Genomic DNA, 57,671 nt, shown 5'->3' with positions numbered 1-57,671 from the left:
CTGATTGGCACAACCATTAAACCGAACAAACCACATACGCCATGTACTGAAATTGCGCCCACAGGATCGTCAATTTTCACTTTATCAAGGGCAATAATGCTAAACACAACCAACACACCCGCTACAGCACCAATCGCTACCGCATACAGTGGTGATGGAGAGAGAGGATCAGCGGTAATAGCCACTAACCCGGCCAACGCACCGTTGAGTACCATGGTTAAATCCGCTTTACCCCAAGTGGTTTTACACACTAATAAAGCCGCGATAGAACCCGCTGCTGCAGCGGCATTGGTGTTGAGGAAAATCTGACCAACCGCTGTTGCGTTTTCAAAATCAGACAGCATTAGTTGTGAACCACCGTTAAAACCAAACCAGCCAAACCACAGGATAAATGTACCCAAAGTCGCAAGTGGCATGTTGGAGCCCGGAATAGGGTAAATTTCACCATTTTTACCGTATTTACCTTTACGTGCTCCCAACAAGATGACCCCAGCTAGCGCCGCCGATGCACCCGCTAAGTGAACAATACCAGAGCCGGCAAAATCACTGAAACCGGCAGCTGAAAGAAAGCCACCACCCCAAGTCCAATAGCCTTCCATTGGGTAAATGAATGCGGTCAAAATGACGGAAAAAATAAGGAACGACCACAATTTCATTCGCTCAGCGACAGCGCCAGAAACCACCGACATCGCGGTTGCCACAAACACCACTTGGAAGAAAAAGTCTGATTCAAGGGAGTGATCCGCGCCTTCTGCTTGGCTACCTATCAAGGAGCCGAATGAAGGCAGCCAGCCTGCTTCTGCGTTATCAACATACATAATGTTGTAACCAACCACTAAATACGTGGTACAGGCAATCGCGTACAAACAAAAGTTTTTGGTTAAAATTTCAGTGGTGTTTTTAGAACGAACTAAACCTGCCTCTAGCATGGCAAAGCCAGCCGCCATCCACATCACCAACGCACCCGAAATCAAGAAAAAAAACGTATCGAGTGCGTAACGTAGCTCTGTTACCGTTGCTGCTAATTCCATAATGGTTATCTCCAATCCTTTGAATCTTTACAGTGCTTCACTGTCCATTTCGCCAGTACGAATACGCACAGCTTGGCTGAGGTCATACACAAAAATTTTTCCGTCACCAATTTTTCCGGTGTGCGCCGCTTTGATGATCGCCTCTATCACGCGATCGACATTTTCAGCTTGTGTCGCTATTTCTAATTTCACTTTAGGCAGAAAATCGACTTGATATTCCGCGCCTCGGTAGAGCTCGGTGTGCCCTTTTTGGCGACCAAAGCCTTTCACTTCGGAAACCGTCATCCCTTCGATGCCGACATCGGCCAAAGCTTCACGCACATCGTCTAACTTAAATGGTTTAATTATCGCGTTGATCAGTTTCATAGCATCCTCTCACAAGCAGTAGTCCGTTTACGATCAATACAATCCAAGCTGCATGCCAACTTTTTAACTTAATGATTTTAAAAGATTTACAACCATTTCTTATGCCAAAAAGAAAAGGGTTGCACAAATGAGGTGCAACCCTTTCCCACAAATAAAGCGAAGTGTTTAATCTTCACCAGTTTTGTGCAGCGCTAAGTGAAGTCCGCAGGTGAGTAACGTACAAATTCGCACCACTGCTTGATCATCGAAGCAAAATCATCAATGCCGCAGCTTGCGGTGCTTTCACAATCGTAAAAATCAAACTCACTGTCACTATCAAGCGCTTCACCATGCGTCAAAACATTGGCCTGAACCGTGACCTCATCGGCAAGAATCATCACGCTGATCTCCAGCCCCTCAAGCGTCTGCTCTTGATTAAATGCACGTTTCGATGCTGCCATTAGCGCAATAACTTGATCTATTTTGGGAAGATCGTTGCTGATCTCCTCTTGTAGCCAACGGCCAATAATTTCGTGCCCCATCGAAAAAGAGCAGTAATAGCTCCCATCTAGGGTATTTTTTTTAAATTCGTAGTCCATCGGGTTCTCGATATTGGTGCTTGGGGATACGGATAACTTTGTTATTATCGGTGATTATGGCTAACGAAACCACTTGAGATTATGCAGATCACAGAAACCACCGCACGCCAGATTGTAGAAAGAGCGATGAAGATCATCACTTATTCAGTCAACGTAATGGATGAAAAGGGACGCATTATTGGCTCAGGTGATCCCACTCGTTTGCACCAGAAACACGAAGGGGCGATTTTAGCCATCAATGAAAATCGAGTGGTTGAAATTGATCATGCCACCGCCAGTTACCTAAAAGGCGTTAAACCCGGCATCAATTTCCCCATCATTTATCAACAACGAGTGATCGGCGTAGTTGGAATTTCCGGTAACCCAACGGAGGTTCACCGTTATGGCGAGCTGGTCAAAATGACGGCGGAGCTTATCGTTGAACAAGCCGCACTGATGGCACAAGTACAGTGGAATAAGCGCCACCGTGAAGAGCTGCTATTACAACTAATTCAAGGTGCCACTCTCAACGAAACACAGCTCAATTCAATCGCCGAGCGATTAGGGCTCGATCTTTCCCAGCCGCGTATCGCTGCCGTGGTCAAATTGATCCCAGATAACGACACCGCCTTATCACTAGAACACTTACAGCAGTTAGTGCATCTGCTGGAATACCCTGAACGGGACAATTTGGTGGGGATCATTTCAGTTTCTCACAACGAAGTGGTGGTTTTAAAACCCATCTCACTCACCGAAAAAGGTTGGTCACAAGAGACCGAAACTAAACGAGTCAATCAACTGTTGAAGCGAGTGAAAAAAGAGGGAAAATTCACCATCAAAATTGCACTAGGTGATTATTTTCCAACGCTCTCTGGGCTGGCTCAATCTTATCAAACCGCCAAGTTGACGATGCAAGCCTCCCACCATAAACAGGGAGACGTCTTCTTTTATCAAGATGATAAGTTACCTGTACTGCTCAATAGCGTACAGCATGAGCCATGGAGCCGCGAGCAGTTACGCCAACCTTATACCCTGCTGGAACGGTATGATACTAAGGGAATATTAATTAAAACCCTCCGCCATTATTTTGAGCAAAACTGCGATGTTCATCAAACTTGCCAAACACTGCATATTCACCGTAATACCTTGCGCTATAGGCTTGAAAAAATTGAGCAAGTAACCGCTTTAAAATTCAATCAGTTAAATGACATTACTCACCTTTATTTGGCTTTATCTTGCTTCAAATAAAAACATAAAATTGTGCACTTGCACAATTAATCAGTCGCGTCAAAGCCAGTAATCTGTGCAATAGACTGAAGACTCTTTTATTTTTGCTCCCTATATTGCAGCCAATCACTGATAAAAAATATGGATATAGAAGATGATTGAAGTTTCAACTCTCGGAGCTCTGGCCGCATTAGTCGTGGCTATCACGCTCATTCTAAAAAAAGTACCACCCGCCTATGGCATGATCATCGGCGCGTTGGTCGGTGGCGTGATCGGCGGTGTATCGCTGACCGACACCGTTGCTCTGATGATTGGTGGCGCACAAGGCATTGTGACCGCGGTGCTACGCATTCTTGCAGCAGGTATTTTGGCAGGTGTATTGATTGAATCAGGCGCTGCCACTTCCATTGCAGAAACCATAGTGAAAAAGGTTGGAGAAACTCGCGCTTTATTTGCCTTGGCCTTAGCAACCTTAATTTTGACTGCGGTCGGCGTGTTTGTCGACGTGGCAGTAATCACCGTATCTCCTATCGCTCTGGCGATCGCTCGCCGTGCCGATCTCTCCAAGGCGGCCATTCTGCTAGCGATGATTGGCGGCGGTAAAGCGGGTAACGTAATGTCACCTAACCCTAATGCGATTGCCGCAGCCGACGCGTTTAACGTGCCACTTACTTCTGTGATGGCGGCAGGTATTATTCCTGGGATCTGCGGGCTTATTGTGGCTTACTTGATTGCCAAACGTTTAGTTAATAAAGGAAGTAAAGTCTCCGCCAATGAAGTCGTTGCGGTGGATCATTCTAGGCTCCCCCGCTTTAGCTCAGCGATCATCGCACCATTAGTGGCGATTGTGTTACTCGCACTACGCCCTATCGCTGGCATCAATGTGGATCCTTTAATTGCACTCCCATTAGGTGGATTAGTCGGTGCGGTCGTGATGGGACGATTTGCAGACACTAACCACTTCGCGGTTTCAGGTTTAACACGCATGGCTCCGGTTGCGGTTATGCTGCTTGGTACTGGTACTTTAGCCGGCATCATCGCCAATTCAGGTCTTAAAGGCGGTTTAATCGAAGTACTGACCGCTTCTGGCTTGCCTTCTTACCTGCTTGCACCGATCTCAGGTGCAATGATGTCACTGGCGACCGCTTCAACCACCGCAGGTACAGCCGTTGCCTCCAGCGTCTTTAGCTCCACTATACTCGAACTAGGCGTACCCGCACTGGCAGGGGCTGCCATGATCCATTCAGGTGCGACCGTACTTGATCATATGCCACACGGTAGTTTCTTCCATGCCACGGGCGGAGCGGTACATATGGACATTCGTGAGCGTCTCACCTTAATTCCTTATGAATCGGCAGTAGGTTTAGTGATTGCCTTCATTTCTGTGATGATTTTTGGCGTATTTGGTCTGTTTGTTTAACGCAGTTAAGGTGTTAAAAATGAAAATTGTTATTGCTCCAGATTCTTATAAAGAGAGCCTAACGGCAATGGAAGTCGCCACCGCGATAGAGAATGGATTCAAACAAGTGTTACCGGATGCGCACTACATTAAGTTACCGATGGCTGATGGCGGCGAAGGGACGGTCCAATCACTGGTTGATGCCACTAATGGATCGATTGTTACCACAACGGTGACGGCGCCGCTAGGTGAGCAAGTCGAGGCTTTTTATGGCTTAATGGGTGATGGTAAAACAGCGATCATTGAGATGGCGGCCGCATCTGGCTTACACCTTGTGCCGCCAGAGCAACGCAACCCAATGAACACCACCAGCTACGGTACTGGTGAGCTGATTAAAACCGTGCTCGATCAAGGTGTTGAACACATCATCATCGGCATTGGTGGTAGTGCAACCAACGATGGTGGCCTCGGCATGGCGCAAGCCCTCGGCATTCAACTGCTTGATTCAGATGGCAATCCATTAGGCTTTGGTGGCGGTGAATTGTCAAAACTGACCTCAATTAATCTCACACAACTGGACCCACGTTTAGCCCACATCAAACTGGAGGTCGCCTGCGATGTCGATAATCCACTGTGCGGCGTACAAGGCGCTTCGCACGTCTTTGGCCCACAAAAAGGAGCAACACCCGAGATGGTCGCGCAACTTGATGCCAACCTTGCGCATTATGCAAACATCATCAAAATGCAATTAGGTCGTGATGTTAAAGAGATGCCGGGCGCTGGCGCGGCAGGCGGTTTAGGTGCGGCGCTGGTTGGTCTACTAGGAGCGAGCCTTCGTCCGGGCATTGAAATTGTGATGGATGCCGTGAACCTTAGCGATGTGGTAAAGGATGCCGATTTAGTCATCACTGGGGAAGGACGCATTGATAGCCAAACCATTCACGGTAAAACGCCAATCGGTGTTGCGCGCACTGCCAAACTTTTTTCCGTGCCAGTGATCGGCATTGCAGGCTGCTTGTCAGCAGACTGCGCCGTTGTTCACCCACATGGCATTGATGCGGTATTCAGTGTCGTTCCACGCTCGGTCGACTTGCCTACAGCCCTTGCCGAAGCGGCGCAAAACGTAGAAATGACCGCGCGTAATGTCGCGTGTGTTTTTAGCTTGTCTTACAGGCAATAACTATTTCGCTGAATACCATATGACGTTCACACTCATTTTAACTCCATTGACAAAACAACGTTATGAATTATGGGTCAAGTCATTATTGGCGGAGCATTGCAGCCACCAATCGAACTTAATCTAATGTTATTTCAGCATTGAGTGAGAAGCTAGAATGGTAAAAAGCCACCGAATCGGTGGCTTTTTTATTAGGAGGTTAGCTTGGATAGCCCTTACACCGCTTGCTGGACAATCACACTGTCCGCTTTTTTAGTGTATTGCGCCATACGATGGAAGTTGAGGTAGCGATAGGTATCAGCTGCAGTTGCGTTGATCTGCTTCGCGTACTCTAGGTACTCTTCCAGTGTCGGAATGCGGCCTAAAATGGCACCCACGGCCGACAGCTCTGCCGAAGCAAGGTAAACATTCGCGCCAGTCCCTAAACGGTTCGGGAAGTTACGAGTCGAAGTCGACATAACGGTCGCTTTATCGGCAACACGCGCTTGGTTACCCATGCATAACGAACATCCTGGAGTTTCAATACGTACCCCAGCGCGACCAAAGATGCCGTAATAGCCCTCTTCGGTAAGCTGATCTTTGTCCATCTTAGTCGGTGGCGCAACCCACAAACGCGTATCTAACTGACCATTGAACTTCTCAAGCAATTTACCTGCCGCACGGAAGTGACCAATGTTGGTCATACAAGAACCGATGAAGACTTCATCAATAGGCGTACCTTGTACATCAGAAAGTAAGCGCGCATCGTCTGGGTCATTTGGCGCACATAAAATAGGCTCTTTAATCTCAGCAAGATCAATCTCAATCACATGTGCGTATTCTGCATCACTATCCGCTTGCATCAACTCAGGATTGGCTAGCCACGCTTCCATCGCCGTAATACGACGCTCGATAGTACGGCGGTCACCATAACCTTCGGCGATCATCCACTTCAACATAGTGATGTTAGAGTTGAGGTACTCTTCAATTGAGGCTTGTGACAATTTAACCGTACAACCCGCCGCACTGCGTTCTGCCGAGGCATCAGAAAGTTCAAACGCTTGCTCAACCGTTAAGTGCTCAACCCCTTCGATTTCTAGCACACGGCCAGAGAATTCGTTAATTTTCCCCGCTTTCGCCACTGTAAGCAGGCCTTGCTTAATCCCGTAATAAGGAATCGCGTGCACTAGATCGCGCAGCGTGATGCCCGGCTGCATTTCACCTTTGAAACGCACCAAGACAGATTCTGGCATATCCAGTGGCATCACACCCGTTGCGGCCGCAAAAGCAACCAAGCCAGAACCGGCTGGGAATGAAATGCCAAGCGGGAAGCGTGTATGCGAGTCACCACCAGTACCGACGGTATCAGGTAACAACATACGGTTTAGCCATGAGTGAATAACGCCATCACCCGGACGCAGTGAAACACCGCCACGGTTCATGATGAAATCAGGCAAGGTATGGTGGGTATTCACATCGACAGGCTTTGGATAAGCCGAGGTATGACAGAAAGATTGCATGACTAAGTCAGCAGAGAAACCGAGACACGCCAAATCTTTCAATTCATCACGTGTCATCGGGCCAGTGGTATCTTGCGATCCAACCGTGGTCATTTTAGGTTCGCAGTAAGTCCCCGGACGAACACCCGTCACGCCGCATGCTTTACCGACCATTTTCTGAGCCAGTGTATAACCTTTGCCTGTATCAGCCACTGCAACTGGGCGACGAAATACTGTTGACGCTTCTAAGCCTAGTGCTTCGCGTGCTTTATCCGTTAAACCACGACCAACGATCAGTGGAATACGGCCGCCAGCGCGCACTTCATCAATCAATACGTCGGTTTTAAGCTTGAACGTGGCAAGCACTTCGCCAGTGTCGTGGTTACACACTTTGCCTTCAAATGGATAAACATCAATCACATCACCCATGTTAAGCTTGGTAACGTCAACTTCAATCGGTAACGCGCCGGCATCTTCCATGGTGTTGAAGAAGATAGGTGCAATTTTACCGCCGAGCACGTAGCCACCCGCGCGTTTATTGGGCACAAATGGGATGTCGTCACCCATAAACCACAAAACAGAGTTAGTCGCTGATTTACGAGACGAGCCTGTACCGACCACATCACCCACATAGACTAGCTGATGGCCTTTCTCTTTTAGAGCTTCGATTTGAGTGATAGGGCCAATGCTGCCTGCTTTATCGGGTTGAATGCCTTCACGTTCATTTTTCAACATAGCCAGTGCATGCACTGGAATATCTGGGCGTGACCATGCATCTGGCGCTGGTGACAAATCATCAGTGTTGGTTTCGCCAGTAACTTTAAATACGGTTAGCGTGATCTTCTCTTGAAGCGCCGGTTTTGAAAGGAACCATTCCGCGTCTGCCCATGATTGCAGCACTTTTTGTGCATGTGCATTACCCGCTTTTGCTTTCTCTTCTACGTCATAGAACGCATCAAACATCAGTAGAGTACGCGATAGTGCATCAGCCGCAATAGGTGCCAGCTCAGCATCATCAAGCAATGAGACTAGCGGCTCGATGTTATAACCGCCTTGCATAGTTCCGAGTAGTTGCGCAGCTTTTGCGCGGCTCACTAACGGTGAAGAGACCTCACCTTTAGTTATGGCGGTTAAAAAGCCCGCTTTAACATAAGCGGCCTCATCCACACCGGGAGGAATTCGATTTTCAAGGAGATCAAGCATGAACGCTTCTTCACCTTGAGGGGGATTTTTCAACAGTTCAACAAGTCCTGCGACTTGTTCAGCATTTAGGGGTCTAGGAACAACTCCTTCGGCAGCACGCTCTGCGACGTGTTTACGGTAGGCTTCAAGCACGACTTTTTCCTCTCATTGCGGTTTACCCCATTATTATTGACATGATGGGCAAACATCCTTGGAAACTTGGCTCTCCATTGCCAGATATTTTTATGTAATCAGCGGCAGAGAGGCCAAACTGTGGGACGAAGAATAGCAAATTTAACTTTAAATTAAAATCTTATCATTTTGACCAACATAGCAACTTAAGACTAAAGTTCTATGATTTTTGAGTCACTTACCGCCCACTTTTCAGCTCAATTCTCGCTAAAAGGTAGTGCCAATACTCAAGTATATCGAATCAAAATTATCTTCGGTTCGACCATAAGCAAACATAATCGGTCCAATCGGCGAATCAACCCCGGCAAACACCGATCCCGCACCGTATAATGGGGCGGTATCAAAGCTTAGATCAGGATCAGACCATACACCGCCGTATTCTATTGATGCACCGACATAAAATGGGGAACTGAACAGGCCAAAGTCATTATCAAACCAGCGATAACGATACACCAAACTGGTGAACGCTTTATTCTGTCCAATCAAGCTGTTACGAGGAATACCCGATAAATTTAAGAAACCACCAATCGATTTAGGGTTTATCGGCTCACTAGAATTTTTACTTTGTACCACACCGTAATCAAGATTACCGACCAAAGTATGCCTGCCAAGGCTATAAGCAGCGATCAATTCACCGGAAAATTCATACACGGTATCGTTTGATTCAAGATCGGAAGAGACGCCAGAAACTTTATCGTGCGATGCAAGATACTCAAGATCAAGATAAACACCGCGGGTAGGCAAGCTGAAGTCATCTAAGGTATCAATGCGGTAGTTAGCAAACACACCAGCACGGGTGTAATCCATATTTCCTATGGATGGCCAATTTGAGACTTCAGCCTCCCCATCGGTATAGCGGATCCCTACCTTAAACTCTCGCCATAATTTATCTTGATAACCAAGCGATAATTCTCCCACCCATTCTAAATAAAGAATAGGTAAATAGTCTTTACTGGCTTTCAAGCTAGTGTCATCAAATCCACTCATTGGCTTATTACGTTTATCATTGCTAAACGTGACCAAGGCAGAGGTAAACGCTTTTTGCCCTGAGAACAGAGGAGAAAAAAGCTCCGCTTCGATGATCTTATCGGTGCCCATTTCTAGATTGAAACGTAATTCAGAACCAAACGAATTTAAGTTAGTGAAATTGGAAGAGATACCCAGCGCATATTGACTATCCGTATGAAAATCATCTTCTAAGAAAAAGCGAAAATTGAGGTAATTTGGCCCCCAAGATTTCTCTTTTACATCGATGACCAGTTGGTTCTTTCCTTCAAATTCTCGGTATTCATAAGTCACTAACTCAAAGCGATCCAATGCATAGAGATTTTCGACCGTCGCTTCAATCTGCTCGGTTGATAGCGGTTGTCCTGTCTTTAAATGTAAACGGTTTTTTAACAATTGATCGCTGTAATGACTGCGGTTGTTGAGTACGATTTCATCAACCTTTACATCATCGCCATAAATTAAAGCCCTGCGGCGAGCTTGTTTTGCTTCCACATAACGTTGATAACTAGCACTCGATAATGACAACGAAGCCAATACCGATTGGTTCGCCATTGCGATATCGTACCCTTTCCTATAAGCCGTAGGCATTTTATCAAATTCAGTGGTTTCCATACTGCCGACATCAGGGCGTAAAAATACATCTCGCTCATTCAATAAACGTGCTTGTTTTTGAGTGCTTCTTTGTACGAGATAGTTGGAAAGCTGATCGGCTACCGTCAAAAAGGTGGTGAAAGCTTCTTGGTTTTTGTAATCGGTACTGATATCGATCGCGATAACAATATCAGCCCCTAAGGCACGTGCAACATCAACAGGCATGTTATTGGTCACACCGCCATCGACTAACCAACGACCATCAACTTCGTAAGGTGGCAGTGCTCCAGGTACTGACATACTCGCCATCATCGCATCCACTAAATAGCCACGATCCAGCACCACTTCCTCAAGAGCAATGATATCAGTGGCTACCGCGCGATAAGGGATAGGCAGTTGGTCAAAGGACTGAAATTCAGAGAGATTGCCCGACGTTTCTCGCAAAATACGCAACATATTCTGCCCTTGCACCACACCGCGTGGTGCGCGGATCTCCCCCCAACGCAGTCCAAGGTCGGTGGTCAGTTGATAGCGGTCTTCGTACTCTTTATCCCGAACACGACGTTGGCTACGGTTGACCCGGTCACGATAACCTTCATTCCAATCTACGCTGTAAATTAAACTTTCAATTTCATCGGCGCTCATACCACTGGCATAGAGGCCGCCCACATAAGCGCCCATGCTGGTACCAGTAATGAAATCAACGGGGATGCGCATCTCTTCCAGCGCTTTGAGAACGCCAATGTGCGCTGCACCTTTTGCTCCGCCACCAGCAAGTACCACAGCAATCTTGGGGCGCGCAGCACTGTCCAGCATAGGTTTTTCAGCTTGTGGCTCATCAGCCACCGCGAAAGTCGCAGGAAACATGAATACCAAGAACAATAAGTTACTTAAAAACTGTTTCACGACTCTTCCTTAAATCCCTTTGAAATCAATTTAATATAAACTCCCCCAGCTACCACTGAAAGAGATTTTTTAACCATTGTCCTGGTTGTTTATCACAGCTCTGTTTCAATGCGCCGCTTTTATCCCACATGGGCAGTTTAAATTCGTTGTGACAATCTTGGACTAATTCACCCTCGGCACTGGTTTTAAAGCCAATCGTGGTAATGCCTTGCGGCCAAGGAAGAAGTAATTTTTCTGGGATCCGATGTTGTAAATATTCCGCGTACACCCGTAATGCACCACTCGAACCCGTAAGTTTGATCGGCTGATTATCATCGCGGCCAAGCCAAACCGTGGTGACTTCACGACCATCCACCCCGACAAACCAACTGTCGCGGCTATCGTTAGTGGTACCAGTTTTCCCCGCCAATGCCGCCCAAGCGAACTGATTATTGAGATAGCGCCCGGTCCCTTCAAGTACTCCTCGCTTCATCGCATAAGTTGTAAGCCACGCCGCTTGCTGCTCAACGGCTTGGGATACTTTGGGAATTGATTGATAGAGCACATTGCCCTCTAAATCCAATACCGAGCGCAGCGCCGATAAGGGCGCTTTTTTACCCGAGTTGGTTAAGGTTTGGTACATCTGCGCCACTTGATAAGGCGTCAGAGAGAACGCGCCAAGAAACATCGACGGTACAGGACGGATCTCCTCTTTGTTGACACCAAGCCGCACCAAAGTGTCAGAAACTTGTTCAATCCCAAGCTGCATGCCCAATTGTACCGTGGGCACATTCAGTGATTTAGCTAACGCGAGATACAACGGCACTTCACCACGGAACTGACGATCAAAATTGCGTGGTGACCACACTTCGCCTTTATTCCCTTTGAGTGTGATGGGTTTATCGATAAGCGTGCTGGCTAAGTTATATTTATCTGGCTGTGCGAGTGCGGTGAGATAGACCGCTGGTTTGACTAACGAGCCGATAGGACGGCTTGCATTTAAAGCGCGGTTAAAGCCGTCATAACCGGTCTGTTTACCGCCAACCATGGCACGGATCTCACCACTGGTTCGATCAACAGCGATCGCTGCGGCTTCTAAGTTTTTCCCCGCCGTTTTGGAAAGCACTGGAATTTGTCGATCAATCGCCAGCTCCAATTTGACTTGCGAAACAGGATCGAGCGAGGTAAAAACGCGCAAGCCAGTATCCGCTTTGAAGGCGTCGCCCACTTTCTCTTTCAGTTCAATTTTTAACTGCTGAAAATACGCTGGCTGCCGGCTGGCAATGTGAGGATGCTTTTGCACATCTAACGATCGACTGGCCGCTTGTTCAAACTGTTTAGCCGTCAAAATATCTTGCTGCATCATCAGCTTTAAAACCAAGTCGCGACGCTCTTTAGCACGTTCAGGGTAACGCGCCGGGTTATAATAAGAAGGCCCTTTAACCATGCCCACCAACAACGCTAGTTGATCAATACGCAATTCTTGCAATGGTTGACCGAAATAAAGCCGTGAGGCGAGGCCGAAACCGTGAATCGCCTCACCGCCACTTTGCCCTAAATAGACCTCGTTTAAGTAGGCTTCTAAAATGCGATCTTTGCTGTAGCGATAGTCGATAATGAGCGCCATATAAGCTTCACGCACTTTACGCCATAAGGTTCGATCACTGGATAAGAAAATATTTTTTGCCAGCTGTTGAGTTAACGTGCTGCCGCCTTGCACGGTGCGCCCAGCCTTAATGTTGGCTACTAAAGCACGGGCAATCGCAAATGGAGAGATGCCATCATGTTGATAAAAATAGCGATCCTCGGTCGCAAGCAACGCATCCACCATCACTTCAGGAAACTGATCACGACGTAAAAATAGCCGCTGCTCATCGTTGCCTTTTTCAAGCATGCCGAGCATTTTGGGCTCAATACGCAAGTAACCTAAATCCCCTTTTTGCTCAAGAGATTGGATACGAACTAAACCGCTGTCATTAAAATGGAGCATCACATGGCGGTCAGGCTCAGGGCCATCGGCAAACTCAAAAGGGCGGCGGATGATCTCAATTTTGCTTGATGATGAAGAGTACTCGCCAGCATAGCGTGGCTGGTTCACTTTGCGATAGTTGAGTACATCAAGCTCATTGCGCAGCTCTTGCAGCGGGATGTCATCACCGGGTGCTAAATTCAAAATGCGTGCATACACGACGGTCGGTAAATCAAAAAGCTGGCCTTCGAAGCGTTGTTTAACCACGCTATTTAAGTAAATACCAACAAACAACAGCACCGCAGCCAGTGCAAGGCTCAGTTTCCAGCCAATACCCCACACAATTTTCCACCATGCTTTGCGTGGCGCTGAAGGCTTCTTAGCCGGGCGACGTGAAGGTTTTTTTACGCTATTTTTTTGAGTGCCCGTAGGCTTTTTCTGGGTTGTCATTGTGCTAATTGCCGCTTAGTTTTCGTCGTCGCTATGTGGTTGGCAGGATCATCAGGCCAAACGTGTTTTGGGTAACGCCCTTTCATCTCTTTTTGTACTTCTTTATAAGCACCCTGCCAGAAACCGGCGAGATCTTGAGTTACTTGCAAAGGTCGCTGCGCAGGTGAGAGCAGTTCCATCACCACTTTTTTGCGCCCTTGAGCGATGGTAGGGGAATCTTGCTCGCCAAACATCTCCTGCATACGAACCGACAGCATCGGCTCCGCGCCCAGTTGATAACGAATGGCGGCTCGATTACCTGTGGGTAGCGGGTGGTGAGTTGGAAGCCAGCGATCAATCTCTTGGTTTAATGGCCAACCTAAATAAGCATTGAGCGCATCAAAAAGCGGTACTTTCGCTAACGCTTTGACCGATTTTACTCCGACTAAATAGGGGGCTAACCAAATTTCAAGATCATCAAGCAGCGCTTGTTCCTCGACAGCAGGCCACGCCGCTTCCGGTAGCCATTGCGCAGCGCAACGCATGCGCGTTAATAAAGCGCTCGCCGCTTCGCTCCACTGTAATACCGATAACCCCTTGCGACGGACATAATTGAGCAAGGCTTGCGTCATTTTTTCATGAGCAGGCTCTTGCAGTGCTTCACGCTCAATGACCAATTTACCGCACAGGGTTAGCCTTTCCGCGCACAGTTTCCCTGCTTTCTCATCCCAATCGACTCGTTCTTGTGTACTAAATAGCTCTGGAAAATAGGCTTGCAGTGCATCAATGTCCAACTCTGTCGCAACAAAGATTTGACTCGCTTGTGAGCCGCTGCGCATTAAATCCACCACCACTAAATAGTGCGCGCCCGCGAGGCGTTCATCGTCACGCATTTGCGCGCCGTGACCATTCGCCAGTAAAAACTGCCCCCGTTGCGACTCGCTGCGACGCTGGGCAATGCGATCGGGAAAAGCCAAACTCAGCACTAACGCCAACAATGATTCATCCACTTGTGTTAGCTGAAATTGGCCACCGAGTGCGCGCGCAAGCGTCGTGGCACGCTGATGTAGGTTTTGTGTTTTAGGGTGAGTCGCTTGCTGCCAACGCATTAAGCTATGTTGTAAATCCAGCACATTACGCTCAGGCTCTTCTAATAAAGCGGTCACAGCGAGCGCCGTATTGAGCATTGAATCACTCGTTTCATGGGCTTTGAGCAGCATGCTCACCAGCCTTGGTTCCACACCAAGTGACTGCGCTTTTTTACCCAATGCGCTGAGCTGCTGTTTGCTGTCCATCAAACCAAGCGTATGCAATAGACTCCAAGCTTGCTGCATCGCTGCTGGTGGTGGTGTATCCAGCCAAGGCAAATCGTTGACCGACACCACACCCCACTGCGCAAGCTCCATCGCTAAAGACGCTAAGTCACTGTGCAATATTTCCGCGCTCGGCACTTGGGGTTGCTGCTTATATTGTGCTTCGCTGTAAAGGCGCAAACAGATACCAGGTTCTAGGCGTCCGGCGCGCCCCGTGCGTTGCTGCGCCGATGATTGGGCAATTTTCACTTGCTCTAAACGAGTGATGCCCGTTTTAAGATCAAACTTCGCTATCCGCTCTAGCCCTGCATCCACGACTAAGCGTATCCCCTCAATGGTCAGCGATGTTTCGGCAATATTGGTCGCTAGCACAATTTTCCGTTTGCCTGCTACTGCAGGCGCAATCGCTTTTTGCTGCGCTTGTAGACTCAACTGCCCGTATAAAGGACAAATATCAAACTCATCGGCTAAGTGTGCGAGCTGCTGTTCAAGCTGTTTAATGGCTAAAACGCCAGGTAAAAATGCCAGCAGAGAGCCACTTTCAGCTCGCATCAAGCCTTCAATCTGTTTGCTCATCGTCGGCACAAGATAATCATTGGCTCGCAGCGGTGCATAGCGCACTTCAACTGGATAAGCGCGACCTTCAGATTGCACATAAAGCGCTTGGGGTAATAATGACTGCAATGCCAGCTGATCTAAGGTTGCCGACATTACGACGATTTTAAGATCTTCTCGCAGCGCTGATTGCACTTCCAAACTCAATGCGAGAGCCGTATCCGCGTGAATACTCCGCTCGTGATACTCATCGAAGATCAAGAGATCGATTCCGCTTAGCTCAGGATCGGTTTGGATCATACGTGTCATGATCCCTTCTGTCACAATTTCAAGCTGTGTCGCTGCGCTGACTTTACTCTCACCACGCATACGATAGCCGACGGTTTGCCCAACACTCTCACCTAATTGCTGTGCTAAATAGCAAGCAATACTGCGCGCCGCCAAACGACGCGGTTCAAGCATGATGATCTTACCCGTGAATAATTGCGCTTTTAATAGCTGTAACGGGAAATGGGTCGACTTACCCGCGCCGGGAGCGGCTTTGACAATCATCTGTGGGTGAGCTTGTACTCCCGCCAGCAGCTCGGGCATCACAGCTTGAATGGGCAATTGTGACAATGTGCAATCCTTATGGTTAAATGGCGGCAACATTGTACATAAAAACAGTAGATAAATGCAGTTCAATCCTCCACTTCGATCCGCGACCTTACTCAAACGCTACAAGCGTTTTTTGGCCGACATTGAGTTTGCCGATGGTCAGCAAGAGACTATTCACTGCGCCAATACTGGCGCGATGACGGGCTGCGCCGAGGCGGGTAATCGTGTCTGGTTCTCCACCTCAGACAACCCTAAACGTAAATACCCACACAGTTGGGAGCTGACTGAAACCCAGCAAGGCCACTGCATTTGCGTCAACACGGCTCGGGCGAATACGCTGGCAGTAGAAGCGATTCAAAACGGCATCATCAAAGAGCTGCAAGGATATGAGCAATTACAAACTGAAGTGCGCTACGGCCAAGAAAATAGCCGAATTGATATCTTGCTCAAATCACCCTCTAAACCGACGTGCTATATAGAAGTGAAAAGCGTCACCTTATTGGATGAGCGTTACTCTCCACACGACGATGTCGCCTGCAATTCAGGACAAGGTTATTTCCCCGATGCCGTTACAACGCGTGGACAAAAGCATTTGCGTGAATTAACGGAAATGGCAAAAAGTGGAAGCAGAGCAGTACTTTTGTTTGCTGTTTTGCATTCAGGGATTGAAAAAGTCTCGCCTGCACTCCATATAGACGCAAACTATTCACTATTATTGAAACAAGCGCAAAAAGAAGGGGTGGAAGTACTGTGCTACAAGGCTGTACTTTCAAGGAATGAAATCAAGCTCGTTAACACTGTAGAATTCGCCCATTAGTGACAAAAAATTGATGGCGCCTTCACATTGACAATAAGTTTACGATTGAGTGTTTGCCTCCTATAGATCTTTTTGCTATAGATACCCGCCTAAAATTAGCTGCTCGCGCAGTTGACTAGGTGTTAGTAGGAGATGCTGCATGCCGGAATTAAAGAAAAAAGCGATAGGCATCCTAGCCATTGCAGGTGTTGAGCCGTATCAGGAAAAGCCAGGTGAAGAGTATATGTCACCTGAGCAAATAGCTCACTTTACAAAAATTTTAAGTGCTTGGCGCAACCAACTTCGTGAAGAAGTTGAGCGTACCGTTCACCATATGCAAGATGAAGCCGCAAACTTTCCAGATCCCGTTGATCGCGCTTCTCAAGAAGAAGAATTCAGCTTGGAATTGCGTAACCGTGACCGTGAACGTCGCTTGATCAAGAAAATTGAAAAAACATTAAGCAAAATTGAAGAAGATGATTTTGGTTTTTGTGAATCTTGTGGCGTGGAAATCGGCGTTCGTCGCTTAGAAGCTCGACCAACAGCGGACCTTTGCATTGACTGCAAAACGCTAGCCGAACTTAAAGAAAAACAGATGCAAGGTTAATCTTACCTTTTGTTTGTGTTAAAAAAGGGAGCTAAAGCTCCCTTTTTGTTTTCACTCGATACCCAAATAACTTGTAACTTGGATGAATCGCAATGCACTATATTGGCCGATTTGCCCCATCACCTTCAGGCCCACTTCATTTTGGTTCTTTGATCGCTGCACTTGGCAGCTACTTTCAAGCAAAATCACAGCAAGGTAAGTGGTTGGTTCGCATCGAAGATTTAGATCCGCCAAGGGAAATGCCAAGAGCCTCCACCCTGATACTTCAAGCCATCGAAGCCTATGGTTTGCATTGGGATGGCGAGGTGGTTTATCAAAGCCAACGCCACACTTTATACCAAGATCAAATTGAGGCTTGGCTTGAATCAGGGCAAGCCTATTATTGTGATTGCACGCGTAAACAAATTAAACAGATGGGTGGCTTTTATCCCGGTACATGCCGCTATAAAAAACCAACATTAACCGAAGATTGCGCGGTTAGGTTGCGTGTTGATACACCGGTAGAGTCATTTTTCGACCAAAAACATGGCGAAATTCACATTCCTAAAGCATTAGCACAGGAAGACTTCATCATTAAGCGACGTGACGGTTTATTTGCTTATAATCTTGCCGTAGTGCTCGATGATATCGATCAAGGAGTGACGGAAGTGGTGCGGGGAGCCGATTTAATTGAACCAACAGGACGACAAATCAGCTTGTATCATTGCTTACATAAAACTCCGGTAAGCTACCTTCACCTGCCGCTCGCGATGGATGGTAATGGCAATAAATTATCCAAACAGAATCATGCCACAGCCATTGATATTCAAAATCCTAAACCTACCTTGCTTAAGGCAATGCGCTTTTTAGGGTTTGAGATAAAACAAGAGATTAGCGACGCTTCCATCGATGAAATTATCTTTTGGGGCAGTCAGAATTGGCACGTTGAACAACTCCCTCGGGAGACCGAGATCACACCGTGATTCTCAAAAGGCTATCCTTACGCTATGATTAGCCGCAAAATCGTCCCGAACGGGCACTTTAAATAACAAAAGCAAGGTTGGCAAAAACCAATTATTGCCAGATGCACATGAATAAAAACGACTATACACCACGCGAAAATCGCGTTTACCAAGACTTAGCTCTAAATATTATCACTCGTGATGAACACAATATTTCGCGCAAGCAAATCAGCGATAATGCGCTCAAGGTGCTATACCGACTTCATGGCGCAGGTTTTGACGCCTATTTAGTCGGTGGTGGAGTACGTGACCTACTATTAGGTGAGACACCAAAAGATTTTGATATCGCCACTAATGCAACACCAGAGCAAATACGCCAACAGTTTCGCAACTGCCGCTTGATCGGCCGTCGCTTTCGCTTAGCGCACATCATGTTTGGTCGCGACGTAGTGGAAGTGGCGACTTTCCGTGGACACCATCAAGAGCCGAGCCAAAACGTCTCAGCACAATCTGAAGCGGGTATGCTGCTACGTGATAACGTCTACGGCACCATTGATGAAGATGCAGAACGCCGGGACTTTACGATTAACGCCATGTATTACAACATCGGTGATTACAGCATTCATGATTATGCTGGCGGCATGGACGACTTAGAAGATAAGCTCATCCGCTTAATTGGCGATCCTGAAACACGCTACCGTGAAGACCCAGTGCGTATGTTGCGTGCCATTCGTTTTGCGGCCAAGCTCGATTTCGATATCGAAGAAGAGACTGCCGACCCAATCGAACATCTTGCTCCTTTACTACAAGATATTCCTGCGGCACGTTTGTACGAAGAATCGCTAAAGATGCTGCAAACCGGCCACGGTTTAGAAACCTACCACTTAATGCGTGAGTACAACCTGTTCCAGCAGTTGTTCCCTGTGATAGCTCAAGAGTTCACTCCAGACTACGACTCGCACACAGAACAGATGTTGGATCTGGTCTTAGATTCAACCGATCTGCGTATTGAAGAAGGTAAACGCATCAACCCAGCCTTCATGTTTGCTGCCATGTTCTGGTACCCGACGGTGAAACTGGCTGATGCGTTAATGCAGCAGCGTAATTTCGCCTATTACGACGCCGTCATGGAAGCGAGTAACCTCATCCTTGACCAAGTGGTGAAAACCCTTGCGATACCTCGTCGTCATACCGCGACAATTCGCGAAATTTGGCAATTGCAGTTGCGCTTACCACGTCGTAATGGGAAACGCGCCTTCCGCCTGATGGAGCTCAACAAATTCCGAGCGGGTTTTGATTTTCTACAAATGCGTGGCGAGATCGAAGGCGGAGAGACGAAGAAACTGGCTGACTGGTGGACAACGTTTGAAAGCGCAGGACGAGATATGCGCCAAGCGATGGCAAATGATTTGGAAAGTGGCGCAAGTAACAAACCCAATGTACGCCGCCGCAGAAGCCCACGTAATAAAAAGAGCCGCCCAGAATCATGATTCTCGTTTATATTGCTGTTGGCAGTAATTTAGGCGACCCAATCGCGCAAGCTAAGCAGGCCATTGAAGCCTTGAAATGTTTGCCACACTCTCGATTTTTAAGCGCCTCATCCTTGTACAGTAGTACACCGATGGGGCCACAAAACCAGCCCGATTACATCAATGCGGTGGTTGCGATAGAAACCGATTTAACGCCACTTGAACTGCTCGATTGTACCCAAAGCATCGAGTTAGAACAGGGGCGTGTTCGCAAAGAAGAACGTTGGGGGCCAAGAACACTCGATCTGGATATTCTTCTTTACGGCAATGAGGTGATCGATTCAGAGCGATTGACCATTCCTCACTACGGAATGAAAGTACGTGAATTCGTGCTCTATCCGCTCGCCGAAATTGCACCAAGTTTACAACTCCCTGATGGGACTGAGCTTAATCAACTGTTACCGCTCGTCGAACGTAACGGGCTCGGTATTTGGCACTCGCCAGCGCCTCGTAAGGACATTTAATGAAAAAAATCACCATAAACGATCTGATCCAATGGAAACAACAAGGTCGTAAATTTGCAACCGTCACCGCATATGACGCAAGCTTTGCTCAGCTTTTTGAAAGCCAAGAGATGCCTGTATTATTAGTAGGTGATTCTCTGGGTATGGTGCTACAAGGTCACACAGATACCCTACCCGTCACCGTCGAAGAGATTGCCTACCACACACGCAGCGTGCGTGCTGGTAGCCCTAACTGTTTATTGATGGCTGATATGCCTTTTATGAGCTATGCCACACCACAACAAGCCTGTGAAAGCGCCGCTAAATTGATGCAAGCGGGTGCAAATATGGTCAAAATCGAAGGTGGTGATTGGCTAGTAGAAACGGTAAAAATGCTGACTGAACGTGCGGTTCCGGTTTGCGCACACCTTGGTTTAACACCACAATCGGTCAATATTTTTGGTGGCTATAAAGTACAAGGCCGCGACCAAGAAAAAGCAGACCGAATGGTCAAAGACGCGTTGGCGCTCCAAGAAGCGGGCGCACAAATTGTGTTATTAGAGTGTGTACCGGCCAGCCTAGCAGCGCGAATTACCGAAGTGCTTGATGTGCCAGTGATTGGCATTGGCGCAGGTAACGTGACCGATGGACAAATTCTAGTAATGCACGATATGTTCGGAATTTCGGCGAATTACATGCCAAAATTCTCAAAAAACTTTCTTGCTGAAACAGGGGATATGCGTAAAGCCGTCGCAAAATACATCGCAGATGTAGAAAGTGCCGCTTTCCCTGATGACGCTCATACCATCGCCTAAAGGAGATATTCATGCAAACTTTTGCTGACATTTCAGCTCTTCGCGAGCAGATCAAACAGTATAAGCGTGAAGGCCGCCGAGTCGCTTTTGTACCGACCATGGGCAATTTACATGAAGGCCACTTAACCCTAGTGCGTAAAGCACGTGAAGAGGGCAATGTGGTCGTGGTCAGTATTTTTGTTAACCCGATGCAATTTGACCGCGCGGATGACTTAAATAACTACCCGAGAACACTGGATGAAGACTTAAGCAAACTCAACGCGGAAGCGGTTGATTTGGTCTTTACCCCAACCCCAGAAATAATGTATCCGCAAGGATTAGAAAAACAGACCTTTGTTGAAGTACCGGGGCTTTCTCATATGCTCGAAGGCGCATCAAGACCAGGGCATTTCCGTGGCGTTGCAACCATAGTCGCTAAGCTGTTCAACATAGTGCAGCCGAATGTTGCCTGTTTTGGTGAAAAAGATTTTCAACAGTTAGCGGTGATCCGCCAAATGGTCAGCGATCTTTGTATGGATATCGAGATTGTCGGCGTCCCTACCGTCCGTGAAATGGATGGCTTGGCGATGAGTTCACGTAACGGGCTGCTGACGTTAGATGAACGCCAACGTGCACCTGTCCTTGCTCGTACAATGCGTTGGATAAGCAGTGCACTGCGTGGTGGCCGCGACGATTACGCGTCGATCATTGAAGATGCCAGTGACCAATTGCGTGCTGCTGGGCTACAACCTGATGAGCTGTTTATTCGCGATGCCAAAACGCTGCAACTGATCTCGAATGAGACCACACAAGCGGTGATCTTAGTGTCTGCATTTCTGGGTAAAGTACGCTTAATCGACAACCAAGTGTTAGAATTTAGCGCAGAAACGAAAGCGGACCCTGAAGAAGAGTAATTGCTATTTCAAGTGATGAAGTGATGACTCATTCTCACTTCAAAACCATATATTTAAAAGGTCGCCCATAAGGAGCGACCTTTTTTGTATCGTTATTTAACTGAGGTTAACGCGATTATCGGAGAACAATATAGTTTGATTGGAAATGTGCCTTTTTCAAGCTACCTATAGCGATTAGAGAGTTAAAATTTGATCATTTTTGAGGTTAGTTACTACCGCTAAGATTTATGAAATGACAATAAACATTGAGTACAATTATGTTAAATCAACATATCAAATCTAGTTTTTTGCCAATTTAGTTCAAAAATAAAACAAAACACAATGTGCATAACAGCTATATCTATTATAAATGTAGATAACTACTTATTTAGTATTGAACAAAAATCACTATGAAAATACCTTTCTTAACATTGTTATTGCTTATTTCTTCTAGCGCCTACGCGGTAAACCATCAAATTGGCGTTGGGATTGGTTACGGTGGTACCGAAGGGCCAAATGATTGGGATGATTCAGGCTTCGCGGGAAAAATTGACTATTCTTACCAGTTTCACCCTAATTTCTCTACAGAGATTGGTTATGCAGGAGTCGATGGTATGACCAACAATATTATTTCCACCACTTTTGGCCAAACCAAACAGCAAGTAAATTATTCAACAGGCTACCTTGGCCTCAAAGCCAGCCTTTCTCCTATTCCGTTTTTTAATCTTTATGCGCTAGGTGGTGCAAACTACTCAAACGTTGAGAAAACCTTCACCCCTACGGGTCAGGCAGAGAGAACCGAATCGCACAAGGGTTTCAACCCATATTATGGACTTGGGGCCGAAGTAGTTGCCTTCAACACGGTCGGCTTTAATGTCGAATACCGTAAATTTTTCTTAGCCAACGATTTCGAGTCCGATGCTGTCTTCGTAGGACTAAACGTTAAGTTCTAACATACGTCAGCAAATCTCTTTACCGAGAGCTTACTTTTTTGTCCGTGAATATATTATGGTGTTTATTATTCCCATTATGTTAAACGGGCGAGTTAACTGTCAAAAACAGCCTTCAGAGCGATTTTCAGGGCAAAATTCGGCTATCTACAGACACGTACTTATGGGCGAGAAAATGGGGCCACACGGTTTTAGCAAACCACATCTATCATCATAAATAGCTTACTCCCAACGCTCACAAAACTAATTCCCTCCCCTTCAAGGGGAGGGTTAGGGTGGGGTGAACCCCCTCCTAGCCTCCCCCTAAAAGGGGGAGGCACTATTAAGTCCTTAACCCGATACCACGCGAAACCAGATAATGCGCAACTCCATACAGGGCCACTACAAAAATACCAAGCACACAGAACGAAGTAACAATTCCCACATCTGACACGCCAAGAAAACCGTAGCGGAAGGCATTAACCATGTAGACGATTGGGTTGATTTTCGATACCGCTTGCCAAAAGTCAGGCAATAGGCTGATCGAATAAAATACCCCACCCAAGTAGGTTAATGGCGTCAATACAAAGGTAGGAATAATCGAAATGTCATCAAAGGTTTTAGCAAAAATGGCGTTAATCATGCCGCCTAAAGCGAACACAACAGAGGTGAGAAAAACCGTCGCCGCAATGATCCCCCAATGATCCACCTTGAGATCAACAAAGAATAGCGACACAAAGGTCACTATTATGCCCACTAACAAGCCACGCACTACCCCGCCCATCACAAATCCGGCGATAATGACGTAATTAGGTACAGGCGCAACTAACAACTCTTCGATGTTTTTCTGAAACTTCGCACTAAAGAAAGAAGAGGCGACGTTCGAGTATGAGTTAGTGATCACCGACATCATGATTAAGCCCGGGACAATATATTCCATATAGCTAAAGCCGTTCATCTGGCCAATACGCGAACCAATTAGGTTGCCAAAAATAATGAAGTAGAGCGTCATGGTGATGGCTGGCGGTACTAAGGTTTGCACCCAAATACGCGTAAAACGGTTGATTTCTTTAGTCAGCAAACTGCAAAAAGCCGTCCAATATAAACGATACATCATGATTATCCTCGGCTTTGCTGTTGAACAATGCTGACAAACAGCTCTTCAAGGCGGTTCGCTTTGTTACGCATCGAAAGCACCGTAATTCCCTGTTCTGTTAACTGTGAAAAGACTGAATTTAGCCCTTTCGTTTTCTCCAACTCAATTTGTAACGAACCGTTGAGCATGGTTTGCGAGATCACACCACTGAGTTGTGGCGCTGGCGGAGAATTCTCTGCGATATCTAGAATAAAGGTTTCGAGCTGTAATTTGGCCAGCAAATCCTTCATCGAGGTATTTTCAATAAGCTCACCTCGGTTAATAATGCCGATATTGCGGCACAGCATCTCCGCTTCTTCTAAATAGTGCGTGGTTAAGATAATGGTGATCCCTTGCGCGTTAATCTCAGTTAAGAACTCCCACATCGAACGGCGCAGTTCAATATCCACACCAGCGGTGGGTTCATCTAAAATCAGCAACTTAGGTTCATGCATTAAAGCTCGAGCAATCATCAAACGGCGTTTCATACCACCAGAAAGATTACGTGCTCGCTCTTTACGTTTTTCCCACAAATCGAGTTTTGAGAGGTACTTCTCTGCCCTCTCTTTCGCTAACGCTTTCGTCACGCCGTAATACCCAGCTTGCTGCAACACAATTTGCTCAACCGTTTCAAACTGGTTGAAGTTAAACTCCTGCGGCACTAAACCAATATGTTGCTTGGCCAGTTCAAGATCTTTATCAATATCAAAACCAAACACTTTAACGGTGCCAGAGGTTTTATTGACCAGCGAAGAGATAATGCCAATGGTGGTTGATTTCCCGGCCCCATTGGGCCCAAGCAGTGCGTAAAAATCGCCTTTTTCAACCTGTAAACTCACCCCTTTTAGGGCCTCAAACCCACCAGCGTAAGTTTTTCGTAATTGTTCTATTTCTAATGCGTACATTCCACGGATCACTCTTTGTGATGTTAACCTATCCAATGTGCTGCTAAGGCTCGCGTTTTTCAACCCAATATTAGAAATTGATAAAATAAAAAAACGCAGATCCAGCGATCTGCGTAATTCATTCTTGTACAACCTTAACGCTTAACGATTTTGGGCTACCTGCTTAACCGCAGCATTGAGCGCTTCATAACGAAACGAAAAAGTCTGCTCGGTTGGCACCAGATCCAAAATATGAAACTTTTCCAGTTGCTGTTTGGTGTGCACATTTGGGCAAAGTAAGTAGACCGCGCAGTCGGCATCTAAGGCATCATTAATCGCGTTTTCTAAAGCAAGCCCAACCGTCACATCAATCATAGGTACATCAGTAAGATCTAAAATCATCGCTTCATAGTCACTGATGTGATTATGCTGGCGAGCGATCGCTTTAGATACACTAAAAATCATCGGCCCTGAGAGATAAAAAAACAGCACCTTACCATTGGCTTGATCCAATAAAGCTCGTTCGCTGTCAGTCAATGGCACATCGTTTTCATCAGCATCACTAATGGCTTTCACTTGGCGAGCTTGCTCGCGGCTCAAGCGTTCTATGATCAAAATATTTGAGATAAAAACGCCCAAGCCAACCGCAACAATCAAATCGACAAAGACAGTTAACAGCATCACGCCATACATGATGGCCATCCCCTGCACACTCACCTTATGCGCGCGTTGGATAAAGCTCCAATCAAGAATATTAAAACCAACATACACTGCAATCCCTGCCAATACAGCCATTGGAATCGGTTCGGTTAAGCCTCCCGCCACCAATACCACTAAGGCTAATACTAAGGCTCGAACTACACCAGACAGAGGAGAACGCGCGCCGACCTGAATATTGGTCACCGTACCCATGGTTGCACCTGCACCCGGCAACGCACCCAATAAGCCCGCGATCATATTAGCCAGCCCTTGCCCTCGCAGTTCTTTATCGGAATCATGCTCTTTACGCGTTAGAGAATCGCCAATTACCGCGGTGAGCAAAGTATCAATGCAGCCAAGCGTACCAAGCACTAAAGCGTCAATCACCATGGTGGTGAACATCTCGGCATTAAAGGTTGGAATAACAAAAGAGGGTAAGCCAGCAGGGATCACACCAATACGGCGGATCTCATCGCTATCAAATAACAGTACCGAAACAAGCGTCACGCCGACTAAAGCGACCAATTGAACGGGCACTTGTTTGCGATATTGAGCCGGGAGAAAAAATAAAATGCCTAAGGTTAACAAACCAAGAAAGAGCTCACTGAACTTCATCTGACTAATGATCTCGGGCAACGCGGTTAACGTTCCCATCACTCCCCCAGCGGGAGCCGCCTGACCAAGCAGCGGTGACAACTGCAGGATAATCAAAATCACCCCAATTCCTGACATAAAGCCAGAGATCACGCTATAGGGCATTAAGGTGATGTATTTCCCAAGTTTTAAAGTGCCAAGTACAATCTGAAAAGCGCCTGCCATCATGACAACCGTGAAGCTAACTGCAAGCCCCGTTTCAGGATAACGCGCCACCATGCTGGTTAAAATGGCCGTCATAATGACCGTCATTGGCCCTGTGGGTTCAGAAATTAATGTAGATGAACCACCAAACAAGGCAGCAAACAGCCCCACCAATATTGCTCCCCAAAGCCCTGCTTCTGCACCCGCACCAGACGCCACACCAAAAGCCAAGGCAAGTGGCAGTGAAATAATCGCGGTCGTGACGCCACCAAAGACGTCTCCTTTTAGGTCGATATCGGCAAAACGGCCTCTAAACACAATGCTTTTCCTCATACTCAAAATAGGTTGTCTCACTCTAACAAATCATCATTCTAATCATTAACCATTATTTTACATGTGATTGATTCTCTGTTGACCATCCAAATAGCGATGGAAGCAGTTTAATTTTTTTACTAGGAAAACTCGTCAGATGAGTGAGTGTTTTGTCATTTTATAAGAGAACAGAATTGTAACATTGTGTATAGTCAGGCCTATTCTTGCGCATTACCATTGATGCGATTGAACTATTTTTAAGGGAAGTGAGATGCCAGAACTGAAACAGCTTTTTGAAAATAACTCACGTTGGTCTGAATCGATTAAGGCTGAACGTCCTGAGTACTTTGCAAAACTCGCTCGCGGGCAAGACCCAGATTTTCTATGGATTGGTTGTTCTGATAGCCGAGTTCCGGCCGAGCGTTTGACTGGGCTTTATTCTGGTGAGCTGTTTGTACATCGCAACGTTGCAAACCAAGTGATTCACACTGACCTTAACTGCCTTTCTGTGGTGCAGTACGCGGTTGACGTACTGAAGGTCAAGCACATCATCATCTGTGGGCACTATGACTGCGGTGGCGTCAACGCAGCGATTGATAACCCACCGCTGGGCTTGATCAACAACTGGTTACTGCACGTGCGTGACTTATACCTTAAGCACCGTACCTACTTAGATGCAATGCCAGAACAAGATAAAGCCGACAAATTGTGCGAAATCAACGTTGCCGAGCAAGTGTATAATTTAGGTAACTCAACCGTACTGCAAAACGCATGGGAGCGCGGCCAAGATGTCGAGCTGCATGGCGTGGTCTACGGTATTGAAGACGGACGTTTGGAATACTTAGGCGTTCGCTGCGATTCACGTGAGCGAGTCAACGACACCTATCAAAAAGCGATGGAAAAAATTCTTAATGCGCAACATAACTTGCTGTGTCGATAACAGCGTATTAATTGCCGTTAAAACTGATAGTTAAAAATATAGAATGCCCACTATTGAGTGGGCATTCTATTATCGCTGGCAAAATTACGCTTGCGGCACAACTTTACCAATGTAAGGTAGGTGACGATATTTTTGCGCGTAGTCGATACCTACGCCCACGACAAATTCATCTGGGATTTCAAAACCGATCCACTTGACCTCTACAGGTACTTCACGGCGTGAAGGCTTATCCAGTAAAGTACAAATGTGAATGGATTTAGGTTCACGTAAAGACAAAATTTCTTTTACTTTATTTAGTGTATTACCCGTATCAATAATGTCTTCTACCAGCAACACATCTTTACCTTTAATGTCATCATCCAGATCTTTCAGAATGCGCACATCACGTGAGCTTTGCATCGTGTTGCCATAGCTTGACGCGGTCATAAAATCGACTTGATGAACTAAGTCGATCGCGCGAGCTAAGTCTGCCATGAAGACAAATGAGCCGCGCAACAAGCCCACCAGTACCAGATCTTCACTACCCTGGTAATGCTCTGTGATTTGTTTGCCTAATTCACGAATTCGTTCCTGAACCACTTGCTCAGAAATCATCACTTCAACTGTATGTTTCATACTGTTCTCTTTTCGGGTGATGCGACACGCTACGATCATCGCAGTTTAATGATGGCGTCGCGTAACTAGCTTGGCGCGTATAGTACCACTGCCACACAGGATAGTTAAATAATTAGCAAAACTCTGGATATGATGAAATAAAGCTCCTACGCTGCCGCAGACACGCTCACCACAAATACGCCACATCAATAAAAGATACAATAAAACACGTTGAATCTGATGGGATTTAACACGATCGCACAAAAAACAAACTCGAAACGTTGACCTCAACCATATGCAGCAGTACACTCATAAAGCTTTAAAGCAACTAACAAAATAATCATTAGAGCGAAAAGCTCAATTCAACAGTCATTGGCAAGGATTAACAACTCATGGAAACATCGATAGAAAAACGTCCCAGAACTCGCTTATCACCACAAAAACGCAAACTTCAACTGATGGAAATCGCCCTTGAAGTGTTTGCAACACGGGGAATAGGCCGAGGTGGCCACGCAGATATTGCTGAAATCGCCCAAGTTTCAGTCGCTACTGTCTTTAACTACTTTCCAACCCGAGAAGATTTAGTCGACGACGTACTCACTCATGTTGTACGTCAGTTTTCAAACTTCCTCGCAGATAATATTGATCTTGATTTGCATGCGAAAGATAACTTAACCAACATCACCACTAAGATGATTTCTCTTGTGATTGAAGATTGTCACTGGTTAAAAGTATGGTTTGAATGGAGCGCTTCAACGCGCGAAGAAGTGTGGCCACTTTTTGTCTCCACCAACCGTACTAATCAACTTTTGGTACAAAATATGTTTATCAAAGCCATTGAACGTGGCGAAGTGTGCGATCAACATGAGCCAGAACATCTTGCTACGCTCTTTCTTGGTATCTTCTACTCACTGTTTGTACAAGCAAATCGTATACAAGACGAAGCCAGCATGGGTGTACTCGTGAAAAGCTACCTCAGCATGCTCTGCATCTATAAAAAAGATCACTAGGCTTAACTTCCTAGTCTCTGAATTATGAGCATAAAAAAACCGCTGAATTCAGCGGTTTTTACTATTTAACTAACCAGCAATTTAACGAACCGGCAATTTAACGCATCAGCGTTGAAGTTACTTTTTCTTCTTCGCTTTTGCGTTTGGCAGATCAGTAATCGTGCCTTCAAATACTTCCGCAGCAAGGCCTACCGATTCATGTAACGTTGGGTGAGCATGAATCGTCAAAGCGATATCTTCTGCATCACAACCCATCTCGATAGCCAAACCGATTTCACCAAGCAGTTCGCCGCCGTTAGTACCAACAATAGCGCCACCAATCACGCGGTGAGTCTCTTTATCAAAGATAAGCTTAGTCATACCGTCAGCACAATCAGAAGCGATAGCACGGCCAGAAGCTGCCCATGGGAATGTCGCGACTTCGTAGTTAATGCCCTCTGCTTTGGCTTCTTTTTCAGTTTTACCAACCCAAGCCACTTCTGGCTCAGTGTACGCAATTGAAGGGATAACTTTAGGATCAAAGTAGTGCTTCTTACCAGAAATTACTTCTGCCGCTACGTGGCCTTCATGCACACCTTTGTGCGCCAACATTGGTTGACCAACGATATCACCGATCGCGAAGATATGAGGAACGTTAGTACGCATTTGCTTATCAACATTGATAAAGCCGCGCTCATCCACTTCAATACCTGCTTTTTCAGCATCCATCAGCTTACCGTTTGGTACGCGGCCGATAGCAACAAGAACGGCATCATAACGCTCAGCTTGCGCTGGTGCTTTTTTGCCTTCCATTGAAACGTAGATACCATCTTCTTTTGCTTCAACAGCGGTTACTTTGGTTTCAAGCATCAGGTTAAATTTATCTTTGATACGTTTGGTGTAGACTTTAACCATGTCTTTATCCGCCGCTGGGATAAGTTGGTCAAACATCTCAACCACATCAATCTTAGAACCTAGCGAGTGGTAAACCGTCGCCATTTCTAGACCGATGATACCACCACCCATGATCAACAGTTTCCCAGGAACTTCTTTCAGTTCAAGTGCATCCGTTGAATCCCAAATGCGTGGGTCTTCATGAGGAATGAATGGCAGTTTAATTGGACGAGAACCAGCTGCAACGATGGCGTTATCAAAGTTAACCACGGTTTTACCGTCTTCACCTTCAACTTCAATGGCGTTAGGGCCAGTAAATTTGCCGAAACCGTTCACGACCGTCACTTTGCGCATCTTCGCCATGCCGCCAAGACCGCCCGTTAACTGGTTGATAACTTTTTCTTTCCAAAGGCGGATTTTATCGATATCCGTTTGTGGTTCACCAAACACAATACCGTGCTGGGCCAATGCTTTCGCTTCTTCGATAACTTTTGCAACGTGCAGCAACGCTTTTGATGGGATACAACCCACGTTCAAACACACACCGCCAAGGGTGCTGTAGCGTTCAACAAGTACTGTTTCAAGACCTAAGTCTGCACAGCGGAATGCAGCGGAGTAACCAGCAGGACCGGCACCAAGTACGACGACTTGGGCTTTGATTTCTTTGCTCATTTTGACCTCTTGTAGTCATTATCCCTAACAGGCTGAGTGGATGTTCTCGTTGTTTTTAGTGTTTAATCCAATGAATTAAACCCATGACTGAGCCAATTACTTAAAACAAATGAATTAAAACGAATTATTTTCAGACCGCAACAGTTTACAGAGATGTTAATGGTGTGAAAAGTAAATCCATTTAGCCTGTGAGCTAGACGACAATTCGATTAAGAAAAAACCCTTCATAATCCAATTGTTCAATTATTCGTGTTAACAAGGGCGGCTTTAACGGCCGCCCTCTCTTTCACTAAACTTGGCTTACAGAACCAGACGACGAATGTCTGATAGCGCGCCATTTAGGAATGTGATGAAACGCGCACCTTCCGCACCATCAATCACACGGTGATCGTATGACAGTGATAGTGGCAGTTGTAGGCGTGGTTCGAACTCTTTACCGTTCCACACTGGCTTAAACTCAGACTTAGATACCCCAAGGATACCGACTTCTGGCGCGTTAACGATAGGCGTAAACGCTGTACCGCCGATACCACCTAAGCTAGAGATAGTGAAACAGCCACCTTGCATGTCTGCAGCGGTCAGTTTACCTGCACGGGCTTTCTTCGATACTTCAGCCAGCTCTCTTGATAGCTCATAAATACCTTTTTTGTTCACATCTTTGAAGACAGGAACAACAAGACCATTTGGCGTATCAACAGCAATACCCACGTTCACGTACTTCTTCAGAATCAAGCTTTCGCCATCTTCAGAAAGTGAAGAGTTAAACGATGGGAATGCTTCTAGTGCTTTCGCTACCGCTTTCATGATGAACACCAGTGGGGTGATCTTCATGCCAGTGTCGTTCTTCGCTTCAATCGCATTTTGCTCTTTACGGAAGTTCTCAAGCTCGGTGATATCCGCATTATCCCATTGGGTAACGTGTGGGATCATCACCCAGTTACGATGCAAGTTAGCACCAGAGATCTTCTTAATACGTGAAAGCGGTTTTACTTCTGTGTCACCAAACTTGCTGAAGTCCACTTTTGGCCAAGGTAGCAAGCCAAGCGCGGCGCCATCACCTTTACCAGAAGCCACTGCGGCAGAACCCGATTCAAGACGCTTAAGCGCTTCTTTCACGTAGTTTTGCACGTCTTCTTTTAGGATGCGGCTCTTACGGCCAGAACCTTTGACTTTCGCTAGGTTAACACCAAATTCACGCGCAATACGGCGCACAACCGGTGATGCGTGAGAGTACTCATTGTTCTCTTCAAACTCGGCAGGTGCTGCCACAGCTGATTTTACCGCTTCCGCTTTTGGCGCTGATGCGGCTGGAGCCGCTGCTTGCGCAGGGGCCGCTACGGCAACGGGCGCTGCACCGGCAACTTCAAACACCATGATAAGAGAGCCTGTTGACACTTTATCGCCAGCTGCAACTTTGATTTCTTTCACAACACCAGCAAACGGCGCAGGAACTTCCATTGATGCTTTATCGCCTTCAACGGTGATAAGAGACTGTTCTTCACTCACGGTATCGCCAACCGCCACCATGATTTCCGTCACTTCGACTTCATCACCACCGATATCCGGTACGTGGATCTCTTTTGCTGCCGAAGCGGCTGGTGCTGCAGCTACAGGTGCTGCCACTTGAGCAGAGGCTGCCGCCGGAGCGGAACCCGCCACTTCAAAGATCATCACCAGTGAGCCTGTCGATACTTTATCGCCAGCGGCCACTTTGATCTCTTTCAGTACACCAGCAAATGGAGCCGGTACTTCCATTGAGGCTTTGTCACCTTCAACCGTCAGTAGAGATTGCTCTTCTGCGATTGAATCGCCGACTGCGACCATGATTTCAGTGACTTCCACTTCATCACCGCCGATATCTGGCACGTGAACTTCTTTAAGCTCAGCGACAGCCGCGGCAGCAGGAGCCGCAACTGGTGCAGCTTCCACTGCTGGCGCTGCGACCGCTGCGCCTTCTGCTTCAAAAATCATGATAAGTGAACCGGTCGATACTTTATCGCCAGCGACTACTTTGATTTCTTTTACAATACCCGCTTGAGAAGCCGGTACTTCCATAGAAGCCTTATCACCTTCTACAGTAATAAGAGATTGCTCTTCTTCAACCTTGTCGCCAACGCTGACAAGAATCTCAGTAACTTCAACCTCATCCGCACCAATATCCGGTACATTAATTTCGATTGCCATTATTCTTTCCTACCTTAATTAAGCGTATAGCGGGTTTGTTTTTTCAGTATCGATGTTGAATTTCTTAATCGCTTCAACCACAACTGATTTCTCAACATCACCACGTTTCGCTAGTTCGCTTAGCGCGGCAACCACCACGTAACCTGCGTTCACTTCGAAGTGACGACGTAGGTTTTCACGGCTATCAGAACGACCAAAACCATCAGTACCTAGTACTTTGTATGATTCAGCCGGGATAAACGCACGCGCTTGCTCAGCGTAGTTCTTCATGTAGTCAGTTGCTGCGATGGCAGGCTCGCTACCCATTACCATTTGAATGTAAGGTACTTGCGGCTGCGCTTCAGGGTGAAGCATGTTGTAACGCTCACATGCTTGGCCATCACGAGTAACTTCATTGAATGATGTTACTGAGTAAACATCTGAAGCCACGCCGTACTCATCACTTAAGATTTGAGCCGCTTTGCGTACTTCGTTCATGATCGTACCTGAGCTCATTAACTGAACTTTACCTTTAGAGCCAGTCGTTCCTTGTGGAGCGTAGCTTTCTAATTTGTAGATACCTTTACGAATACCTTCTTCAGCGCCTTGTGGCATTGCTGGCATTGCGTAGTTCTCGTTCATCAGCGTTAGGTAGTAGAACACGTTTTCTTGATCGCCATACATGCGGCGAATACCGTCTTGCATGATGACTGCAACTTCGTAAGCAAATGTTGGATCGTAAGAAAGACAGTTAGGAACCGTTGCCGCCAATATGTGCGAGTGGCCATCTTCGTGCTGTAGACCTTCACCGTTCAGCGTCGTACGACCAGCAGTAGCACCCAATAGGAAACCACGTGCTTGTTGGTCACCTGCCATCCATGCCATGTCTCCAACGCGTTGGAAACCAAACATAGAGTAATAGATGTAGAACGGAATCATTGGCAGATCGTTTGTCGAGTATGAAGTTGCAGCAGCAACCCATGAAGACATAGCACCCAGCTCGTTGATCCCCTCTTGCAGCACCTGACCTGAAGTCGCTTCTTTATAGTAAGAAACGATGTCGCGGTCTTGAGGAGTGTAGTTCTGACCGTGTGGGTTATAGATACCGATTTGACGGAACAGACCTTCCATACCGAAAGTACGTGCTTCATCTGCAATGATTGGCACAATATTTTTACCAATGCTCTTATCTTTGAGCAAAATGTTCAACGCACGGACAAACGCCATTGTGGTTGAGATTTCACGTTTTTGCTCTTCAAGCAGAGGCTTGAACTCTTCAACCGCTGGAATCACAAGTTCTTGAGTGAACTTAGGCAAGCGTTGAGGTGTGTAACCTTTTAGCGCTTTACGGCGAGCGTGTAAGTATTCGTGCTCTTTCGAGCCTTCTGCCAATGTTAGGTATGGCAACTCTTTCACAGCTTCATCTGTTAGAAGATCTTGTAGACCAAGACGATCACGCAGTTGCAGCACGTGAGTCATGTCCATTTTCTTCACTTGGTGAGCGATGTTCTTACCTTCTGCCGCTTCACCCATGCCGTAACCTTTAACGGTCTTCGCCAGAATCACGGTTGGCTTGCCTTTCGTGTCTTGAGCGTTAGTAAAGGCTGCGTACAGTTTAGAAGACTCGTGACCACCACGCTTGAGCGCGAAAATTTGATCGTCAGTCATGTCAGCAACAAGCGCCGCTGTTTCTGGGTATTTACCAAAGAAGTGTTTACGCACGTAAGCACCATCTTTCGCTTTAAATGTTTGGTAGTCACCATCGATGGTTTCGTTCATCAACTGAAGCAGCTTACCTGTGGTGTCTTTCGCCAGTAGAGAATCCCAGTTGTTACCCCAAATCACTTTAACAACGTTCCAACCTGCGCCTTTAAATAGGCCTTCAAGTTCTTGGATGATCTTACCGTTACCCATGACTGGGCCGTCTAGACGTTGCAAGTTACAGTTGATAAGGAAACATAGGTTATCAAGCTTCTCACGAGCGGCGAATGAAATCGCACCGCGTGATTCTGGCTCATCCATCTCGCCATCACCTAGGAACGCGTATACACGCTGTTCAGAAGTGTCTTTCATACCACGGCCATCAAGATATTTGAGGAAACGCGCTTGATAGATTGCAGAAATTGGACCTAGACCCATAGATACGGTCGGGAATTGCCAGAATTCAGGCATCAATTTCGGGTGTGGGTAGGAAGGAATACCTTTGCCATCCACTTCTTGGCGGAAATTGTCAAGTTGCTCAGCCGTTAGGCGGCCTTCAACGAACGCACGTGCGTAGATCCCTGGAGAGATGTGACCTTGATAATAAACCAAGTCACCGCCATCTTTTTCATTAGGCGCACGGAAGAAGTGGTTAAAACATGTTTCGTAGAACGAAGCAGAAGACTGGAATGACGCCATGTGGCCGCCAAGATCGAGGTCTTTTTTCGATGCACGTAGAACGATCATAATCGCGTTCCAACGGATGATTGAGCGAATGCGACGCTCAAGCGTTGTGTCACCTGGGTATGCTGGTTCTTGCGCAGCTGGAATGGTGTTGATGTAGTTCGTGGTAATACCGGTTGGCATATCAACACCGTCTAGACGTGCTTTATCTAGAATTTGCTCAAGTAAGAACTGAGCGCGTTCTACACCTTCTTCACGTACAACTGACTCAAGGGCGGCTAGCCATTCCTGAGTTTCCAGTGCATCTACGTCATGCTTCATGTCAGACATGGCGATCTATCCTTCTATTGGTTGGATCTATAAAACAAGCAATTCGCCGTAGGTTACGACTCATTACCCTGCTGAATTCGGCGCAACGAACGCTCACGACGAGACTCTTCTTTGGTCAAATCCAGCAATGTTTCTTCGATATAAGCTAAGTGAGAATGGGACATTTCGCGCGCCTTTTCCGGCTGACCAGAAACGATCGCATCCACGATATTAGCTCGGTGTCTACTTACTTTCTCCACCACTTCATGGCGGCGGTGTAATAGTTTTAAATTCTGTAGAACATTTTGCTCAAGCAAAGGAGCGAGGCTGCGAACAATATGCAAAAGCACCACGTTGTGGGCCGCTTCAGTGAGAGCGACTAAAAACGCGACCACCGCAGACGCTTCTGCTTCGACCTCTTTTTTCGCTTGTTGTTCACCAATTCTCGCCAAACAGGCTTGAATGCGAGCAAAATCTTCCTCAGTACCACGCAATGCTGCGAAATAAGCTGAAATACCTTCCATCGCGTGGCGCGATTCCAATAGATCGAGCTGGGTTTCAGAGTGGCTAGACAATAAATTTAGCAGAGGATCAGAGAAACTCTGCCAAATGTTCTCACTGACAAACGTACCTCCACCTTGACGGCGGGTTAATAAACGCTTGGCTTCGAGGCGTTGAATGGCTTCACGAATGGATGGACGAGACACCTCGAACTGTTTTGCCAGTTCTCGTTCTGGAGGCAATTGTTGCCCCGGAGAGAGTGTTCCTTCCACGATCAGCCTTTCTAACTCCTGTTCAATTACATCAGAGAGTTTTGGCTGACGAATCCTTTGATAAGCCATAATTTATTATTCTTCTACTCTTTGCAGTCAATTGGTAATACCAATTTCAAGTTGGTGCAGAAATTAACATAATTAAAACGTAGCTGTCCAGCCAAAAGTTGACCTAAATCATAGAACGGACCACACTTAAACACTTTGATAACAATAGTCGATTAAAACAGCAATATTATTGGTCAGACCAATTACAAAATGAATACAGATGGGAAAATGATAGGCTAGAAATGGGGAAAAATTCGTTGTCATCTACCCTTTCTAGAGAAAACATTCTTTGGCTCCTCCCCCTTCTAGGGGAAAGCTGGGAGGGAGGGAATTCGAAAAATACAAAATCAATCAAAAGATATACCCCACCCTAACCCTCCCCTTAAAGGGGAGGGAAGATCACTTAACCGCAATCTTTCAAGAGGAAACATTCTTTGGCTCCTCCCCCTTCTAGGGGGAGGCTGGGAGGGGGTGTAATTCGAAAAACACAATATCAATCAAAAGATATACCCCACCCTAGCCCTCCCCTTGAAGGGGAGGGAATGTAAGAGCAAACATTCGTTGAGATCTCCCCTTTCTAAGGGAGGGAAGATCATGTCACGCATCGAAAGAAGAGAAATATCAAGCCGTTACTTCGCTTCGAGGTGATCAATCATCAATTGCAGTGACTGATTGCCGCGAAACTCATTAATATCAAGCTTATACGCAAGGCGCACCGTTTTCACCGACGCATCTGGCCAGCGTCTTAAATCGACATTAAAAGCGATACCATCGATCATAATGTTGGTTGGGTGGCCTTTGAATAACGGCTCAAGCATCAGTTTCAAATGCTTTTCCCCCACCAGTTTTTGGTGCAGTAGTTTGAACTCACCGTCAAAGAGAGGTTCAGGAAACGCCTGCCCCCATGGGCCGCCGGAACGCAAGGTTTCAGCGGTGTGCATCGAGAACTCTTCAGGTGTTAACTCCCCGTCGGATAAAATCACGCCCTTGAGCGCGCTTTCATCTAACTCGCGACGTACAGCTTGATCAAACAGCTCAGCAAAACGCTCAAACTCTTTTTCGGCAATAGTTAAACCTGCCGCCATCGCGTGACCGCCAAATTTGGCGATTAAACCGGGGTTTTGTGTATCAATGCGATCAAGCACATCGCGCATGTGTAACCCAGCAACAGAGCGGCATGACCCTTTGATACTGCCATCGCCACCATCGGCAAACGCAATCACAGGGCGATGATATTTATCTTTAATACGTGAGGCTAAAATACCAATCACACCTTGGTGCCAATCGCGTTGAAACAGCACTAAACCGTGCGGCAATTCGCTATTTTCACTCAGTTGCAGGCGCTCACAAAAAGCCAGCGCCTCTTGCTTCATCCCCTCTTCAATCTCTTTACGAGTTTGGTTAAGGCTATCCAGCTCACTGGCCATTCGACGCGCAGCGTGAATGTCATTGCACATTAGCAGCTCAACGCCAAATGACATATCATCCAAGCGCCCTGCCGCATTGATGCGTGGCCCTAACGCAAAGCCAAAATCCGAGGCAACTAAACGCCTCGCGTCACGTTTAGCAACCTCAATCAAAGCTTGAATACCCGGCCTTGCATGCCCGGCGCGAATGCGTTGCAAACCTTGATACACTAAAATGCGGTTGTTTTCATCGAGCGGCACAACATCAGCGACAGTACCCAGTGCGACTAAGTCAATCAGCTCCATCAACTTGGGTTCACTCATACCTTGTCGAGTAAACCAGCCGTTTTTTCGCATATGCACGCACAGCGCCATCATCAAATAGAAAGCCACCCCTACGCCAGCTAATGCCTTCGAGGGAAACGGGCAGTTAGCCAAATTGGGATTCACCATCGCATCAACCTCTGGCAACTCGTGTCCCGGTAAATGGTGATCGGTCACCAAGACAGTCAATCCTTGCTGCTTGGCATAACGCACCCCGTCGATAGAGGAGACGCCGTTATCGACCGTCATGATCATCTGCGCGCCAAGCTCAATCGCTTGATCGACCACTTCAGGGCTTAAGCCATAACCATCTTCAAAACGGTTAGGCACGAGATAGTCCACATTGTTCGATCCCAACATTCGCAACGCCAAAACAGATAAGGCGCAACTGGTTGCGCCATCAGCATCAAAATCCCCGACGACTATGATGCGCTGCTGCTGCTCGATGGCGTGAAAAAGTAGTTGTACCGCTTGCTCTATACCACCTAATTGTTGGTAGGAATGCAGTGCTTTCGCGGCCTTGTCGAGTTGTTCAAGGTTCGTGATACCACGGTTGATATAGATACGTTTAAGCAGTGTAGGAATCGTGTCAGGGAGTTGCGAAAGATCGGGGGCTGGTCTTTGTTTTATTTCAATCATAAATCAGCGGGCTCAAGAACACTCAAGCCCGACTCCTAAAGTTATTGAATCTGCTGAAGGCGTTGCAACAATTGCTCTGGTGGTAAATAACCGCCAACCATTTCGCCATTCGGTAGGAAAATCGCAGGCGTGCCGTTGATGCCTAACTCACGTCCGAGCTGATAGTGCTTGGTAATCAATTGCTTAGCCTGTTGAATGTTCTGTCCTGCTTCTGGCAATTGATGATTGGTTTTTGCCTCATTCATCGCTGCCATTTTATCATCTGCATTCCAGATAGCGGCCATCTGATCAGCTACCTGCCCCGTAACGCCTTGACGCGGGTAAGCCATGTAGCGCACGGTGATCCCTAGGTCGTTATACCCTTTCATTTGACTATGCAAGCGAGTGCAATAACCACAGGTAATATCAGTAAAAACAGTCACCACGTATTTTTCGTTGGCGGCTTTGTATTCGATCATACTCGATTCAAACTGCGCGATCTTCGCCGCATTAACCGGCGCTTGGCGTTTGGCTAACACATCGACATAACCACCATTCTTATCTAATTCATACAAGGTTCCGGCGATAAAATGGCTCGCGTCAGGCGCAGAAAACAGCACGCCACCGGAAGTTTGCACTTCAATCACTCCCGGAATATCAGAGGCTTGAACACTCAGCACTTCCAATCCGAGTTTAGAAAAACGTTGTTCAAAAACCGTTTTATCAAGCGCAGCCGCTTGCACAGCCGTTGACGTCACTTGCTCTGTGGTTTCGGCGTTACACGCCACAGCAAAAAGTGGCAATGTAAGAAGAGTCAGTTGGCGTAATACGCTCATTAAATTCACCTTTTCAAGCCCTTGGATGGTGCTCGCTATGTAATTGTTTAAGTCGCTCAGTCGCAACATGAGTATAAATTTGCGTGGTCGATAAGTCACTATGACCGAGCAGCATTTGCACTACACGCAAATCGGCACCGTAATTGAGTAGATGCGTGGCAAAAGCATGCCTTAATACGTGTGGAGAGAGTTTTTCCACATCGATTTGTGCGATCACTGCGTAGTGTTTAATTCGGTGCCAAAAGGTTTGACGAGTCATCTGCCTTGCTCGTCGGCTAGGGAAAACCACATCCGACGTTTGTTCGCCCAGCAGAGTAGACCGCCCTTGTTCAAGAAAAGTTTCAATCCAATCAACGGCATTTTCGCCCATCGGTACAAGACGCTCTTTGCCACCTTTACCAATCACTCTTACTACGCCTTGACGTAAACTGATATTTTCCATGGTCAGTGAAACCAATTCGGTCACCCGTAGCCCTGTTGCATACAAGAGTTCCAACATCGCTCTGTCACGTAATTCTAGAGGATTATTAGTATCGGGAGCATTCAATAGATCTTCCACTTGCTGCTCGGATAAATCTTTAGGCAGACGCTGTGGCAATTTAGGGCTAATTAAGAGCGCGCTCGGATCATCGCCGCGGAGTTTTTCACGGTGCAGATATTGAAATAAACGACGAATCGCCGACAACATACGTGCCCGCGAGGTTTGCTTATAGTCTTGATCCGCGAGCCACGCTTGGTACTGCTGCAAACCAGTGACACTAATAAAATCGAGGCGATAATTATTGTGCTGCATCCATTGCAACAATTTCGTCAGATCATTGCGATACGATGAGAGTGTGTTTTCAGCTAAACCACGCTCCATCCACATCGCATCTAAAAACTGTTCCACAACCCCTTGATCAGGAGAAATATATTCAGACACATCAAACCTCTGTGGTGAAAATCGAGTTGCTCAGGTTATGTGAGCCACTGATTTAATACCATAAAAAAACATCATCGGCAGGATAATCGCTGCAAAGCGCGTCATTTTATGGTTAGAATTCACTATTCTTGATTTAAAACGAACACAAAATTATGAAGATCGGTCTTTTTTACGGCTCAACAACTTGTTATACCGAAATGGCAGCAGAGAAGATCCGTGCGCTCATCGGTGAGGATTTGGTGGAGATTCACAATGTGAAAGAAACGCCACTCTCTTTGATGAGCAACTATGATCTTTTAATACTGGGTATCTCAACTTGGGACTTTGGCGAAATCCAAGAAGATTGGAGCGCAATATGGGATCAAATCGGTGGCGTGTCGCTAAACGGCAAGTACGTCGCATTATTCGGCTTAGGCGATCAAGAAGGTTATGGCGAATGGTACCTCGATGCGATGGGGATGCTGCATGATGAGCTAAAACAAATTGGTGCTCAATTGATTGGCTACTGGCCCAACCAAGGCTACCATTTTGAAGCGTCAAAAGCCCTAACGAAAGATGGTCGCCACTTTGTTGGTCTCGCACTCGATGAAGATTCGCAATACGAGCAAAGCGACGAACGCATTCAATGCTGGGTTGAGCAAATTTTAGTGGAATATCACGATTCGATTTAATTCGTTGTTCGCTATTTGTTGTTAGCCATTTGCTGCCAACAAGGCTCGATAGCAACGCCAATCAAACACCAAACCGGGGTCAGTTTTGCGTAGTGGTGCAATGTATTGATGCCCGGTAATGCGTTGATTGGTGATGAGCGGATAACGCCGCTGCAATGCACACGTCAAAGTCGCTAAGGCTTGATATTGCGCAGGTGTATAAGCCGTCTCATCGCTCCCTTCCAATTCAATCCCAATCGAATAATCATTGCATTTTGCACGGCCAGCAAAGCTTGACTGGCCCGCATGCCAAGCTCTGGCATTAAATGGCACAAATTGCACTACTTCTCCCTCTCGCCGAATAAGGCAGTGAGCCGAGACGCGCATCTGGTGGATGGTTTGAAAAAAAGGGTGTTGATTCGGGTCAAGCGTGCCAGTGAAAAACTGCTCAATATATGGGCCGCCGAACTGGCCCGGAGGCAAGCTGATATTATGTACCACCAGCAATGAAATATCTTGCGCATCGCTTCGCTGATCATAAAACGGCGATGGCACTCGACGTGCGCTTTGATACCAACCCTTTTTATCGATCATCAGTTGACCCCTTACACTCACACAAAAATGAACCTTAGCCAGAGGAAATGCGAGATTAGTGGCTGAATTTGAGTAAAACTCAGCGTATCATTCTCACTCTGTTCAACACCATATTAGATTTGCGATGAAAAATACACACAACAGCCAACAACGCCTTGATTATCTGAAACAGCAACTCCCATTGGAAATTACTCGTGCCGTTAGCGATGCACTCAGAGAAGATCTCGGTGGCAGCTTGGATGCGACTGCTGATATCACCGCAAACCTTATTCCAGCGGATGCGCGTAATACCGCGACTCTCATCACCCGTGAACATGGCGTATTTTGTGGCCAAGCATGGGCTGAGGAAGTCTTCAAACAACTTGGTGGTGAAGTGAAAATTGACTGGCATGTCCAAGATGGTGATCAAGTTAAGCCAAACCAAGTTTTGTGCACTCTTGAGGGCCCAGCTCGCGCGCTGCTGACTGGTGAACGCAATGCGATGAACTTCATTCAAACCTTGTCAGGCTGCGCCAGCATTACTGCTCAGTATGCCAAACAGCTAGAAGGCACCGAATGCCGACTACTTGATACACGCAAAACTATCCCTGGCCTGCGCAGCGCACTAAAATATGCTGTCGCGTGTGGCGGCGGCTTTAACCATCGTATTGGCGTGTTTGATGCTTATTTAATTAAAGAAAATCATATCATTGCTTGTGGCGGTATAACCCAAGCCATCAGCACCGCTAAACAGCTCAACCCCGGTAAACCCGTCGAAGTCGAAACCGAAAGCTTGCAAGAGTTAGAAGAGGCGATTCAAGCGGGTGCTGACATCATTATGCTGGATAATTTTAGTATTGAGATGATGCGCGAAGCGGTAGCAATTAACGCAGGCCGCGCGGCTTTAGAAAATTCTGGTAACGTCACATTAGAAACCATTGGCAATTACGCGCGAACCGGTGTCGATTACATCTCAGTCGGCGCGCTGACTAAGCACATTAAAGCACTCGATCTCTCAATGCGCTTTCAGTAATTAATTACATCAATTATTGGAATAAAAATCAAAAATTTCAAATAGTTAAGGAAGCCGGACGAGCTTCCTTTTTTATTGCTTGCGTATCAAAAGCAAGACGGCATTTTTAAGTCAGTCGTATTTCAGTGATTGATATATGCAACTAAACAGGTAAAAAATCCAAATCGCTCGCGCACTGCTCTTTATCTCATTCACACCAACCCACAAGCTTCTTATGCTCTGCCCATCCTTATGCGTTCAAACGGAGCAAATCAAATAATGAACACAAATAAGAAAACGAAACAAAGTGGTTTTACCTTAATTGAATTGATGATTGTGGTGGGAATTATTGGTGTACTTAGCGCGATTGCAATCCCTGCATATAAGAGCTATTTGATCAAAACAGAGTCTAATACAGCCGTCAGTATTCCTAGAACATTACTTACAAATATTGATTTATATATACAAGAAAAAGGCAATTTCCCTGCAACAACAGAAGCGAGCGAAGTTGGTGCAGCTGCAGATATGAGCGCAATGGGGACCCTAGCATTCACTAAGGATGCCACCACACCTACAAATGGAACCTTAGTTTTTACTGTCAGTAATGCTGATGCATCTATAAAAGATAAAAAAATAACATACACACGTACAAATTCAGGCTGGAAGTGCACGCATGATATTCCCGAAACATTATTGGAAAAAGATCTTAAAGGATGCTTAAGAGCGATTCCTTGATAAAATGCTAACCAACCTCCCTGCGATTCTGCGTCAGGCTCAGATATTGAGCCCGACGCAAGAACACGCAGTTATTGAACATATCAAAGCGTCTGGTGCGAGTGTGCCAGAAGCTTTGCTCGCTTTGGATTTTTTCCATCCTCATGATCTGACTGAGCAGTTAAGTACCCTTTTTGGCCTACCGGACACCGACTTAACCCGCTACGACTACCCGCAGCTCTGCCAACAGCTTGGTTTGCGTGATCTCATCACCCGTTACCAAGCACTGCCGATTGCCAATAATGGCCAAACCCTGACCATCGCGGTTTCCGACCCGACCCATTTACAAGTGGAAGATGATTTTCGCTTCGCGACAGGCTTACAAGTTGAACTAGTTTTAGCCGACTACAAAGCGCTGCAAGCAGCCATCCGGCGCTTGTATGGCCGAACAATTCAAGGATCCTCTTCTTCAGGGAAAGAGATCAGCCAAGATGAACTGGCGAACTTAGTTAAGCTGTCTGATGATGAGATTCAATCGATTGAAGACCTCAGCCAAGATGACGCCCCAGTCAGCCGTTTTATTAACCAAATCCTGCTTGATGCGGTGCGAAAAGGCGCATCCGATATCCATTTCGAACCGTACGAAGCGCTTTACCGAGTACGATTGCGCTGTGATGGTATTTTGGTGGAAACGCAGCGTCCCTCAAGCAACTTAAGTCGCCGGCTTGCCGCGCGGCTTAAAATTTTATCCAAACTCGATATTGCCGAGCGGCGCTTACCACAAGATGGACGAATTAAACTGCGGTTGAATCAAGACACCGCCATCGATATGCGCGTTTCCAGCCTCCCTACTTTATGGGGTGAAAAAATCGTACTGCGCCTACTTGATAGCAGTGCTGCTAACTTAGATATCGACAAATTGGGTTATAACGACCAGCAAAAACAACTCTACTTAGCTGCGCTGAAAAAACCACAAGGGATGATTTTAATGACGGGCCCGACGGGCAGCGGAAAAACCGTCTCGCTCTATACGGGGCTACGCATTTTAAATACTGCTGAAGTGAACATTTCTACCGCTGAAGATCCGGTTGAAATTAACTTATCCGGTATCAACCAAGTTCAAGTGCAGCCAAAAATTGGCTTTGGCTTTGCGCAAGCATTACGCTCCTTCTTACGGCAAGATCCCGACATTGTGATGGTTGGCGAAATCCGCGATTTAGAAACTGCCGAAATCGCCGTGAAAGCGGCACAAACCGGGCATTTAGTTCTTTCTACCTTGCATACTAACTCCGCCGCCGAAACGGTAATTCGCTTGAGTAATATGGGAATTGAAGCGTTTAACTTAGCCTCTTCACTCAGTTTGATTATTGCCCAGCGTTTGGCTCGTCGCCTTTGTCGGCACTGCAAAATTGCCGTCGAGCCCTCAATACAGTTGCAGCAACATTTTCAACTGCTAGCGACGGAAACCATTTATGAAGCGAACCCGCATGGTTGCAACGAATGCACAGGGGGCTATTCAGGTCGAGTCGGCATTTATGAAGTGATGGCGTTTAACCCACAGCTGGCCGAAGCGATTATGCAAAAAGCAAGCATTCATCAAATAGAGCAGATCGCGAAAGCCAACGGAATGCAGACACTACAAGAATCAGGCATTGAAAAGCTCAAAAACGGCGTAACCAGCTTCAAAGAGCTGCAACGCGTGCTCTATTTCTAACGCTTTGATCCCTCTTAGCTAGCCATTGAGTGACTCTATTGTATGAACACAAAAATCAAATCAGAACTCAAAAATTATCGTTGGAAAGGCATCAATAGTTCGGGCAAAAAAGTATCTGGCCAAACTCTCGCTTTAACCGAACTGGAAGTGCGTGACAAACTTAAAGAGCAGCACATTCAGATCAAAAAAATCAAAAAAGGGGGCGTCTCTTTTATCACCCGCTTGACTCATCGCGTGAAGGCCAGAGACATCACCATTCTGACACGCCAATTGGCGACCATGCTGACCACGGGCGTGCCCATCGTGCAAGCCTTAAAACTGGTCGGAGATAACCATCGCAAAGCCGAAATGAAATCCATTTTGGCGCAAGTCACTAAAGGGGTTGAAGCCGGAACGCCAATTTCCAAAGCGATGCGTACCGCCAGCATTCATTTCGATACCTTGTATGTTGATCTCATTCACACAGGCGAACAGTCAGGTAACTTGGCTGAAGTGTTTGAGCGGCTAGCGACTTATCGAGAAAAAAGTGAACAACTGCGCGCTAAAGTCATTAAAGCGCTCATCTACCCAACCATGGTGGTGTTGGTCGCGTTAGGTGTTTCTTACTTAATGCTTACTATGGTGATCCCTGAGTTTGAAAGCATGTTCAAAGGATTCGGAGCCGAATTACCTTGGTTTACACAGCAAGTATTGAAACTCTCTCATTGGGTGCAAAGTTACAGTTTGTGGGTACTCATCATCATAATCCTCACCACAATTGCCGTGAAAGCAGTACGCCAAAAATCTTTTTTAATACGCTTAAAAACCAGCCGATTAGGATTAAAGTTTCCCATTCTTGGCGGGGTGATAGGCAAAGCCTCTATTGCTAAATTCAGTCGCACACTCGCCACCAGTTTTAGTGCAGGCATTCCGATTTTAGCCAGCTTAAAAACCACCGCCAAAACCGCTGGCAATGTCCATTTTGAGACGGCGATTAATGAGGTCTATCGTGATACGGCAGCCGGTATGCCAATGTATATTGCGATGCGTAATACCGAAGCCTTTCCCGAAATGGTGCTGCAAATGGTGATGATTGGTGAAGAATCAGGCCGATTGGATGACATGCTCAATAAAGTCGCCACCATTTACGAATTTGAAGTCGATAATACCGTCGATAACTTAGGCAAAATTCTCGAACCATTGATCATTGTCTTTTTGGGTACGGTGGTCGGCGGTTTGGTGGTGGCAATGTACTTGCCCATCTTTAACTTAATGAGTGTATTAGGATAGTATTAGCACTGCTAATCTTTTACTTATCGAGTCTGTGCATGGAAGTTTTTATTTATTACCCTTGGCTCTTTCCACTTTTTGCAGCGTTGTTTGGCTTAATCGTGGGGAGTTTTCTCAATGTGGTCATTTATCGTCTACCCAAAATCATGGAGCGAGAATGGCGACAAGAGTGCGCTGACTGCTTTCCCGAACATCACATTGCGCCACCGGAAGGGCAACTCACGCTCAGTGTCCCTCGTTCTAGCTGCCCACACTGTGATACGCCAATCCGTATTATTGATAATATTCCGCTACTCAGTTGGCTCTTTTTAAAAGGGAAATGTTCCCGTTGCCAAGGCCCGATCAGTGCACGCTATCCTTTGATTGAACTGCTCACCGCCACTATGAGCTTTGTCGTGGCTAGCCACTTCGGTTTTAGTTATTTTTCACTAGCGCTATTGTTTTTCACTTTTGTGCTCATTGCGGCGACGTTTATCGATTTCGATACCATGCTGTTACCCGACAAGCTGACACTGCCACTGCTGTGGGCGGGCCTGAGCTTATCATTGATGCACATTAGCCCAGTCAGTTTGCAAGATGCGGTGATCGGCGCCATTGCTGGCTATCTGAGCTTATGGTCGGTCTATTGGCTGTTTAAACTCGTCACAGGCAAAGAAGGAATGGGTTATGGCGATTTCAAACTGCTGGCTGCTCTCGGCGCTTGGTTGGGCTGGCAATATCTGCCCATCATCATTCTCATGTCATCTGTGGTTGGCATTGTCTTTGGCCTAATTCAATTGCGCTTGCAAAAAAAAGGGATCGACAAAGCCTTTCCTTTTGGCCCCTATCTCGCCATTGCTGGCTGGCTAACCTTGTTGTGGGGTAACGATATGATGAGTTGGTATTTAGGTTCAATTATGGGGTTATCGTCATGGGGTTAGTGGTGGGTTTAACAGGCGGGATTGCCAGCGGAAAAAGCACCGTTGCTCATTTATTTCAGCAGCATTTCTCGATTGATGTCGTGGATGCTGACATCATCGCTCGAGAAGTCGTCGAACCAGGTAGTGAAGGATTAATGGCGATTTGCGCGCACTTTGGCCTCACCATATTAAAGCCCGATGGACAATTAGATCGCACCGCGTTAAGAGAAAAGATCTTTGCTGATGAGCAAGAAAAGGCTTGGCTTAATCAGCTTCTTCACCCAATGATCCGTGCAAAAATGATTGCTGATTTAGCAAAAACCACCTCGCCTTATGCTTTATTGGTTGTGCCATTATTGATAGAAAATAACCTACAAACCTTAGTCGATCGCATCTTAGTGGTTGATGTTGATCTAAAAACCCAAATCGCTCGCACTATGGCAAGAGACAAGGTATCAGAGCAACAAGTCCGTTCGATCTTAGCCGCTCAAGCGAGCCGTGAGCAAAGATTGCAATACGCTGACGATGTGATTAAAAATAGCGCAGAAAACCAAAAACTTTTGCCTCAAATCACAGAATTACACAAAAAGTATCTAGCCATATGCAGCCTAAGTCTGTAAGAATAACCCAGACCGGACCTAAGGCTAGCTAGATGACCACGCATAAGTTTGAACACCCACTGAACGAAAAAACTCGTATCTATTTAAGAGTCGAAGCGCTGCTTAACCAGTTGATGCATTCCGCTCAGTTTCGTGACGGTATTCAACACCAACTCTTCTTTCGTTCATTGTTTGATTTACTCGAAATCTTCGAACAGATCCAACTCAAAAGCGAGTTGGCTAAAGATATTGAAAAACAGCGTTTGAACTACCGTAGCTGGCTCAATGTGGATGGTGTTGATCAAGAAATGTTGCTATCGCTCCTTGAAGAGATCGACGAGGTCCATCGTAATTTAATGAGCGCTGAACGCTTTGGTCAATCACTCAAAGAAGATCGTTTCTTAAGCACGATTCGCCAACGTTTTAATTTACCGGGCGGGTCGTGCTGTTTTGACCTGCCAGCCCTGCACTACTGGCTACACATTCCGATAGAAAAGAAGACCCAAGATGCGCACCAATGGATGGAAACGCTGCGACCGTTATCAGATGCGTTGCAACTTTGGTTGAAGTTAACCCGCGAAACGGGCCATTTTAAAGCACGCCTAGCACGATTAGGTTTTTATCAAAGCGATGCAGAAGACGCCAATATCTTGCGCTTGTCGATCCCACTTGAGTATGGGGTATACCCCATGATCTCTGGACATAAAAATCGCTTCGCGATTAAGTTTATCGAATTCCAATCAGGCCAAGCAACAGGGCGCGATATCGAGTTTGATCTCGCCGTCTGCTGTTAATCAATTCCGCTTCAATTCCCGACTGACTCTTACTTTCCATTGCGTTAGGTAATACACTTACGCCTATCCATCGTTACTTGAAGTCCGTTATGTCAAAGAAAATTACCATTGTAAAATGCCCGCAGTGCAAAGCCGATGTCGAATGGGGAGAACAGAGCCCTTATCGTCCTTTTTGTTCCAAACAGTGTCAGATGATCGATTTTGGCGAGTGGGCCGATGAGGAAAAAAGTATTCCCGGTGCACCGGATATGTCAGACAGTGATGGTTGGTCAGAAGATCAATATTAGCGCACATATAAAAACAGGGGTCGATTACTCGACCCCTGTTTATTACTATGAGAACGCTAGTTTATAGCATTACTTCTTAGCAAGTTTCTCTTTGATACGAGCTGACTTACCAGAACGCTCACGTAGGTAGTACAGTTTGGCACGACGTACTGCACCGCGGCGTTTAACTTCAATGCTATCAACCACTGGAGAGTGAGTTTGGAACGTACGCTCAACACCTTCACCGTTAGAGATCTTACGAACAGTGAATGCAGAGTGTAGGCCACGGTTACGGATTGCGATTACAACGCCTTCAAAAGCCTGTAGACGCTCACGATCACCTTCTTTTACCTTAACTTGAACAACAACAGTGTCACCTGGTGCGAATTTAGGTAGGCCTTGTTTCATTTGCTCTTCTTCAAGAGCCTTGATGATGTTACTCATTTTAAAAATTCCTAGAATAAACTGATACTAAATTAAATAGGTTACTGATGTATTTGAGTTTCTTTGATGAACTCAACCAGTAATAGTTCCTGTTCGTCAGTCAGAGCTAGGTTTTCCAGGAGCTCTGGCCTTCTATGCCAAGTTCGGCCCAACGACTGTTTCAGTCGCCAGCGACGAATATCCTCGTGATTACCGGATTTCAGTACCGCAGGTACTTCTTTTCCATCTAACACTTCAGGACGCGTATAGTGCGGGCAATCTAGCAAGCCATTTGCAAAAGAATCCTCTTCTGCTGATGCGAAATCTCCTAATACTCCCGGAACAAACCGAGAGACAGAATCAATCAACGTCATGGCTGGCAGTTCGCCGCCTGTCATCACAAAATCACCAATCGACCATTCTTCGTCAACTTCTGATTGGATGATACGCTCATCTACCCCTTCATAGCGTCCGCAAATAAGAACTAGGTTCTCATTCGTCGCCAGCTCTTCGACTCCTTTTTGATCGAGTTTTCGACCTTGAGGAGAAAGATAAATGACTTTCGTCTTTCCCGGTGCGGCTTGTTTTGCTGCATGAATGGCATCGCGCAAAGGCTGAACCATCATGAGCATTCCAGGCCCACCACCGTAAGGTCTGTCATCGACGGTGCGATGTTTGTCATGAGTGAAATCTCGAGGATTCCAAGCTTCAATAGACAGCAAACCTTTTTTAACCGCTTGACCTGTTACTCCAAAATCAGTAACAGAACGGAACATTTCAGGAAATAGGCTTATAACGCCAACCCACATGTGTTCTCTCGCTCTGAAATTTTAGAGTTAGAATGCCGGATCCCAGTCAACTTCGATCCGTCGAGCTTCGCGATCAACATTCTTGATCACTTGCTCTTCAAGGTACGGTACCAACCGTTCCTTTTGGCCAAAAGCATCTTTCAAATTCGCTTTCACAACCAGAACATCGTTGGAGCCAGTTTCTAATAGGTCAGTGACCTCACCAAGGTTATACCCCTTAGTGGTAATAACTTGCATACCGAACAATTCACGCCAGTAGAATTCATCTGCTGACAATTCTGGTAATGATGCGGGATCAATAGCAATTTCAAAGTTGGTGAGTAGATGTGCGTCTTCTCGAACATCTAAACCTTCAAGTTTTACCACCATACTCTTACCATGGCGCTTCCAACTCTCTACTTTGTACTCGATCCACTGGCCTTTTTGGTTAATAAACCAAGGGCTGTAATCAAAAATACTTTCAGCTTCGTCTGTGTAGGAAAAAACTTTGAGCCAGCCACGAATGCCATAGGTAGCACCAAACTTGCCCATAACAATCTTTTCGTTTTCTTTGCTCATTGTTTCTTTACCTTTCATCGACATAAGCTAATGTTCTTCTATAAAAGTAAGAATTAAGCCGCTTTTTGAGCGTCTTTTACTAGCTTAGCTACGCGATCAGATAGAGATGCGCCTTGACCAACCCAATGGTTAACGCGATCTAGATCAACACGTAGGCCTTCTTCTTGGCCAGTAGCCGTAGGATTAAAGAAACCTACTTTCTCGATGAAACGGCCAGTTACTGCGTTACGGCTATCCGCAACTACGATTTGATAAAATGGACGCTTTTTAGCGCCGTGACGTGCCAAACGAATGGTTACCATGTCGTCCTCTTTGCTTTCTCAATAATAAAATTAACCCCAAAAACCATTTACGAAAAACAGTCTGGGGTCTCGTGCCAAAATAAAGCCTCGGAATTTTACTCTTATTCCGAGGCTTTGCAAGGGGTTTAGCTATTTTTTCACCAGCAGAAGCATTATGCTTTTGCAGTGATGAGCATCACGCTTTAGTAAATTTTAAGCATCGCAATGAGTTAGGTTAACGACCAAAGAAACCGCCGCCGCCCATGCCACCCATTCCGCCCATCATGCCTTGCATATTACGCATCATGCCTTTCATGCCCCCTTTCTGCATTTTTTTCATCATTTTCTGCATTTGGGTGAACTGTTTCAGTAAGCGGTTAACATCTTGTACTTGGGTGCCAGAACCCATCGCGATACGTTTTTTACGTGAACCTTTTATCATGTCTGGGTGCTGGCGCTCGTGCATGGTCATCGAACAGATGATCGCTTCCATCTGCTTGAACATCTTATCATCGACCTTATCTTTCACGTTGGCAGGTAGGTTTGCCATGCCAGGCAGTTTATCGAGCATGCCCATCATGCCACCCATATTCTGCATTTGCCCGAGCTGTTCGCGGAAATCTTCTAAATCAAATCCTTTCTTTTCCTTGAATTTTTTAGCTAGGCGTTCTGCTTGCTCGTGATCAACATTACGTTGTAGATCTTCAATTAATGAGAGAACATCGCCCATTCCCAATATGCGTGATGCAATACGATCAGGATGGAAAGGCTCGAGCGCGTCAGTTTTTTCACCGACCCCTAAGAATTTAATCGGTTTACCGGTGATATGACGAACGGAAAGTGCGGCACCACCTCGAGCATCACCATCAACTTTGGTTAAGATAACCCCTGTTAACGGCAGCGCATCACCAAAGGCTTTTGCGGTGTTCGCGGCATCTTGCCCCGTCATGGCATCCACAACGAACAATGTTTCAATCGGATTAATCGCCGCATGCAGATCTTGGATTTCTGCCATCATCAGTTCATCAATAGCAAGACGGCCTGCAGTGTCGACAATCAGCACATCGAAGAATTTCTTCTTCGCATGGTCAATGGCCGCATTGGCGATATCAATCGGTTTTTGGTCGGCTGAAGAAGGAAAAAATTCAACGTCCAGATCGTTAGCTAGCGTTTCAAGCTGTTTTATCGCCGCTGGGCGATAAACGTCAGCCGAAACCACCAGTACTTTCTTTTTATCACGTTCTTTAAGCAGCTTAGCAAGCTTACCAACACTGGTGGTTTTACCCGCCCCTTGTAAACCCGCCATTAAAATCACTGCTGGCGGCTGGGCGGCAAGGTTAAGCGCTTCGTTGGATTCGCCCATTACCGCTTCAAGCTGCGCTTGAACAATCTTGATGAACTCTTGTCCAGGTGTCAGCGATTTAGACACCTCAACACCTACTGCGCCCTCTTTAACGCGCGCGACAAAATCACGCACTACAGGCAGTGCAACGTCCGCTTCAAGCAGCGCCATGCGCACTTCGCGTAGGGTTTCTTTAATATTGTCTTCGGTGAGACGGCCTTTGCCGCTGATATTTTTCAGCGTCTTGGATAGTCGATCCGTTAAATTTTCAAACATCGTTGTCTCTTCGCTAGTTCGGCGATTAATTGGGGTCAGTATACCTTAGCCAATCTAATAGTCATACCCATTGACGCTTCGCGATAAGCGACTTAAACCCGTAAACGCAACATTGGGTCCCCAAAACAGGGGGGTCAAAAAGAGTTATCTCTGCGATTTATCGAATAAAAGCCTTCACCCTGTTAATTATTTGCACCATGACCTCAACTAAGGTGGGTATATGTCAAATCAATCGGTATCCAACGTAGCTCATTATCGTGATGCAAGGTATAATTCGCCAATTCAGCCACCATTTTGTAAGAAGTATGGAAAACTTAATCGCAATAGTCGCCACTATTTTGTATTTTTTATCCATAGCGACCATTATTCCAGGCTTAGTTAATCAAACTGGGATTCGTGCGCAGACAGTATTGTTCAGTTCAGCACTGGCGCTGGCTTTTCATGCGTGGTTACTGAGTGATTTAATCTTCAACGCTAATGGGCAAAACCTCAGTATGCTCAATGTGGCATCATTGATAAGCTTTATCATCTCACTGGTGATGAGCATTGCGATGTTAAAAACGCGATTGTGGTTTCTGTTGCCGGTGGTGTATAGCTTCGCCGCGATCAACGTCAGCGCCGCCTCATTTCTTCCAAGCATGTTCATGACTCACTTAGAAAACAATCCGCCACTGTTGTTGCATATTTCTCTAGCACTATTTTCGTATTCAACCCTTTCGATTGGCGCACTCTACGCCTTGCAATTGGCTTGGCTGGACCACAAGCTAAAGAAAAAGAAGATGCTAACCATCAACCCCAATTTGCCACCACTACTGATGGTAGAAAGGCAACTGTTTAAAATCATCTTGATAGGTAACGTATTACTTACTGGTACCTTGATTACTGGTTTTGATTTTGTCGGTGATATGTTTGCTCAAGGCAAAGCGCATAAAGGCATTTTGTCTTTCATTGCTTGGGTTGTCTATTCTGTATTGTTGTGGGGACATTACCGAAAAGGTTGGCGCGGTAGAAAAGTAACTTGGTTTGCTGTCGCTGGTGCAACCTTACTCACACTGGCCTACTTTGGTAGCCGTTTTGTAAAAGAAATCATTTTGAGCTAACTCAACACGTTTGATAGCGTATTGACACATTCATTTAATTAGATCATTACTTAATCACACTATTTATAAGGAAAAACCACGTTTTGGACGACATTTCAACGGGTATATTGTTTGCACTACTCGCGGGTCTCATCGTAATTTCGGCTTATTTTTCAGGTTCAGAAACCGGCATGATGTCTTTGAACCGCTACCGCTTAAAGCACTTGGCCAATACCGGCCACAAAGGTGCAAAGCGTGTTGAAAAACTGCTTGATCGTCCAGATCGCCTCATTGGTTTGATCCTCATTGGCAACAACCTAGTCAATATTTTAGCTTCTGCAATTGCCACTATTATTGGTATGCGCCTTTATGGGGATCTAGGAGTGGCCATTGCCACTGGTGCGCTGACGTTGGTCGTTCTGGTTTTTGCTGAAGTGACGCCAAAAACATTAGCAGCGCTTTACCCTGAACGCGTCTCTTACGCCAGCAGCATCTTACTGACCTTCTTAATGAAGATATTGTCACCATTGGTGATGTTCATTAACTTCATCACCAATGGTTTCATCCGCTTACTAGGCCTTAAGGCCAAGCATGGGGCGGAGGATCATCTAAGCTCTGAAGAGTTGAGAACCGTCGTCAACGAAGCGGGTGGTCTTATTCCTCGTCGCCACCAAGATATGCTGCTTTCCATTCTCGATCTCGAACATGTTACGGTGAACGACATCATGATCCCACGTAACGAAATTACTGGTATCAATATTAACGATGATTGGAAATCTATCGTGCGTCAGTTAACTCACTCGCCACACGGACGCGTGGTGCTTTACCGAGACAAAATTGATGAAGCGGTGGGCATATTGCGCCTTCGTGATGCTTCTCGTTTGATGTTGGAAAAAAAAGAGTTCAATAAAGAGATGATTTTACGTGCCGCTGATGAAGTCTACTTCATCCCGGAAGGCACACCGCTCAACGTACAATTACTTAAATTCCAACGCAACAAAGAGCGGATTGGCCTGATCGTTGATGAATACGGTGATATCAATGGCTTGATCACTGTTGAAGATATTCTCGAAGAGATTGTGGGGGAATTCACCACCTCGATGGCACCAAGCTTAGCCGATGAAATTACCCCACAAAGTGATGGCAGCTTCTTGATTGATGGCAGCGCAAATATCCGTGACATTAACAAAGGGCTGAAGTGGAAACTGCCAACAACGGGCCCAAGAACCTTAAACGGTTTACTTTTGGAGCACCTTGAAGATATTCCAAGTAGCCATTTAAGTGTCAAAGTCTCTGGCCATGCGATGGAGATTGTGGATGTAGAAGAAAACCGCATTAAGCAGGTTAAAGTCTTTCCACGCAAAACCAAAAAACATTAATCGCCAGTCACTGCATAAAAGAAAGAAAAAAAGCTTGGTCACTGCCAAGCTTTTTGTTTTTAAAGGGCCAGATCTGGCGATCTTTAATCCACTTTCAGCTCTTTGAGCATCGACTCAGGTAAAGCAAGCTCATCATTTTTATTCACCGCAATACCTGCTGTGATAATCGCTTGAGCAATCTCTTTAGCTTCTGTTAACGAGTGCATTGAGGCTGTACCACATTGGTATTCGTTTAGTTCAGGGATCTGATCTTGGCTCTCTACTTTTAGCACATCATGCATCGCCGCTAACCACGCTTGCGCCACTTGCGCTTCTGTTGGCGCGCCAATCAAACTCATGTAAAAACCTGTGCGGCAGCCCATAGGTGAGATGTCGATGATTTCTACATCATGACCATTTAAGTGCGCGCGCATAAAGCCAGCATATAAATGTTCTAAAGTGTGGATCCCTTTTTCTGAAAGAATATCTTTGTTTGGAGCAGTAAAACGGAGATCAAATACGGTGATTGTATCCCCTTTAGGCGTCTGCATATTTTTTGCCACACGTACCGCAGGCGCATGCATACGAGTGTGATCTACAGTAAAACTGTCGAGTAATGGCATTGCTTTCTCCTTATTTGGCAAAGAGCGATGCTCTGCCTATCAATGTTAGATTATGATCGAGAGATCATTTTAGGTACGAAAAATAGCTTTCAAGAAATTCTTCAAAACTTTGAGTATCGTGTTGCTCTATCTGTTGCTGAGCGGCTCGAGAACGCAGCACTTCCTCTTCCATCACAGACTCAGAATAAGTTTGATAGTGATGTGCCAGGTTGGCTTGTCGGTATTCGGTTCCTAATGCACAACCCACCTTACCGAGCCCTCCAAACTGTTTAGTCTGTTCAAGTAGTTGGGCGGAAAAGGTTAATTCTGGATTATCAATCCACGAGCTTAGTTTCTCGCATACGGCTTGGTATGCGTTGCCACCACAAGCGCTATCCATTACTTGCGCTATTTTGCGTAAGTCATCGAATACATTATGCGCCCACGCTTGCAGCGTCAGTTTCTCACCGCGACAGCCAATTTGTAACTCTAAACCTGGTTTACGACCTTCTAAAATCACTTTGTTCCAGTTATCTCGCCAACATGCCAGCTCACAATTGTCCATCGGATCTGAATCTGAAAGAGCGGTCCAAGTGAGGAACAGATCGAGAAAACGCACTTGATCTTCAGTAATACCAATCGGGCTAAACGGGTTTACGTCTAACGAACGCACTTCGATGTATTCGACTCCGCCTCTCTCTAACGCTTGTGACGGCTTTTCGTCATTTTTGGCCACACGCTTAGGACGGATCGGTGCATAGAGTTCGTTTTCTATCTGCAAAACATTGCTGTTGAGCTGACGATGTTCACCATCGACATACACGCCTAGTTCTGCAAACTCTTTTGATGGAGTGCGGATCGCCTGATTCAACCCTTCTAGATATTGATCCAAGCTATTAAAACCAATTTGCAAGCCACTTTGCGCGCTATTGGTATAACCTAAATCACTGAGGCGCAACGAGGTAGCATGAGGCAAATAAAGCGTTTTACCAATATTTTCAAATGGCAGATGGCTTTCACGTCCGCGCACAAACGATGAACATAACGCAGGTGATGCGCCAAAGAAATAGGGAATAAGCCAGCCAAAACGGTAGTAATTACGAATCACACCAAAATAGGCTTCCGATTTTGTCTCAGTACGCTGGGATTCAGTTTGCTCGCCATGCAAGGCATCCCAAAATGATTCTGGAAATGAAAAATTGAAATGCACGCCAGAAATGATCTGCATTAAGCTGCCGTAACGACGCTTTAAGCCTTCTCGATAAAGGGTTTTCATTTTACCCGTATTCGATGAACCATATTGCGCCAGTTCGATATCATATTCGCTGCCAACATAACAAGGCATAGAAAGCGGCCACATCTTTTCGTCACCCAATTTGGTTTGAGCAAAATGGTGAATATCCGCCAGTTGTGAGAGTAAAGTCGGCACGTCATGAGAGACTGGTGTAATAAATTCAAGCAATGACTCCGCAAAATCAGTGGTGATCCAACGGTTGGTTAATGCGCTGCCGAGTGCTTCTGGATGAGGAGTCAGAGCTAACGAGCCTTCTGGGGTATAGCGTAACGTTTCACGCTCAACGCCTCGGCCAAACTGCTTAAACACTTCTGATTTTTTAGTGACTTGTTCAAGTCGTGCGGCAAAATTAGTCAAAATAATGATTCGCTTATAGGTGAATGATCCGAATGAAAGCGGCTCTAACTCAGCAAGAGAGTAGAATGGAGGCAAACAATCTGCCCCCTATAAATGTGTACTCTAGCGGATGATTTCAAGCTCTTCTACGGGAATATCTAATTTTTCAAGTTGTGGCTTCAACGTTTTCGCATCACCCACCACGATAATTTGATACTCTTGTGGTGCAAACCA

The 57,671-nt window shown here is 46.2% G+C and carries 51 protein-coding genes (2 of these 51 running past the window's edge); 24 read left to right on the top strand and 27 right to left on the bottom strand.

Features of this window, described 5'->3' with window-relative positions; genetic code table 11:
* The 3 genes from AACV32_RS10850 to AACV32_RS10840 all read right to left on the bottom strand — a co-directional run.
* On the bottom strand, window positions 1-1,031 hold the 5' portion of the coding sequence (locus tag AACV32_RS10850) for an ammonium transporter (RefSeq protein WP_026028234.1). It extends 199 nt beyond the left edge of the window; the window shows 1,031 of its 1,230 coding nt (coding positions 1-1,031); its start codon is at window positions 1,029-1,031; its stop codon lies beyond the left edge, outside the window.
* 27 nt (window positions 1,032-1,058) lie between these two features.
* A complete protein-coding gene (locus tag AACV32_RS10845) occupies window positions 1,059-1,397 on the bottom strand; it encodes a P-II family nitrogen regulator (protein WP_010317537.1) in 339 nt (112 codons plus the stop codon).
* 191 nt (window positions 1,398-1,588) lie between these two features.
* The gene (locus tag AACV32_RS10840; RefSeq protein ID WP_170894994.1) at window positions 1,589-1,975 is read right to left on the bottom strand and encodes a YacL family protein; all 387 of its coding nucleotides are present in this window, start codon (window positions 1,973-1,975) and stop codon (window positions 1,589-1,591) included.
* Between the two features lie 81 nt (window positions 1,976-2,056).
* Between AACV32_RS10840 and AACV32_RS10835 the strand changes: the two genes are divergently transcribed.
* The 3 genes from AACV32_RS10835 to AACV32_RS10825 all read left to right on the top strand — a co-directional run bounded on the left by AACV32_RS10835 (window position 2,057) and on the right by AACV32_RS10825 (window position 5,760).
* Window positions 2,057-3,202, top strand: a complete 1,146-nt coding sequence (locus AACV32_RS10835) for a sugar diacid recognition domain-containing protein (RefSeq protein ID WP_170894995.1) — start codon at window positions 2,057-2,059, stop codon at window positions 3,200-3,202.
* A 133-nt stretch (window positions 3,203-3,335) separates the two neighbouring features.
* Window positions 3,336-4,601 (top strand): GntP family permease, encoded by a 1,266-nt coding sequence (locus tag AACV32_RS10830; RefSeq protein WP_094163604.1) that lies wholly within the window; start codon window positions 3,336-3,338, stop codon window positions 4,599-4,601.
* Window positions 4,602-4,620: 19 nt separating this feature from the next.
* Window positions 4,621-5,760: a glycerate kinase gene (locus AACV32_RS10825; RefSeq protein ID WP_026029025.1), complete on the top strand. Its 1,140-nt coding sequence runs from the start codon at window positions 4,621-4,623 to the stop codon at window positions 5,758-5,760.
* A 212-nt stretch (window positions 5,761-5,972) separates the two neighbouring features.
* Here the strand turns inward: AACV32_RS10825 and acnB are convergent, their stop codons facing one another.
* The 4 genes from acnB to hrpB form a co-directional block, all read right to left on the bottom strand.
* Window positions 5,973-8,570: a bifunctional aconitate hydratase 2/2-methylisocitrate dehydratase gene (acnB, locus tag AACV32_RS10820; protein WP_017045872.1), complete on the bottom strand. Its 2,598-nt coding sequence runs from the start codon at window positions 8,568-8,570 to the stop codon at window positions 5,973-5,975.
* Between the two features lie 246 nt (window positions 8,571-8,816).
* Complete coding sequence (locus tag AACV32_RS10815; RefSeq protein WP_170895067.1) at window positions 8,817-11,075, bottom strand: patatin-like phospholipase family protein; 2,259 nt, start codon at window positions 11,073-11,075, stop codon at window positions 8,817-8,819.
* 88 nt (window positions 11,076-11,163) lie between these two features.
* Window positions 11,164-13,512 carry a penicillin-binding protein 1B gene (mrcB, locus tag AACV32_RS10810; protein WP_170894996.1) on the bottom strand — a complete coding sequence of 783 codons (2,349 nt, stop codon included), beginning with the start codon at window positions 13,510-13,512 and terminating at the stop codon, window positions 11,164-11,166.
* Window positions 13,509-15,977: an ATP-dependent helicase HrpB gene (gene hrpB, locus AACV32_RS10805; protein ID WP_017049758.1), complete on the bottom strand. Its 2,469-nt coding sequence runs from the start codon at window positions 15,975-15,977 to the stop codon at window positions 13,509-13,511. Before hrpB ends, mrcB begins: the two co-directional genes overlap by 4 nt.
* 55 nt (window positions 15,978-16,032) lie before the next feature.
* Here hrpB and sfsA point away from each other — a divergent pair, with 55 nt between their 5' ends.
* The 8 genes from sfsA (at window position 16,033) to AACV32_RS10765 (ending at window position 22,912) form a co-directional block, all read left to right on the top strand.
* Window positions 16,033-16,773, top strand: coding sequence for a DNA/RNA nuclease SfsA (sfsA, locus tag AACV32_RS10800; RefSeq protein ID WP_017049757.1), 741 nt, complete (start codon window positions 16,033-16,035; stop codon window positions 16,771-16,773).
* Window positions 16,774-16,912: 139 nt separating this feature from the next.
* A complete protein-coding gene (gene dksA, locus AACV32_RS10795) occupies window positions 16,913-17,359 on the top strand; it encodes an RNA polymerase-binding protein DksA (RefSeq protein ID WP_013857662.1) in 447 nt (148 codons plus the stop codon).
* Between the two features lie 92 nt (window positions 17,360-17,451).
* Window positions 17,452-18,321, top strand: a complete 870-nt coding sequence (gluQRS, locus tag AACV32_RS10790; RefSeq protein WP_017049756.1) for a tRNA glutamyl-Q(34) synthetase GluQRS — start codon at window positions 17,452-17,454, stop codon at window positions 18,319-18,321.
* A gap of 107 nt (window positions 18,322-18,428) precedes the next feature.
* On the top strand, window positions 18,429-19,790 hold the full coding sequence (pcnB, locus tag AACV32_RS10785; RefSeq protein ID WP_026028232.1) for a polynucleotide adenylyltransferase PcnB: 1,362 nt from the start codon (window positions 18,429-18,431) through the stop codon (window positions 19,788-19,790).
* Entirely contained in the window at window positions 19,787-20,293 is a 507-nt protein-coding gene (gene folK / locus AACV32_RS10780; protein WP_017045879.1) for a 2-amino-4-hydroxy-6-hydroxymethyldihydropteridine diphosphokinase, read from the top strand. Before pcnB ends, folK begins: the two co-directional genes overlap by 4 nt.
* Window positions 20,293-21,087 carry a 3-methyl-2-oxobutanoate hydroxymethyltransferase gene (panB, locus tag AACV32_RS10775; protein ID WP_010319550.1) on the top strand — a complete coding sequence of 265 codons (795 nt, stop codon included), beginning with the start codon at window positions 20,293-20,295 and terminating at the stop codon, window positions 21,085-21,087. The genes folK and panB overlap by 1 nt, the downstream gene beginning before the upstream one ends.
* Before the next feature lie 11 nt (window positions 21,088-21,098).
* Window positions 21,099-21,980 (top strand): pantoate--beta-alanine ligase, encoded by an 882-nt coding sequence (gene panC / locus AACV32_RS10770; RefSeq protein WP_010319549.1) that lies wholly within the window; start codon window positions 21,099-21,101, stop codon window positions 21,978-21,980.
* A 389-nt stretch (window positions 21,981-22,369) separates the two neighbouring features.
* The gene (locus AACV32_RS10765) at window positions 22,370-22,912 is read left to right on the top strand and encodes an outer membrane beta-barrel protein (RefSeq protein ID WP_017045880.1); all 543 of its coding nucleotides are present in this window, start codon (window positions 22,370-22,372) and stop codon (window positions 22,910-22,912) included.
* Window positions 22,913-23,231: 319 nt separating this feature from the next.
* Here the strand turns inward: AACV32_RS10765 and AACV32_RS10760 are convergent, their stop codons facing one another.
* The 3 genes from AACV32_RS10760 to AACV32_RS10750 form a co-directional block, all read right to left on the bottom strand.
* The gene (locus AACV32_RS10760; RefSeq protein ID WP_026029027.1) at window positions 23,232-24,002 is read right to left on the bottom strand and encodes an ABC transporter permease; all 771 of its coding nucleotides are present in this window, start codon (window positions 24,000-24,002) and stop codon (window positions 23,232-23,234) included.
* A 5-nt stretch (window positions 24,003-24,007) separates the two neighbouring features.
* A complete protein-coding gene (locus AACV32_RS10755) occupies window positions 24,008-24,928 on the bottom strand; it encodes an ABC transporter ATP-binding protein (RefSeq protein ID WP_026027559.1) in 921 nt (306 codons plus the stop codon).
* Window positions 24,929-25,069: 141 nt separating this feature from the next.
* The gene (locus tag AACV32_RS10750) at window positions 25,070-26,737 is read right to left on the bottom strand and encodes a SulP family inorganic anion transporter (RefSeq protein ID WP_170895068.1); all 1,668 of its coding nucleotides are present in this window, start codon (window positions 26,735-26,737) and stop codon (window positions 25,070-25,072) included.
* Window positions 26,738-26,987: 250 nt separating this feature from the next.
* On the opposite strand from AACV32_RS10750, the gene can reads away from it, so the two are divergent.
* Window positions 26,988-27,656, top strand: a complete 669-nt coding sequence (gene can / locus AACV32_RS10745; protein ID WP_013857670.1) for a carbonate dehydratase — start codon at window positions 26,988-26,990, stop codon at window positions 27,654-27,656.
* A gap of 84 nt (window positions 27,657-27,740) precedes the next feature.
* Here can and hpt read toward each other — a convergent pair whose 3' ends face one another.
* Complete coding sequence (gene hpt / locus AACV32_RS10740; protein ID WP_010319544.1) at window positions 27,741-28,271, bottom strand: hypoxanthine phosphoribosyltransferase; 531 nt, start codon at window positions 28,269-28,271, stop codon at window positions 27,741-27,743.
* A gap of 371 nt (window positions 28,272-28,642) precedes the next feature.
* Between hpt and AACV32_RS10735 the strand changes: the two genes are divergently transcribed.
* Window positions 28,643-29,260, top strand: a complete 618-nt coding sequence (locus AACV32_RS10735; RefSeq protein WP_017043694.1) for a LuxR/HapR/OpaR family quorum-sensing transcriptional regulator — start codon at window positions 28,643-28,645, stop codon at window positions 29,258-29,260.
* 117 nt (window positions 29,261-29,377) lie between these two features.
* Here AACV32_RS10735 and lpdA read toward each other — a convergent pair whose 3' ends face one another.
* The 7 genes from lpdA to xerD all read right to left on the bottom strand — a co-directional run bounded on the left by lpdA (window position 29,378) and on the right by xerD (window position 40,589).
* Window positions 29,378-30,805 (bottom strand): dihydrolipoyl dehydrogenase, encoded by a 1,428-nt coding sequence (lpdA, locus tag AACV32_RS10730; RefSeq protein WP_013857673.1) that lies wholly within the window; start codon window positions 30,803-30,805, stop codon window positions 29,378-29,380.
* 300 nt (window positions 30,806-31,105) lie between these two features.
* A complete protein-coding gene (aceF, locus tag AACV32_RS10725) occupies window positions 31,106-32,989 on the bottom strand; it encodes a pyruvate dehydrogenase complex dihydrolipoyllysine-residue acetyltransferase (protein WP_088731724.1) in 1,884 nt (627 codons plus the stop codon).
* 18 nt (window positions 32,990-33,007) lie between these two features.
* Window positions 33,008-35,683: a pyruvate dehydrogenase (acetyl-transferring), homodimeric type gene (aceE, locus tag AACV32_RS10720; RefSeq protein ID WP_170894997.1), complete on the bottom strand. Its 2,676-nt coding sequence runs from the start codon at window positions 35,681-35,683 to the stop codon at window positions 33,008-33,010.
* 53 nt (window positions 35,684-35,736) lie between these two features.
* Entirely contained in the window at window positions 35,737-36,504 is a 768-nt protein-coding gene (pdhR, locus tag AACV32_RS10715; RefSeq protein WP_013857676.1) for a pyruvate dehydrogenase complex transcriptional repressor PdhR, read from the bottom strand.
* Window positions 36,505-37,112: 608 nt separating this feature from the next.
* On the bottom strand, window positions 37,113-38,852 hold the full coding sequence (gene recJ, locus AACV32_RS10710) for a single-stranded-DNA-specific exonuclease RecJ (RefSeq protein WP_170894998.1): 1,740 nt from the start codon (window positions 38,850-38,852) through the stop codon (window positions 37,113-37,115).
* Between the two features lie 41 nt (window positions 38,853-38,893).
* Window positions 38,894-39,667, bottom strand: a complete 774-nt coding sequence (locus AACV32_RS10705) for a thioredoxin fold domain-containing protein (protein ID WP_017045785.1) — start codon at window positions 39,665-39,667, stop codon at window positions 38,894-38,896.
* A 13-nt stretch (window positions 39,668-39,680) separates the two neighbouring features.
* Complete coding sequence (xerD, locus tag AACV32_RS10700; protein ID WP_013857679.1) at window positions 39,681-40,589, bottom strand: site-specific tyrosine recombinase XerD; 909 nt, start codon at window positions 40,587-40,589, stop codon at window positions 39,681-39,683.
* Window positions 40,590-40,741: 152 nt separating this feature from the next.
* Between xerD and fldB the strand changes: the two genes are divergently transcribed.
* A complete protein-coding gene (gene fldB, locus AACV32_RS10695; RefSeq protein WP_013857680.1) occupies window positions 40,742-41,260 on the top strand; it encodes a flavodoxin FldB in 519 nt (172 codons plus the stop codon).
* Between the two features lie 21 nt (window positions 41,261-41,281).
* Here fldB and ampD read toward each other — a convergent pair whose 3' ends face one another.
* Complete coding sequence (ampD, locus tag AACV32_RS10690) at window positions 41,282-41,833, bottom strand: 1,6-anhydro-N-acetylmuramyl-L-alanine amidase AmpD (RefSeq protein ID WP_212752689.1); 552 nt, start codon at window positions 41,831-41,833, stop codon at window positions 41,282-41,284.
* A 124-nt stretch (window positions 41,834-41,957) separates the two neighbouring features.
* Between ampD and nadC the strand changes: the two genes are divergently transcribed.
* From nadC to yacG, 8 genes are all read left to right on the top strand, one after another.
* Window positions 41,958-42,845 carry a carboxylating nicotinate-nucleotide diphosphorylase gene (gene nadC, locus AACV32_RS10685; protein ID WP_017049749.1) on the top strand — a complete coding sequence of 296 codons (888 nt, stop codon included), beginning with the start codon at window positions 41,958-41,960 and terminating at the stop codon, window positions 42,843-42,845.
* A 258-nt stretch (window positions 42,846-43,103) separates the two neighbouring features.
* Complete coding sequence (locus tag AACV32_RS10680) at window positions 43,104-43,559, top strand: pilin (protein WP_199485555.1); 456 nt, start codon at window positions 43,104-43,106, stop codon at window positions 43,557-43,559.
* A 4-nt stretch (window positions 43,560-43,563) separates the two neighbouring features.
* Window positions 43,564-45,252: a type IV-A pilus assembly ATPase PilB gene (gene pilB / locus AACV32_RS10675; protein ID WP_088731710.1), complete on the top strand. Its 1,689-nt coding sequence runs from the start codon at window positions 43,564-43,566 to the stop codon at window positions 45,250-45,252.
* 42 nt (window positions 45,253-45,294) lie between these two features.
* Entirely contained in the window at window positions 45,295-46,521 is a 1,227-nt protein-coding gene (locus tag AACV32_RS10670; RefSeq protein ID WP_017047000.1) for a type II secretion system F family protein, read from the top strand.
* 38 nt (window positions 46,522-46,559) lie between these two features.
* Entirely contained in the window at window positions 46,560-47,441 is an 882-nt protein-coding gene (locus AACV32_RS10665; RefSeq protein WP_170894999.1) for a prepilin peptidase, read from the top strand.
* Window positions 47,432-48,040 carry a dephospho-CoA kinase gene (gene coaE, locus AACV32_RS10660; RefSeq protein WP_017045778.1) on the top strand — a complete coding sequence of 203 codons (609 nt, stop codon included), beginning with the start codon at window positions 47,432-47,434 and terminating at the stop codon, window positions 48,038-48,040. The genes AACV32_RS10665 and coaE overlap by 10 nt, the downstream gene beginning before the upstream one ends.
* 32 nt (window positions 48,041-48,072) lie before the next feature.
* Entirely contained in the window at window positions 48,073-48,813 is a 741-nt protein-coding gene (gene zapD / locus AACV32_RS10655; protein WP_013857689.1) for a cell division protein ZapD, read from the top strand.
* Window positions 48,814-48,902: 89 nt separating this feature from the next.
* A complete protein-coding gene (yacG, locus tag AACV32_RS10650) occupies window positions 48,903-49,100 on the top strand; it encodes a DNA gyrase inhibitor YacG (protein ID WP_010319526.1) in 198 nt (65 codons plus the stop codon).
* 69 nt (window positions 49,101-49,169) lie between these two features.
* On the opposite strand, the gene rplS is transcribed toward yacG, so the two are convergent.
* The 5 genes from rplS to ffh all read right to left on the bottom strand — a co-directional run bounded on the left by rplS (window position 49,170) and on the right by ffh (window position 52,768).
* On the bottom strand, window positions 49,170-49,523 hold the full coding sequence (gene rplS / locus AACV32_RS10645) for a 50S ribosomal protein L19 (protein WP_010319525.1): 354 nt from the start codon (window positions 49,521-49,523) through the stop codon (window positions 49,170-49,172).
* 41 nt (window positions 49,524-49,564) lie between these two features.
* Window positions 49,565-50,311 (bottom strand): tRNA (guanosine(37)-N1)-methyltransferase TrmD, encoded by a 747-nt coding sequence (gene trmD, locus AACV32_RS10640; RefSeq protein ID WP_010319524.1) that lies wholly within the window; start codon window positions 50,309-50,311, stop codon window positions 49,565-49,567.
* A 27-nt stretch (window positions 50,312-50,338) separates the two neighbouring features.
* The gene (gene rimM, locus AACV32_RS10635; protein WP_013857691.1) at window positions 50,339-50,893 is read right to left on the bottom strand and encodes a ribosome maturation factor RimM; all 555 of its coding nucleotides are present in this window, start codon (window positions 50,891-50,893) and stop codon (window positions 50,339-50,341) included.
* 29 nt (window positions 50,894-50,922) lie between these two features.
* A complete protein-coding gene (gene rpsP / locus AACV32_RS10630; protein ID WP_010319522.1) occupies window positions 50,923-51,171 on the bottom strand; it encodes a 30S ribosomal protein S16 in 249 nt (82 codons plus the stop codon).
* A gap of 214 nt (window positions 51,172-51,385) precedes the next feature.
* Window positions 51,386-52,768, bottom strand: coding sequence for a signal recognition particle protein (ffh, locus tag AACV32_RS10625; protein WP_017049746.1), 1,383 nt, complete (start codon window positions 52,766-52,768; stop codon window positions 51,386-51,388).
* 305 nt (window positions 52,769-53,073) lie between these two features.
* On the opposite strand from ffh, the gene AACV32_RS10620 reads away from it, so the two are divergent.
* Together AACV32_RS10620 and AACV32_RS10615 are read left to right on the top strand one after the other, a co-directional pair.
* Window positions 53,074-53,868, top strand: a complete 795-nt coding sequence (locus AACV32_RS10620) for a cytochrome C assembly family protein (RefSeq protein WP_026028540.1) — start codon at window positions 53,074-53,076, stop codon at window positions 53,866-53,868.
* An 83-nt stretch (window positions 53,869-53,951) separates the two neighbouring features.
* Complete coding sequence (locus tag AACV32_RS10615; RefSeq protein WP_017046996.1) at window positions 53,952-55,226, top strand: HlyC/CorC family transporter; 1,275 nt, start codon at window positions 53,952-53,954, stop codon at window positions 55,224-55,226.
* Between the two features lie 83 nt (window positions 55,227-55,309).
* Here the strand turns inward: AACV32_RS10615 and luxS are convergent, their stop codons facing one another.
* From luxS to AACV32_RS10600, 3 genes are all read right to left on the bottom strand, one after another.
* A complete protein-coding gene (gene luxS, locus AACV32_RS10610; protein WP_010319518.1) occupies window positions 55,310-55,828 on the bottom strand; it encodes an S-ribosylhomocysteine lyase in 519 nt (172 codons plus the stop codon).
* A gap of 64 nt (window positions 55,829-55,892) precedes the next feature.
* Entirely contained in the window at window positions 55,893-57,458 is a 1,566-nt protein-coding gene (gene gshA, locus AACV32_RS10605; RefSeq protein WP_170895069.1) for a glutamate--cysteine ligase, read from the bottom strand.
* Window positions 57,459-57,560: 102 nt separating this feature from the next.
* Window positions 57,561-57,671, bottom strand: the 3' end of a protein-coding gene (locus AACV32_RS10600; protein ID WP_170895000.1) for a M16 family metallopeptidase. 2,745 nt of this gene lie beyond the right edge of the window; 111 of the gene's 2,856 nt are visible here — the last part of the coding sequence; the start codon falls outside the window, past its right edge; the stop codon is at window positions 57,561-57,563.

Origin of the sequence: Vibrio sp. B7 (assembly GCF_963888765.1) — a bacterium.
Taxonomy (GTDB): Bacteria; Pseudomonadota; Gammaproteobacteria; order Enterobacterales; family Vibrionaceae; genus Vibrio; species Vibrio anguillarum.
Note: the sequence above shows the minus strand (reverse complement) of the source record. Positions and strands in the feature narration are given on the sequence as shown.

Excerpts from the sequence above, each read along its gene's own strand:
- dksA (WP_013857662.1), top strand. The coding sequence starts at position 16,913 with ATGCCGGAATTAAAGAAAAAAGCGATAGGCATCCTAGCCATTGCAGGT.
- folK (WP_017045879.1), top strand. The coding sequence starts at position 19,787 with ATGATTCTCGTTTATATTGCTGTTGGCAGTAATTTAGGCGACCCAATC.
- rimM (WP_013857691.1), bottom strand. The coding sequence starts at position 50,893 with ATGTCGATGAAAGGTAAAGAAACAATGAGCAAAGAAAACGAAAAGATT.
- pilB (WP_088731710.1), top strand. The coding sequence starts at position 43,564 with ATGCTAACCAACCTCCCTGCGATTCTGCGTCAGGCTCAGATATTGAGC.
- AACV32_RS10755 (WP_026027559.1), bottom strand. The coding sequence starts at position 24,928 with ATGTACGCATTAGAAATAGAACAATTACGAAAAACTTACGCTGGTGGG.
- pcnB (WP_026028232.1), top strand. The coding sequence starts at position 18,429 with ATGAATAAAAACGACTATACACCACGCGAAAATCGCGTTTACCAAGAC.
- AACV32_RS10765 (WP_017045880.1), top strand. The coding sequence starts at position 22,370 with ATGAAAATACCTTTCTTAACATTGTTATTGCTTATTTCTTCTAGCGCC.
- AACV32_RS10750 (WP_170895068.1), bottom strand. The coding sequence starts at position 26,737 with ATGAGGAAAAGCATTGTGTTTAGAGGCCGTTTTGCCGATATCGACCTA.
- rplS (WP_010319525.1), bottom strand. The coding sequence starts at position 49,523 with ATGAGTAACATCATCAAGGCTCTTGAAGAAGAGCAAATGAAACAAGGC.
- coaE (WP_017045778.1), top strand. The coding sequence starts at position 47,432 with ATGGGGTTAGTGGTGGGTTTAACAGGCGGGATTGCCAGCGGAAAAAGC.
- recJ (WP_170894998.1), bottom strand. The coding sequence starts at position 38,852 with ATGATTGAAATAAAACAAAGACCAGCCCCCGATCTTTCGCAACTCCCT.
- hpt (WP_010319544.1), bottom strand. The coding sequence starts at position 28,271 with ATGAAACATACAGTTGAAGTGATGATTTCTGAGCAAGTGGTTCAGGAA.
- AACV32_RS10830 (WP_094163604.1), top strand. The coding sequence starts at position 3,336 with ATGATTGAAGTTTCAACTCTCGGAGCTCTGGCCGCATTAGTCGTGGCT.
- AACV32_RS10680 (WP_199485555.1), top strand. The coding sequence starts at position 43,104 with ATGAACACAAATAAGAAAACGAAACAAAGTGGTTTTACCTTAATTGAA.
- fldB (WP_013857680.1), top strand. The coding sequence starts at position 40,742 with ATGAAGATCGGTCTTTTTTACGGCTCAACAACTTGTTATACCGAAATG.
- panC (WP_010319549.1), top strand. The coding sequence starts at position 21,099 with ATGCAAACTTTTGCTGACATTTCAGCTCTTCGCGAGCAGATCAAACAG.
- AACV32_RS10815 (WP_170895067.1), bottom strand. The coding sequence starts at position 11,075 with ATGTTTCCTGCGACTTTCGCGGTGGCTGATGAGCCACAAGCTGAAAAA.
- AACV32_RS10835 (WP_170894995.1), top strand. The coding sequence starts at position 2,057 with ATGCAGATCACAGAAACCACCGCACGCCAGATTGTAGAAAGAGCGATG.
- AACV32_RS10670 (WP_017047000.1), top strand. The coding sequence starts at position 45,295 with ATGAACACAAAAATCAAATCAGAACTCAAAAATTATCGTTGGAAAGGC.
- pdhR (WP_013857676.1), bottom strand. The coding sequence starts at position 36,504 with ATGGCTTATCAAAGGATTCGTCAGCCAAAACTCTCTGATGTAATTGAA.
- aceF (WP_088731724.1), bottom strand. The coding sequence starts at position 32,989 with ATGGCAATCGAAATTAATGTACCGGATATTGGTGCGGATGAGGTTGAA.
- panB (WP_010319550.1), top strand. The coding sequence starts at position 20,293 with ATGAAAAAAATCACCATAAACGATCTGATCCAATGGAAACAACAAGGT.
- AACV32_RS10735 (WP_017043694.1), top strand. The coding sequence starts at position 28,643 with ATGGAAACATCGATAGAAAAACGTCCCAGAACTCGCTTATCACCACAA.
- AACV32_RS10825 (WP_026029025.1), top strand. The coding sequence starts at position 4,621 with ATGAAAATTGTTATTGCTCCAGATTCTTATAAAGAGAGCCTAACGGCA.
- luxS (WP_010319518.1), bottom strand. The coding sequence starts at position 55,828 with ATGCCATTACTCGACAGTTTTACTGTAGATCACACTCGTATGCATGCG.
- AACV32_RS10665 (WP_170894999.1), top strand. The coding sequence starts at position 46,560 with ATGGAAGTTTTTATTTATTACCCTTGGCTCTTTCCACTTTTTGCAGCG.
- aceE (WP_170894997.1), bottom strand. The coding sequence starts at position 35,683 with ATGTCTGACATGAAGCATGACGTAGATGCACTGGAAACTCAGGAATGG.
- AACV32_RS10760 (WP_026029027.1), bottom strand. The coding sequence starts at position 24,002 with ATGTATCGTTTATATTGGACGGCTTTTTGCAGTTTGCTGACTAAAGAA.
- AACV32_RS10840 (WP_170894994.1), bottom strand. The coding sequence starts at position 1,975 with ATGGACTACGAATTTAAAAAAAATACCCTAGATGGGAGCTATTACTGC.
- ffh (WP_017049746.1), bottom strand. The coding sequence starts at position 52,768 with ATGTTTGAAAATTTAACGGATCGACTATCCAAGACGCTGAAAAATATC.
- AACV32_RS10705 (WP_017045785.1), bottom strand. The coding sequence starts at position 39,667 with ATGAGCGTATTACGCCAACTGACTCTTCTTACATTGCCACTTTTTGCT.
- zapD (WP_013857689.1), top strand. The coding sequence starts at position 48,073 with ATGACCACGCATAAGTTTGAACACCCACTGAACGAAAAAACTCGTATC.
- mrcB (WP_170894996.1), bottom strand. The coding sequence starts at position 13,512 with ATGACAACCCAGAAAAAGCCTACGGGCACTCAAAAAAATAGCGTAAAA.
- yacG (WP_010319526.1), top strand. The coding sequence starts at position 48,903 with ATGTCAAAGAAAATTACCATTGTAAAATGCCCGCAGTGCAAAGCCGAT.
- ampD (WP_212752689.1), bottom strand. The coding sequence starts at position 41,833 with ATGATCGATAAAAAGGGTTGGTATCAAAGCGCACGTCGAGTGCCATCG.
- rpsP (WP_010319522.1), bottom strand. The coding sequence starts at position 51,171 with ATGGTAACCATTCGTTTGGCACGTCACGGCGCTAAAAAGCGTCCATTT.
- AACV32_RS10620 (WP_026028540.1), top strand. The coding sequence starts at position 53,074 with ATGGAAAACTTAATCGCAATAGTCGCCACTATTTTGTATTTTTTATCC.
- can (WP_013857670.1), top strand. The coding sequence starts at position 26,988 with ATGCCAGAACTGAAACAGCTTTTTGAAAATAACTCACGTTGGTCTGAA.
- gluQRS (WP_017049756.1), top strand. The coding sequence starts at position 17,452 with ATGCACTATATTGGCCGATTTGCCCCATCACCTTCAGGCCCACTTCAT.
- sfsA (WP_017049757.1), top strand. The coding sequence starts at position 16,033 with ATGCAGTTCAATCCTCCACTTCGATCCGCGACCTTACTCAAACGCTAC.
- trmD (WP_010319524.1), bottom strand. The coding sequence starts at position 50,311 with ATGTGGGTTGGCGTTATAAGCCTATTTCCTGAAATGTTCCGTTCTGTT.
- lpdA (WP_013857673.1), bottom strand. The coding sequence starts at position 30,805 with ATGAGCAAAGAAATCAAAGCCCAAGTCGTCGTACTTGGTGCCGGTCCT.
- AACV32_RS10845 (WP_010317537.1), bottom strand. The coding sequence starts at position 1,397 with ATGAAACTGATCAACGCGATAATTAAACCATTTAAGTTAGACGATGTG.
- nadC (WP_017049749.1), top strand. The coding sequence starts at position 41,958 with ATGAAAAATACACACAACAGCCAACAACGCCTTGATTATCTGAAACAG.